General features: G+C 71.2%; 40 protein-coding genes and 4 pseudogenes (1 of these 44 cut by a window edge). 26 read left to right on the forward strand and 18 right to left on the reverse strand.

What is annotated here, in order from left to right:
* The 8 genes and pseudogenes from ACFY04_RS38020 to ACFY04_RS38055 form a co-directional block, all read left to right on the forward strand.
* A protein-coding gene (locus tag ACFY04_RS38020; RefSeq protein ID WP_389124474.1) for a chlorinating enzyme crosses the window boundary here: on the forward strand, window positions 1-59 show its 3' portion. 889 nt of this gene lie to the left of the window's left edge; only the last 59 of its 948 coding nucleotides appear in the window; its start codon lies beyond the left edge, outside the window; it ends in the stop codon at window positions 57-59.
* Window positions 60-71: 12 nt separating this feature from the next.
* Window positions 72-347 carry a phosphopantetheine-binding protein gene (locus tag ACFY04_RS38025; RefSeq protein WP_389124477.1) on the forward strand — a complete coding sequence of 92 codons (276 nt, stop codon included), beginning with the start codon at window positions 72-74 and terminating at the stop codon, window positions 345-347.
* A gap of 10 nt (window positions 348-357) precedes the next feature.
* Window positions 358-1,113 carry a thioesterase II family protein gene (locus ACFY04_RS38030; protein ID WP_389124479.1) on the forward strand — a complete coding sequence of 252 codons (756 nt, stop codon included), beginning with the start codon at window positions 358-360 and terminating at the stop codon, window positions 1,111-1,113.
* Window positions 1,106-2,701: an amino acid adenylation domain-containing protein gene (locus ACFY04_RS38035; RefSeq protein ID WP_389124482.1), complete on the forward strand. Its 1,596-nt coding sequence runs from the start codon at window positions 1,106-1,108 to the stop codon at window positions 2,699-2,701. Before ACFY04_RS38030 ends, ACFY04_RS38035 begins: the two co-directional genes overlap by 8 nt.
* An 11-nt stretch (window positions 2,702-2,712) precedes the next feature.
* Window positions 2,713-3,711: a ketoacyl-ACP synthase III family protein gene (locus tag ACFY04_RS38040; protein WP_389124485.1), complete on the forward strand. Its 999-nt coding sequence runs from the start codon at window positions 2,713-2,715 to the stop codon at window positions 3,709-3,711.
* 23 nt (window positions 3,712-3,734) lie between these two features.
* Window positions 3,735-5,069 carry an aspartate aminotransferase family protein gene (locus ACFY04_RS38045; RefSeq protein ID WP_389124487.1) on the forward strand — a complete coding sequence of 445 codons (1,335 nt, stop codon included), beginning with the start codon at window positions 3,735-3,737 and terminating at the stop codon, window positions 5,067-5,069.
* 4 nt (window positions 5,070-5,073) lie between these two features.
* Window positions 5,074-5,217, forward strand: a pseudogene (locus ACFY04_RS38050) (transposase); the annotation flags it as partial.
* 58 nt (window positions 5,218-5,275) lie between these two features.
* Complete coding sequence (locus ACFY04_RS38055) at window positions 5,276-5,668, forward strand: hypothetical protein (RefSeq protein ID WP_389124489.1); 393 nt, start codon at window positions 5,276-5,278, stop codon at window positions 5,666-5,668.
* 202 nt (window positions 5,669-5,870) lie between these two features.
* On the opposite strand, the gene ACFY04_RS38060 is transcribed toward ACFY04_RS38055, so the two are convergent.
* Window positions 5,871-6,290: an arsenate reductase ArsC gene (locus tag ACFY04_RS38060; RefSeq protein ID WP_389124492.1), complete on the reverse strand. Its 420-nt coding sequence runs from the start codon at window positions 6,288-6,290 to the stop codon at window positions 5,871-5,873.
* A 211-nt stretch (window positions 6,291-6,501) separates the two neighbouring features.
* On the opposite strand from ACFY04_RS38060, the gene ACFY04_RS38065 reads away from it, so the two are divergent.
* From ACFY04_RS38065 to ACFY04_RS38075, 3 genes and pseudogenes are all read left to right on the forward strand, one after another.
* On the forward strand, window positions 6,502-6,816 hold the full coding sequence (locus tag ACFY04_RS38065) for an ArsR/SmtB family transcription factor (RefSeq protein ID WP_389124495.1): 315 nt from the start codon (window positions 6,502-6,504) through the stop codon (window positions 6,814-6,816).
* Window positions 6,817-6,949: 133 nt separating this feature from the next.
* On the forward strand, window positions 6,950-7,747 hold the full coding sequence (locus ACFY04_RS38070; protein WP_389124498.1) for an aquaporin: 798 nt from the start codon (window positions 6,950-6,952) through the stop codon (window positions 7,745-7,747).
* Window positions 7,744-8,253 (forward strand): annotated as a pseudogene (locus ACFY04_RS38075) (NAD(P)-binding protein). Before ACFY04_RS38070 ends, ACFY04_RS38075 begins: the two are co-directional and overlap by 4 nt.
* 124 nt (window positions 8,254-8,377) lie before the next feature.
* On the opposite strand, the gene ACFY04_RS38080 reads toward ACFY04_RS38075, so the two are convergent.
* Entirely contained in the window at window positions 8,378-8,743 is a 366-nt protein-coding gene (locus tag ACFY04_RS38080; RefSeq protein ID WP_389124501.1) for an ArsR/SmtB family transcription factor, read from the reverse strand.
* 400 nt (window positions 8,744-9,143) lie between these two features.
* Here ACFY04_RS38080 and ACFY04_RS38085 point away from each other — a divergent pair, with 400 nt between their 5' ends.
* Together ACFY04_RS38085 and ACFY04_RS38090 are read left to right on the forward strand one after the other, a co-directional pair.
* On the forward strand, window positions 9,144-10,499 hold the full coding sequence (locus ACFY04_RS38085; protein WP_389124504.1) for an NAD(P)-binding domain-containing protein: 1,356 nt from the start codon (window positions 9,144-9,146) through the stop codon (window positions 10,497-10,499).
* Window positions 10,500-10,507: 8 nt separating this feature from the next.
* Entirely contained in the window at window positions 10,508-11,740 is a 1,233-nt protein-coding gene (locus ACFY04_RS38090) for an MFS transporter (RefSeq protein WP_389124507.1), read from the forward strand.
* A gap of 190 nt (window positions 11,741-11,930) precedes the next feature.
* On the opposite strand, the gene ACFY04_RS38095 is transcribed toward ACFY04_RS38090, so the two are convergent.
* Window positions 11,931-12,269 carry a helix-turn-helix transcriptional regulator gene (locus ACFY04_RS38095; RefSeq protein WP_389124510.1) on the reverse strand — a complete coding sequence of 113 codons (339 nt, stop codon included), beginning with the start codon at window positions 12,267-12,269 and terminating at the stop codon, window positions 11,931-11,933.
* 125 nt (window positions 12,270-12,394) lie between these two features.
* Between ACFY04_RS38095 and ACFY04_RS38100 the strand changes: the two genes are divergently transcribed.
* Window positions 12,395-12,748 (forward strand): STAS domain-containing protein, encoded by a 354-nt coding sequence (locus ACFY04_RS38100; protein ID WP_389124512.1) that lies wholly within the window; start codon window positions 12,395-12,397, stop codon window positions 12,746-12,748.
* Window positions 12,749-12,970: 222 nt separating this feature from the next.
* Here ACFY04_RS38100 and ACFY04_RS38105 read toward each other — a convergent pair whose 3' ends face one another.
* Entirely contained in the window at window positions 12,971-13,927 is a 957-nt protein-coding gene (locus tag ACFY04_RS38105) for an SDR family NAD(P)-dependent oxidoreductase (protein ID WP_389124514.1), read from the reverse strand.
* Window positions 13,928-14,160: 233 nt separating this feature from the next.
* Window positions 14,161-14,634, reverse strand: coding sequence for a hemerythrin domain-containing protein (locus tag ACFY04_RS38110; RefSeq protein ID WP_389124516.1), 474 nt, complete (start codon window positions 14,632-14,634; stop codon window positions 14,161-14,163).
* A 280-nt stretch (window positions 14,635-14,914) separates the two neighbouring features.
* Between ACFY04_RS38110 and ACFY04_RS38115 the strand changes: the two genes are divergently transcribed.
* The 5 genes and pseudogenes from ACFY04_RS38115 to ACFY04_RS38135 all read left to right on the forward strand — a co-directional run.
* Window positions 14,915-15,328, forward strand: a complete 414-nt coding sequence (locus ACFY04_RS38115) for a phage holin family protein (RefSeq protein ID WP_389124519.1) — start codon at window positions 14,915-14,917, stop codon at window positions 15,326-15,328.
* The gene (locus ACFY04_RS38120; RefSeq protein WP_389124522.1) at window positions 15,325-15,702 is read left to right on the forward strand and encodes a DUF3618 domain-containing protein; all 378 of its coding nucleotides are present in this window, start codon (window positions 15,325-15,327) and stop codon (window positions 15,700-15,702) included. The genes ACFY04_RS38115 and ACFY04_RS38120 overlap by 4 nt, the downstream gene beginning before the upstream one ends.
* A complete protein-coding gene (locus tag ACFY04_RS38125; RefSeq protein ID WP_328786435.1) occupies window positions 15,699-15,965 on the forward strand; it encodes a DUF4235 domain-containing protein in 267 nt (88 codons plus the stop codon). The genes ACFY04_RS38120 and ACFY04_RS38125 overlap by 4 nt, the downstream gene beginning before the upstream one ends.
* Before the next feature lie 102 nt (window positions 15,966-16,067).
* The gene (locus ACFY04_RS38130; RefSeq protein WP_389124524.1) at window positions 16,068-16,799 is read left to right on the forward strand and encodes an FAD-dependent oxidoreductase; all 732 of its coding nucleotides are present in this window, start codon (window positions 16,068-16,070) and stop codon (window positions 16,797-16,799) included.
* A 255-nt stretch (window positions 16,800-17,054) separates the two neighbouring features.
* Window positions 17,055-17,673: pseudogene (locus tag ACFY04_RS38135) on the forward strand (TIGR03557 family F420-dependent LLM class oxidoreductase); the annotation flags it as partial.
* Window positions 17,674-17,687: 14 nt separating this feature from the next.
* On the opposite strand, the gene ACFY04_RS38140 reads toward ACFY04_RS38135, so the two are convergent.
* Entirely contained in the window at window positions 17,688-18,104 is a 417-nt protein-coding gene (locus ACFY04_RS38140) for a DUF5133 domain-containing protein (protein WP_389124527.1), read from the reverse strand.
* 201 nt (window positions 18,105-18,305) lie between these two features.
* Window positions 18,306-18,464, reverse strand: coding sequence for a hypothetical protein (locus tag ACFY04_RS38145; protein WP_389124529.1), 159 nt, complete (start codon window positions 18,462-18,464; stop codon window positions 18,306-18,308).
* A 109-nt stretch (window positions 18,465-18,573) separates the two neighbouring features.
* On the opposite strand from ACFY04_RS38145, the gene ACFY04_RS38150 reads away from it, so the two are divergent.
* The 3 genes from ACFY04_RS38150 (at window position 18,574) to ACFY04_RS38160 (ending at window position 25,716) form a co-directional block, all read left to right on the forward strand.
* Window positions 18,574-20,613, forward strand: a complete 2,040-nt coding sequence (locus tag ACFY04_RS38150) for a protein kinase (protein ID WP_389124532.1) — start codon at window positions 18,574-18,576, stop codon at window positions 20,611-20,613.
* Between the two features lie 241 nt (window positions 20,614-20,854).
* Complete coding sequence (locus ACFY04_RS38155) at window positions 20,855-24,586, forward strand: S8 family serine peptidase (protein ID WP_389124535.1); 3,732 nt, start codon at window positions 20,855-20,857, stop codon at window positions 24,584-24,586.
* 137 nt (window positions 24,587-24,723) lie between these two features.
* Window positions 24,724-25,716, forward strand: a complete 993-nt coding sequence (locus tag ACFY04_RS38160; RefSeq protein ID WP_389124538.1) for a helix-turn-helix domain-containing protein — start codon at window positions 24,724-24,726, stop codon at window positions 25,714-25,716.
* A 213-nt stretch (window positions 25,717-25,929) separates the two neighbouring features.
* Here the strand turns inward: ACFY04_RS38160 and ACFY04_RS38165 are convergent, their stop codons facing one another.
* From ACFY04_RS38165 to mdlC, 6 genes are all read right to left on the reverse strand, one after another.
* Window positions 25,930-26,178 (reverse strand): hypothetical protein, encoded by a 249-nt coding sequence (locus tag ACFY04_RS38165; protein ID WP_389124540.1) that lies wholly within the window; start codon window positions 26,176-26,178, stop codon window positions 25,930-25,932.
* A complete protein-coding gene (locus tag ACFY04_RS38170; RefSeq protein ID WP_389124544.1) occupies window positions 26,175-28,088 on the reverse strand; it encodes a peroxidase family protein in 1,914 nt (637 codons plus the stop codon). The genes ACFY04_RS38165 and ACFY04_RS38170 overlap by 4 nt, the downstream gene beginning before the upstream one ends.
* Before the next feature lie 10 nt (window positions 28,089-28,098).
* Window positions 28,099-29,493: a hypothetical protein gene (locus ACFY04_RS38175; RefSeq protein ID WP_389124547.1), complete on the reverse strand. Its 1,395-nt coding sequence runs from the start codon at window positions 29,491-29,493 to the stop codon at window positions 28,099-28,101.
* 8 nt (window positions 29,494-29,501) lie between these two features.
* On the reverse strand, window positions 29,502-30,947 hold the full coding sequence (locus ACFY04_RS38180) for a cytochrome P450 (RefSeq protein ID WP_389124549.1): 1,446 nt from the start codon (window positions 30,945-30,947) through the stop codon (window positions 29,502-29,504).
* Window positions 30,944-32,392, reverse strand: a complete 1,449-nt coding sequence (locus ACFY04_RS38185) for an FAD-binding oxidoreductase (RefSeq protein ID WP_389124552.1) — start codon at window positions 32,390-32,392, stop codon at window positions 30,944-30,946. Before ACFY04_RS38185 ends, ACFY04_RS38180 begins: the two co-directional genes overlap by 4 nt.
* A 104-nt stretch (window positions 32,393-32,496) precedes the next feature.
* Entirely contained in the window at window positions 32,497-34,113 is a 1,617-nt protein-coding gene (mdlC, locus tag ACFY04_RS38190; RefSeq protein WP_389124554.1) for a benzoylformate decarboxylase, read from the reverse strand.
* A gap of 352 nt (window positions 34,114-34,465) precedes the next feature.
* On the opposite strand from mdlC, the gene ACFY04_RS38195 reads away from it, so the two are divergent.
* Complete coding sequence (locus ACFY04_RS38195) at window positions 34,466-35,545, forward strand: lytic polysaccharide monooxygenase auxiliary activity family 9 protein (protein WP_389124556.1); 1,080 nt, start codon at window positions 34,466-34,468, stop codon at window positions 35,543-35,545.
* Between the two features lie 286 nt (window positions 35,546-35,831).
* Here the strand turns inward: ACFY04_RS38195 and ACFY04_RS38200 are convergent, their stop codons facing one another.
* The 3 genes from ACFY04_RS38200 to ACFY04_RS38210 all read right to left on the reverse strand — a co-directional run bounded on the left by ACFY04_RS38200 (window position 35,832) and on the right by ACFY04_RS38210 (window position 38,514).
* Window positions 35,832-36,302, reverse strand: a complete 471-nt coding sequence (locus ACFY04_RS38200) for an ATP-binding protein (protein ID WP_389124559.1) — start codon at window positions 36,300-36,302, stop codon at window positions 35,832-35,834.
* Window positions 36,303-37,709 carry a PAS domain S-box protein gene (locus ACFY04_RS38205; RefSeq protein ID WP_389124561.1) on the reverse strand — a complete coding sequence of 469 codons (1,407 nt, stop codon included), beginning with the start codon at window positions 37,707-37,709 and terminating at the stop codon, window positions 36,303-36,305.
* A gap of 106 nt (window positions 37,710-37,815) precedes the next feature.
* The gene (locus tag ACFY04_RS38210; protein ID WP_389124564.1) at window positions 37,816-38,514 is read right to left on the reverse strand and encodes a hypothetical protein; all 699 of its coding nucleotides are present in this window, start codon (window positions 38,512-38,514) and stop codon (window positions 37,816-37,818) included.
* A 190-nt stretch (window positions 38,515-38,704) separates the two neighbouring features.
* On the opposite strand from ACFY04_RS38210, the gene ACFY04_RS38215 reads away from it, so the two are divergent.
* Window positions 38,705-39,265 carry a potassium channel family protein gene (locus ACFY04_RS38215; RefSeq protein ID WP_389124566.1) on the forward strand — a complete coding sequence of 187 codons (561 nt, stop codon included), beginning with the start codon at window positions 38,705-38,707 and terminating at the stop codon, window positions 39,263-39,265.
* A 36-nt stretch (window positions 39,266-39,301) separates the two neighbouring features.
* Here the strand turns inward: ACFY04_RS38215 and ACFY04_RS38220 are convergent, their stop codons facing one another.
* Entirely contained in the window at window positions 39,302-39,466 is a 165-nt protein-coding gene (locus ACFY04_RS38220) for an FAD-dependent oxidoreductase (protein ID WP_389124569.1), read from the reverse strand.
* Window positions 39,467-39,685: 219 nt separating this feature from the next.
* Here ACFY04_RS38220 and ACFY04_RS38225 point away from each other — a divergent pair, with 219 nt between their 5' ends.
* Both ACFY04_RS38225 and ACFY04_RS38230 read left to right on the forward strand, forming a co-directional pair.
* Window positions 39,686-41,302: an MFS transporter gene (locus ACFY04_RS38225; RefSeq protein WP_389124572.1), complete on the forward strand. Its 1,617-nt coding sequence runs from the start codon at window positions 39,686-39,688 to the stop codon at window positions 41,300-41,302.
* A 657-nt stretch (window positions 41,303-41,959) separates the two neighbouring features.
* Window positions 41,960-43,389: pseudogene (locus tag ACFY04_RS38230) on the forward strand (DUF2252 domain-containing protein).
* Window positions 43,390-43,536: 147 nt separating this feature from the next.
* Here the strand turns inward: ACFY04_RS38230 and ACFY04_RS38235 are convergent.
* Window positions 43,537-44,820, reverse strand: a complete 1,284-nt coding sequence (locus ACFY04_RS38235) for a cation:proton antiporter (protein ID WP_389124574.1) — start codon at window positions 44,818-44,820, stop codon at window positions 43,537-43,539.
* Window positions 44,821-45,399 lie beyond the last annotated feature (579 nt).

The following is a 45,399-nucleotide window of genomic DNA, read 5'->3' on the forward strand; positions in this document are numbered from 1 at the left end:
TCGGCCACAACCGCTTTGCCGACAGCACCGTCAATGGATTCCGCTTCCCCGTGCACTAGGAGAGATGACGAATGAGCGACACGGACAACCGCATGGCACCGGAGACACTGCAGGCGTGGGTCATCGGTGAGTGCAAGCAGCTCGGTCTGCCGGTGACGGACGGTGCTGACGACTTCTTCGAGGCCGGAGGCACATCGCTCACCGCGGTGAAGCTGATAGAGCGGGCGGAACGAGAGTTCGGAGACGACTCGCTTCCCGCGGACGAGCTGTTCACCACGAGCCGGATCGTGGAGATCGCCGCCAGCATCCAGCGGAACAGCAAGCACGCCGCCCCGGTGTCGGACTAGCCCGGTGGGCGTGGCGGCGACGGACGACAAGTGGGTGATGACCCTCAAGGCGGTGGCCGAGCCGGCCAGCACGCTGTTCTGCTTTCCCTACGCGGGCGGGAGCCCCGAGACCTTCCGTGCCTGGTGCGACGGGATCGCGGATGACGTCGAGGTGTTGTGCGTGGTGCTGCCCGGTCGGGGACGCCGCCTCATGGAGCCCCGCCACGAGCGGTGGGAAACCCTGGTGGACGATGTCTTCGAGGCGCTCTCGCCGTATCTGAACCGCCGCCACGCCTTCTTCGGCCACAGTTTCGGTGGACGGCTGGCCTACGAGCTGTCCCACCTGGCCTCGGCCGCGTACCCCGGCATGACGCACCGGCTCTTCGTCTCCGGCTGCCGGAGCCCGGACGTGCCGCAGATGCGCCCCTACATGCACCAGATGACGGAGAGTGATTTCCGGAGTGCGGTGGCGAAGATGGGCGGCACGCCGACGGAGCTCTTCGACCAGGAGAAGCTGTTGCGGCTGCTCCTGCCGACGGTGCGCAGCGAAATCCAGCTCGCCGAGACATGGGATAACCGCCACAGCTCGGGTGTGGATGTTCCCATCACCGCCATATACAGCAACGAAGATGCGATTGACGGCTGGAGAACGATGCGCGGCTGGCAGGCGTTCACCACGCAAGGTTGCGAGCTGGTCGAAGTTCCTGGCGGACATTTCTTCGTGGACAGCCACCCGGAGCACGTGACAAGAATCGTCAACACACGTCTGAGGAATGTGGATGAATAAGATCGCCGTTTCGGAAGAGGCTCTCTCTATTCATCGGAAGATCAACGGGACCGATTCCGCGTATCCGGCAGAGAGCCTGAAGGAGCTCTTCGAGGCCGCTGCCGCCCGTCGTCCGGGGTCCGTCGCGGTCGTCCACCGGGAGCGCAGGTTCACGTACCGCGAGCTCAACGGCCTTGCGAACAGCCTGAGCGTGCGGCTCCGCACGGCCGGAGTGGAACCCGGTCACGTCGTGGGACTGTCCGTCAAGCGCTCACCGGAGATGATCGTCGCCATGCTGGCGATCATCAAATGCGGCGCCACGTACCTTCCGTTCGATCGCACCTGGCCGGATGAACGGCTGGGGGGAATCTTCGGCCAGGCGAGTTGCTCGGCCCTGCTGACCGACGCACCCGACGAGTTGACGGTGCGCTTCGCGGGGACGCGGGTCGTACCCGTCGAACTGCGGACGCTGGACTCGGACGAGAAGAACCCGTCCCTGCGGGTCGATCCGGACTCCCTCGCCTACATCGTCTTCACGTCGGGCTCGACGGGGTCCCCCAAAGGCGTTCCGATCCGGCATCGGGGCGTCGTCCGTCTGGTGTCCGACGCCAGTTTCGCCGCCCTCGACGCGGACGCCGTCATCCCGCAGCTGGCCTCGGTGTACTTCGACGCGGCGGCCTTCGAGATCTGGGGAGCGCTGCTGAACGGCGGGACATGCGTGCTCTACCCGTCCGACCACGTCCGGCTCTCGGAGCTGAAGCGCGTCGTGGAGCAGAACGGCGTCACCGTGCTCTTCGTGACGACGGCTCTTTTCAATGTGATCGTGGATGAAGCCCCCGGCACGCTCAACAGCGTGCGGACGATCCTCACGGGCGGCGAGGCGCATTCCCTGGGGCACATCGAACGAGCACGGAACCACTACGGGGACGGCAAGGTCGTCAGCGTCTACGGGCCGACCGAGTGTTCCGTGTTCGCCACGTATTATCCGGTTCGCCGTTCGGTCCAGGGCGAATCCGCGCTGCCGATCGGATTGCCCATTCAGAATACGTCCCTGTACGTCGTCTCGGACGGCAGGCTGTGCGCGCCCGGCGAGGCCGGCGAGGTGTGCCTGGGCGGACCCGGACTGTCTCCGGGCTATCTGGGAATGCAGGAGCTGACGACGGAGAAGTACGTCGAGTACGACATCGACGGCAAAAAGATCGTCCTCTACCACACGGGCGACCGCGGGTTCTTCCGGGAAGACGGCAACGTCGTCTTCCAGGGCCGCCTGGACGATCAGGTGAAGGTCAACGGCTTCCGGATCGAACTCGGCGAGATCACGCACTTCATGAACGAAGTGCCGTACGTCAAGCAGAGCTATGTCACCACGGCCGAGAAGGAATCCGGCGAGAAGGTCGTGGTGGCCTTCGTGGTGCCGGCCGACGCGGATTGCACACCCCAGGCGTGCCACGACCACCTGGCCACCAAGGTTCCCCGCTACATGCTGCCCGGAGAGATTCACGTGCGTGGCAGCCTGCCGCTGACGGGCTCGGGCAAGGTGGACCGGAAGGCGCTCCTGTCAGCCATCAACACCCTGAATGCAGACGAGAGAAGGGCACGGATCCAGTGACATCGACGGGCTTGAGCATCAAAGCAGCGACCCTCTGGCTTCCGCCGGGCAAGGAAGGTCCCGCTGACGGCGAGCTCACCTCAGCGGATATCGAGCGCATCGGTGTGTCGGAACTGCACGTCGCTCCGGACGACATCGCGCCGCCTCAGATGGCCGTGCTGGCCGCCAAGAGCACACTGGAGAAGAGTGGGATCGAGCCGAACTCCATAGGCTGCCTGGTCCATTCCTTCAGTTACCACCAGGGATTCGACATGTGGTCGCCGGCGCACTACGTCGCGTATCAGGCCGGGATCACCGACGGGCTTCCCCTCAATGTTCAGCAGCTCTGCAACGGTGGCGCCGTGGCGCTGCAGATCGCGGCCAAGTGGCTGGTCTCCACCCCTTCCACGAGCACGGTTCTCGTCACGAGTGGAGACCGGTTCTGCGGACCGGGGTTCGATCGATGGTCGTCGGACGACGACGCGGCCTACTCGGACTCGGCCACCGCGGTCCTGCTCGGCCGGACGGGAGAGGGCGACGACTTCCTTCATCTCCGTGCTCTGGAGATGGTGACGGACAGCGAGTGGGAGGTCCAGCTCCGCGGGAGTGCCGAGTTCACCTCCGTTCCGCTGGGGCATGGCACTCCGATCGATCTCCGGCCCGCCAACAAGGAATTCAGGGAATCCGGTGCGGCGGCGCGGATGGTCAAGCTCGGCGTTCCCAAGCTTCACGATCTCATCCGGCGGGCTCTGCGCACGGCGGGCATCGAGCCCGAGGACCTCAGCAGCATCGCGCTGCCGCGTCTCACCCGGACGATGCGCGAGGGCATGTTCAAGCCCGCCATCAGTGAGCTGATAGGAGGCGATCCCCGCTACATCGAGTACGGCACCGGCTGCCTCGGTGCCGGAGACCTCCTCGCGAACCTGGTGGACATCGAGGACAGCCTGAACCCCGGCGAATACGGAATGCTCATCCAGGGCACCGGCGGATACACGTTCACGTGTGCCGTGGTCCAGGCGCCCGAGAAGTAACGCGGAACCGGGGAGGCACGGCCATGACGCCGAGCACATGGGATCACGGAACGTACGCCCTCTGGCACGGGACTGTGCCCACGTCGACGATCCTCGACCGGAGCGGGCCGCAGGACCTCTGGGTCAGGGGCGAGGGGTCCTGGCTGATCGACGCTTCGGGACATCGCGCCCTCGACGCCCGCGCCGGGGTGGGCAACATGATGCTCGGCTACGGCCGGACCGACGTCGTGGAAGCGATGAGCCGGCAGGCGCGCGAGCTGCCCTACGTCTGCATGGTGCGGTGGGAACTGCCTGCTCCCGTGGTCGTCGAACTGGCGCAGGCACTCACCGGCATCGCCCCTTCGGGCCTCGACCGGGTGCGGTTCTGCCATACGGGCGGCGCGGCGGTCGAGAGCGCGATCCTGATGGCCCGCTCCTACCACCGGAACAACGGCCGGCCGGCCAAGCGGCTCGTCGTGGGCCTCCGCGACAGCTACCACGGCAGTCCGATGGCAGCCATGGCGGCGAGCGGGCAGCGCATGATGCACTGGCTCTTCGGTCCGATGCCGGAAGGGTTCTGCCACCTTCCGGAGCCGATCGGCGAACCGACCGAGGACTCCGGTGCCGAACTCGTCGCTCAGCTGGACGCGCTGGGGCCTGAGCGCATCGCGGCGATGATCCTCGAACCGGTGAAGGGCCGGAACGGGCAGCCCCTCCCCGACCCGTACCTACGAGCCGCACGTGAGTACTGCACGAAGAACGACATCCTGCTGATCTTCGATGAGGCGTTCACGGGGTTCGGGCGGATGGGAGAGATGTTCGCGGCCGACATCTCCGGGGTCTCGCCGGACATCATGTGCCTCGCGAAGGGCATCACCGCCGGCTACTCGGCGCTGGGGGCCGTCCTGGCGACGGACCGGATCTACCAGGCGTTCGGCACCGGCAGTACGGTGTTCGCCCACGCGTCGACCACGGACGGCCACCCGGTGGCCTGCGCCGCGGCGCTCGCCACCATCCGTGCGTACGCCTCGGAGGATCTGGTCGCCCACGGCCGGGTACTCGGCGAGCTCCTTCGCGATCGGCTGAGCGATCTGCTCAAGGGGACGCCGACGTTCGGGGGTGTGCGGGCCGTCGGCGCGTACGTGGCGATCGACCTCGTGGACGATGACGGCAATCCGCTCTCGATGCAGGACCGGAGCCATCTGGAGTCGGCGTGCCGGCGCCAGGGCTTGCTGATCCACTACACGCCCGACACCGTCGTGCTGATGCCTCCTCTGACGATGTCCACGGGGGAGGCGGAGTTCGCCGCGCAGACGTTCGCGAGCGTGGTGTCCGCTCTACGGCCGACGGTCGTCTCCCAGGACCTGTCTGATCACTGATCCTGTGGCGGGTCGTGGTGAGCTGACGGATGCGGCGTGGGAGCGGATAGCGCCGCTGTTGCCGGGTGTTGACGGGCGGGGTCGTCCATGGCGGGATCACCGGCAGGTGATCAACGGGGTGTTGTGGCGGTTGCGAACGGGTACTCCATGACCCGGTCGCCGCGTTCCGCAACATCGGCGCAGCGCTGCGCCCAGGCGGACGCCTCGTGCAGCTGGTCTGGCAACCGCCGACGGGCAACGAGTGGCTCCGCTCCTTCACCCGGGCCCTGGCCGCCGGACGACCGTTGCCCACGCCCCCGCCGGACGCACCCGGGCCGTTCTCGCTGGCCGACCCCGCGCGCGTACGGGCCGTGCTCGGCGCCGCAGGCTTCACGGACATCCGGCTGGAGCCGCACAGCGAGGAGATGTGGTTCGGTGAGGACGCGGCCGACGCGGAGCGGTTCGTGCTCGGCCTGCACGGCTGGATGCTCGACGGACTCGATGACGAGGGCCGACGTCGTGCTGTCGACGGCCTGAGAACCACCCTCACCGCCCACGAGACCGACGACGGCGTTCTCTACGCCTCGGCGACCTGGATCATCCGGGCGGCCCGCCCGTGACGAACCCCCCGTCGGCGCCCCCTGGGGAAGTTTTCGGACTCGGTGGTCGTCGTCAGCGAGCCGCCGACGAAGATCGCGCCGCCGAAGACAGGAGGGGGGAGGTTCGCGGGTGCGTGCGGAGGGCGGCGGCGGTGCATCCGGCGGGGCCGGAGCCGATGCCGTTGCGTATTCCGTCGGCGGTGTTCGAGTCGGTCACGCCGGTTCAGGCCTTCGGCTTGGCGTCGATCTCGGCGATCAGGCCCTCGATGAGGCCCTTGATCTCGTCGCGGATGGGGCGGACGGCCTCGACGCCCTGGCCGGCCGGGTCCTCGAGCTGCCAGTCGAGGTAGGTCTTGCCCGGGAAGTACGGGCAGGCGTCGCCGCAGCCCATGGTGATGATGTAGTCGGACGCCTGGGCGGCCTCGGGGGTCAGCACCTTCGGCTTCCGGTCGGAGATGTCGATGCCCAGCTCGGCCATGGCGGCGACGGCGGAGGGGTTGATCCGGTCACCGGGGACGGAGCCTGCGGAACGCACCTCGACGCGGTCGCCGGCGAGGTGGCGCAGGAACCCGGCCGCCATCTGCGAGCGGCCGGCGTTGTGGATGCAGACGAACAGCACGGACGCGACAGGAGTGGAGGACATCGTTCTTCCTTGGGGGTGAAGTCAACTACAGGGTTGGAACGAGCGGGTGTGTCAGACGCCGAGCTGACGTGCGGCGAGGCGCGCCACTCCGGTGAAGAGCCGCTGATCAGGCAGTGCGAGGGGCTGGGGCGAAGGCATGGGAACCCTCCACGGACTCCAAGAGGTCAGCCTGGACTGGTATCAGGACCGGGTGATGTGACAATATCAGTCCATGATGACGTCAGTCGACACTGAACTGATCCGGGTACTGGCCGACCCGCTCAGGCTCCAGATCGTGACCCTCCTCGCCAAGGAGACGCTCTGCACCACCCATCTCGTGGAGGAGACGGGTGCCAGGCAGACGAACCTCTCGAACCACCTGAAGGTCCTGCGCGAGGCCGGGGTCGTGGATACGGAGCCATGCGGGCGGTACATCTACTACCGCCTGCGCCCGGAAGTCATCGAGGCCATCGCCGGTCAGTTCGCCGACCTCGCCCGGACCGCGCGCGCCACCACCGAAGCGAACCTCAAGCGGTCCTGCCCCTAAGGGCTTGCAGAGAATCAACCTGTGATCGAACACCCTGCATGACCTGGTCTGTCAAGAGCTGAAACACCCAGGTTAATTCTCTGCAAGCCCTAAGGGCTGTCCCGCTTTTGCCTCACCTGCCCGAGGAGAACCGTTGTCCGTCACCGAGCCCGTCGACGCCGCCCCCGCAGCAGCCGCCGGCATAGCCGCCGACCCGCCCCGACCCGCGCCCGGCGCGACCCCGCCCCAGACCCCGCTGATCGCCCGCGCCGCCGCCGAACTCGTCGGCACCGCGGCGCTCGTGGCGGTGGTGGTCGGCTCCGGCATCCAGGCCACGGAGCTCACCCAGGACGTGGCTCTGCAGCTGCTGGCCAACTCCACGGCCACCGTCTTCGGCCTCGGCGTCCTGATCGCCCTCCTCGGCCCGGTGTCCGGTGCCCACTTCAACCCGGCCGTCACCCTGGCGGAGTGGTGGACCGCCCGCCGCGGGGGTGCCGGTGTCACTGCTCGCGAGCTGGCTGTGTACGTGCCCTCGCAGATCGTCGGCGCGATCGCGGGCGCCATCCTTGCGGACGCGATGTTCGGCGAACCGCTGGTGAAGTGGTCCACCCACGACCGTTCCGCCGGGAACCTCCTCCTCGGCGAGGTCGTCGCCACGGCCGGCCTGATCCTGCTGATCTTCGGCCTGGCCCGCACCGACCGCCTGCGCTTCGCACCCGTCGCCGTCGCCTCGTACATCGGCGCCGCCTACTGGTTCACCTCCTCCACCTCCTTCGCCAACCCGGCGGTCACCATCGGGCGCGCCTTCACCGACACCTTCGCGGGCATCGCGCCCGCCTCGGTCCCGGGCTTCATCGGCGCCCAGCTGGCCGGGGCGATCGTCGGCCTGGCCCTGGTGGCAGTCATCTTCATGCGGGGCAGGACCGCGACCACCGGAGCCCCTGCGGCATGACGCAGCGCACGGACGTGGTGGTGATCGGCGGCGGCCAAGCAGGGCTCGCCGCCGGGTACCACCTGCGCCGCCTGGACATCGAGTTCGTCGTCCTCGACGCCCGGGCGGCACCGGGCGGAGCCTGGCAGCACACCTGGGACCCGCTCGGCGACATCGTCGCCGTCCCGCCCGTACGCGCGGCCCGCGACGCCGGCCTCCTCACCGCCACGCCCATGTTCAGCAGCCTCACCTAGGACGGTGTCGCCTGGGCCGACGGAACGAGCGCACAGGCCGACGCGATCGTCTGGTGCACCGGCTTCCGCCCGGACCTGGCGCACTTCGCCTCGCTCCGCCTGCGCGGCACCCGAGGCCACATCGCCACGATCGGCACCCGCGCCGTGGCCGAACCGCGCCTGCACCTGCTCGACTACGGGAACTGGACCGGCCCCGCCTCCGCCACCCTCATCGGCGCCGGCCGCCCGGCGCGCGAAGCCGCCCGCGAGATTGCGGAACTACTCCGAGCCTGACCTGCAGGTCAACGTGCTTGCAAGGCAGTGCGGTCGGCACCAGCCGCGCGGCCTGCGTCGATGACGCGACCGAGGCCGCGTCAGGCTGGAGCCTTCGGTTGGGCGCCGCCGAGGCGGGCGCCCCCTACACGCCGGCTGCGCGGGTCAGGAGCTGGGCCATGGCCGCGAGGACCGTCGGCTCCACCCGGTAGTACACCCAGGTACCGCGCCGCTCGGAGGAGAGCAGTCCGGCTTGCTTGAGCTTCTTCAGGTGATGGGAGACGGTCGGCTGGGAGACGCCCACGTCGGAGATGTCGCAGACGCACGCCTCACCGCCCTCGTGCGAAGCCACCGCGGAGAAGAGCCGCAGGCGCACGGGATCGCCCAGAGCCTTGAACATCGCGGCCGTGCGCTCCGCCTCGTCCGCGGTCAGCGGGCGCTCGGTGAGCGGCGGGCAGCACGGCACGACGGCTTCCGGCTCCAGCAGCGGCAACACGTTCACATTCGACATGCGCCTATGTTGACACATATCGAACTAGTCGGCCAGGGGCGCCTCGCCCGACCCCGGGCAAGGGATTCGGCAACAGGTCGCACCGGCACTCCAGCCCCACGAACGCACGCCGGCCATGCGCAACGGAGCAGCCGTCCCGATGCAGCGGACGCCCGTGCGTGGCCGCCGGAGACGCCTCGGTCTGCGGGATACGGCAGGTCGGGGGTACCCCGATGGCCGGCACGATCGCGTCGGCCTCCAACGGGCGGCGGTCCGGCGCGACGGCGGCGACCGGCGACGTCGACGCGCCCCATTGAACGATCTACCGATTCGACGAATGTCTATGTTGACGCTCATCGAATCAAGTGTCATGCTGGCTGCGCAAGCCATCGACAGATGTCGAAACACCGAGGAGTCGACCGTGAACGCGCCTGCCAACACCGAGCTGCCCGTCGTTGTCATCGGAGCCGGCCCCATCGGCCTGGCCGCCGCCGCACACCTCGTCGACCAGGGCATCGAGCCCCTGGTCCTGGAGGCCGGACCGGTCGCCGGCAGCGCCGTGCGGGACTGGAGCCACGTACGGCTGTTCTCCACCTGGGGTGAGGTCGTCGACCCGGCCGCAGAGAAGCTCCTCGCGCCCACCGGCTGGGTGAAGCCGGAGGAGACCACCTACCCGACCGGCGGCGACTGGACCGAGCAGTACCTGCAGCCGCTGGCCGCCGTCCTGGGCGACCGCGTCCGCGTCGGCGCCCGCGTCACCGGCGTCTCCCGCCTCGGCCGCGACCGGGTCGTGGACGCCGAACGCGAGACCCAGCCCTTCACCGTTCACATCGCCCATGCCGACGGCAGCGAGGAACGGCTGACCGCCCGCGCCGTCATCGACGCCTCCGGCACCTGGTCCACCCCCAGCCCCATCGGCGGTGACGGCCTGCCCGCCTTCGGCGAGCGCTCCGCGGCCGACCGGATCTCGTACCGCGTCCCCGACCTGAAGGACCCCGCCGTCCGCGCCCGGTACACCGGCAAGCGCACCGCCGTCATCGGCTCCGGCGCCTCTTCCTTCACCGCGCTCGCCTACCTGGCCGACCTGGCCAAGGACGAGGCGGGCACGCACACCACCTGGATCCTGCGGCGCGGCATCAGCGGCTCCACCTTCGGGGGCGGCGAAGCCGACCAGCTCCCCGCCCGCGGCGCCCTCGGCCTGGCGGCCAAGGCCGCCGTCGACAACGGCTACGCCGACGCCGTCACCGGCTTCCGCACCACCGCCGTGGAGAAGTCGGGCGACCAGCTCGTCCTCGTCGCCGAGGACGGCCGCCACCTGGACCCGGTGGACGAGGTCATCGTCCTCACCGGCTTCCGCCCCGACCTCACCTTCCTCGACGAGCTCCGCCTCGGCCTCGACGAGCGCCTGCAGGCCCCGACCGCACTCGCCCCGCTGATCGACCCCAACCAGCACTCCTGCGGCACGGTCTACCCGCACGGAGTCAACGAGCTCTCCCACCCGGAGAAGGACGTCTACCTCGTCGGCATGAAGTCCTACGGCCGCGCCCCGACCTTCCTGGCCATGACCGGCTACGAGCAGGTCCGCTCCATCGCCGCCGCCCTCGCCGGCGACCGGGAAGCAGCCGAACGCGTCGAACTCACCCTCCCCGAGACCGGCGTCTGCGGCGGAGCGGGCCTCTTCGACGAGCCCGAAGCCGCCGAAGCGACCGGTGGCGGCTGCTGCGCGGCCCCCACCACCCTCACCATCGGCGCCCCCGCCTCTTCCGGCGGCTGCTGACCAGCGAAGTGACAAACCTTCACAGCGGCACGGCCGCGATCGGGACGGGAGCCCGGTCGCGACCGCGCGCCGCGCTGCCCGCCCTGTGCGCCACCCAGATCACCAGCTGGGGCATCGTCTACTACGCCTTCCCCGTCCTCCTGTCGCGCCTGACCGCCGACACCGGCTGGTCCGGCAACGCGGCAACGGGCGCGTTCTCCCTGGCCCTTCTCGTCTCCGGCGTGGTGGGGATACCGGTCGGCCGCATCCTCGACCAGCGCGGTCCCCGCGCTGTCATGACCGCCGGCTCGGTCATCGGCGTGCTCGCACTCCTGCTGATCGCGGCCGCCCCCAGCCTGCCCGTCTTCTTCCTGGGCTGGATGCTGGCGGGCATCGCCATGGCGGCCACCTTCTACCCGCCCGCCTTCGCCGCCCTCACCCGCTGGTGGGGCCCCGACCGCATCCGCGCCCTGACCATCGTCACCCTCGCCGGCGGACTGGCCTCCACCGTCTTCGCCCCGCTGACCGCCCTCCTGGCCGAACACCTCAGCTGGCGGCAGACGTACGCCGTCCTCGCCGTGATCCTCGCGGCCATCACCATCCCCGCACACGCCCTGGCGCTGCGCGCCCCGTGGCCTGCCGCCCCGCCCCAGCCACCCACAACGGACCGCACCCCGATCCCCCGAAGCCGCCCCTTCCTGCTCCTGGCCTCCGCCTTCACCCTCTCCAGCTTCGCCATGTACGCGGTGGTCATCGGCCTCATCCCGCTCCTCACCGAGCGCGGCGCCGGCCCGTCAACAGCCGCCTGGGCACTGGGACTCGGCGGGGCGGGACAAACCCTCGGCCGCACCCTGTACGCAAGCCTGTCGGCCCGCACATCGGTAACGGCCCGCACGGCCACCCTCATCGCCCTCGGCGGCGCCACCACAGCCGCCCTCGCCCTGATCCCAGGACCGATGCCCCTGCTGATCGTCCTCTCGGTCCTGGCGGGAATCGTCCGCGGCAACCTCACCCTCCTCCAGGCCACCGCCGTAACCGACCGCTGGGGCACCACCCACTACGGCCGCCTCTCCGGCCTCCTCGGCGCCCCCGCCCACATCGCCGCAGCCCTCGCCCCCTGGGCCGGCGCCGCCCTGGCCGGCCTCCTCGGCGGATACCCGGCTCTCTTCGCCGTCCTGGCAGCCCTCTCTGGAGCCTCGGTCCTCCTCGCCCTCGGCGGCGCGCCGAAGTCCATCGTGGAGCGCCCGGGGCGCACGCCATAGGCGCGCCGTCAGCGGGTCCGGCGCCCGGGAGGAACGAAACCCAGGATGACATCGAGGTCGAGACGTCTCGCTCGCCCGGCCGAACCACGAGGCCGGCACCAGGATGCCCTTGGCCGCCCGCTTGTGCTCCAAGACGCCGACGAGGGCGGACACCGACTCGAAAGGCACCGCCTCGGCAGTGCGCGTGGGGTCAGGTCCGCTGTGGTTTACGGCGTGGTGTCCGGGGCGCGGGCGGGTCGTCGGCGAAGAGGGCGAGGAGCCCCGCGATGTCGCGGCCCGCTTCGGCGGGGTGGCGGAACCGGGCCCCGGGGCTGATGCGGTAGTGGTTGCGTCGTCCTTCGCGTACCCGGGTGAGGTATCCGTCCTGCTCCAGGTCCGCGACGATCGCCTGGACGGTCCGCTCGGTGAGCACGCAGGTCTCGGCGACCTCCCGCAGGCGTACCTCGGGGTCGCGGGCGAGAGCGAGCAGGACACGGGCGTGGCTGGTCAGGAACGTCCACGACCCCTGGGGAAGGCCTCCGTCACCCATGCCCCCAGCTTGCACCCGTTTTGTACATACGTCCTGTTTTTCACGTATTTCTTGACGTATATCGGGTGGGTGCCGACGATGCTGGTGGAAGCAGAAACGGCTCCCGAACGTGTGGGGAGGCAGCGATGACCGCGATCGTGCAGGACGAGCGCGTCGACATTCCGGAAGCCGCCGGCCTGGAGGTCGCAGTGGCCCCAGGCCCGCAGCGGGGGACGGTCCAGGTCGTGGTGAGCGGCGAGATCGACTTCGACAATGCCGTGTTCCTCCGCGAGGCCCTGCTGGCCGCCCTCTTCTCCCACCGCGCCACCCTCCTCGTGGACCTGGAGCGGGTGACCTTCTGCGACTGCGCCGGCCTCAACACCCTCCTGACCGCCCGCCACGCGGCCCTGCAGGCCGGACGCAGCCTGCACATCACGGCCGCCGGCCGCCGGGTCGAGCGGCTCCTGAACCTCACCGACACCCGCTCCCTCCTCACCTGAAGGCGTGCGCTCGAAAGCAGGCGATCCCCATGACCGCGTCGGTCCCCCTCGCCCACAGCCACGAAGGCCGGATCCCGCGTGCGTCGTACATCGCGCCGTGCCCGCTCCCCTTGCCCGGCCGTCAGGCTGTGGTCCCCCGGCGTGGTCACCGGCCCGTCCGCGCGCAGCAACGCGCCGGTCAGCTCGAACAGCGTCCCCGCGCACGGGCAGGCATGCCTGGGGCTATCCGGGGGTGGCAGCGGGGTCGACGCCGGTCAGGGCGCAGCTCATGTCCCACAGCCGCGCCGCGACGGAGGGGTCGGCAAGGTGGCTCCACACCCGTTCACGTCGTGGCTCGCCCCGCAGGCCGAAGACGCGCGGTACCCACAGCTGGCCTCCACGCACAGCCGGGTCGAGCACCGCCCGGACCGCGGGCCACGCGCCGGCATGCTTGCCTTGGACGAGGAGGGCCGCAGGTGCCGCGCTCAGCCGGGCGCCGGTGGTTCGCACGTGAACCGGCGGCCGTGCCGGGGTGAGGGAGTCCAGCGCGCCGCCGGGATGGACCACCACGCTCGTCACCGTGCTGCCGGCAGCACCCAGGCGGCGGTCGAGTTCGACGCCGAAGTACATCTGTGCCAATTTGGAGCGTCCGTAGGTGCGCTTGGGCTGGTAGACCTTCCGGGACTGCAGGTCGTCGAGGTCGAGCCGCTCGGACTTTGCCGCGAAGCTGCCCATGGTCACGACGCGGGCCGTCGGCGCGGCCGACAGCAGCGGCATCAGCCACCGGGTCAAGGCGAAGTGCCCGAGGTGGTTCGTGCCGAACATGAGCTCGTGGCCGTCCTCGGTCTCCTTGCGCGGCGGGGCGTCGAGCGCGACTCCGGCGTTGTGAACCACCGCGTCGAGGCGTTCCGCCTCTACCGATTCCAGCGCTGTTTCGAGCGACGAGAGGTCGGCGAGGTCCAGCCGTACGGTCCGTACCCGTGCGCCGGGGACGCGTGCACGGATCGAGGCCGTGGCGGCTTCGGCCTTGGCGGGATTCCGGCTGCCGAGTACGACGGTGGCTCCGGTTGCGGACAGCTGCTCCGCGACGAAGTACCCGATGCCGGCGTTGCCGCCGGTAACCAGGAAGACGCTGCCATCGGCACGCGGCAGCCGTTGGACATTCCAAGGCGGGGTGGCGGATACGGACGACCTGGCCACGTGACTCCCTTGCTGGTGAAGGCGGCTGCGACTGCTCCGTCGGCAACTCGGCACCCACGGTTCCAGCGGCCACCGACACATCACCCATGGAGCACCGACAGCCCCGCCAGGCGGCCGACATCCCGCCTACAGGGTGCTGACCCGTCCGCCGGACTGCGACCATGGCGCCGGCACGTCGGCCGCCTGCATCCTGCGATCAGTGGTCTGACGGCTTGATCTGGGTGGCTGGAGTTCTATTGGTCTGCGCTCGGGACGGCCAAGGGGTCGCCTGGGGCGGCCTTCTTCGCCGCTCCCATCTGTTCGCCGAGCTCCGCGAGGCGGTTGCGGCCCATGGCCTTGCGGACCTCGGGGAACCACTCCTTCTCCTCTTCCTCGACGTGATGGCGGACGTTCTCCATCAGGACCGTCATCTTGGCGTCGAACCGCTCGTCAGTCGGATCGAGGTCCTTGAGTTCGGAGAGCATCCACAGGACGACGTGGTGCTCCTCGATGCTTTCGAGGACGTGGGCCTTGGTGTCGGGGGCCGCCTCGCGGGCGGCCGGGTAGAAGATCTTCTCCTCGATCCAGGTGTGCGTGGTGAGTTCCTCGATCACCTGGTCGGCGATCTTCCGCTTCGTGACGTGCGCGCCGTCGCCGGCCTTCTCGAACTGCTTGAAGAGCTTCTCCACCGTCTTGTGGTCTTCCTTGAGCAGCACGATCCCGTCCACCGGATCCCCTTCCGTCGTCCATCGGGCGAGCAGCCGACCGCCCTGACCCGTGTACCCGGCGGGGCGCACGTGACACCGTTCACCGGAGGGGATGCCTCGTACTGGCGACCGCCCCTACTCCGAACGCTGATGCCTATCCGGTCCTTCAGGGGAGCCCGGCCTCGCCCGAGGCCTGCACGCGGTGTGGACAGAAGCTTCCGCTCGTGGTGTGGGTGCTCCTCCGTTTACCGGGTAGGCGCGTCACGACAACAGCGTGCGCATCGTGAAGGGGAGACTCCGCATGAGCACGACAGAGCGGCAGATCCACAGCTCCGATGAATCCGTGAGTGTGCTGGTCTCGCGCGCCTCCCAGCAGATTTCGGGGCTGGTCCGCGAGGAGATGCAGCTGGCTCGCCTGGAAATGACCCAGAAGGGCAAACGCTTCGGCAAGGGCGGAGGCCTTTTCGGCGCGGCGGCCCTGATCGGAATCCTGGCAGCTCAGGCCCTGACAGCAGCCTGCATCGCGGCTCTCGCGTTGATAGTCCCGGTCTGGGCATCGGCGCTGATCGTCACGGCGGTGTTGGCGGTGCTTGCCGCAGCGACCGCCATGGCCGGGAAGAAGCAGATCGCAGAGGCCGGCGCACCCGTCCCGGGACAGACCATGGACAGCGTCAGGGCCGACCTGGCCGAGATCAAGGAGAAGGTGCACCGATGACCGACCGACCTCGAACGAATATCGGCACGCCCACCCCTGACGAGCTGCGCGAGCAGGTCGAGCACACCCGCGACGAACTCGGGCAGACCATCGAGGCGCTGGCATACAAGGCCGACATCAAGGCACAGGCGAAGGAGAAGACAGCCGCTGTGAGGGAACAGGCCGCCGAGAAGACGGCCGTGGTCGCCGACCAGATCCGCGTGCGGGCCCGGCACGCCGTGCAGCTGGTGAAGGACACGACACCCGATCCGGTGCTCGACAAGGCGTGCCGGGCCGCGAGGGTGGCACGAGCCAATCGCAAGCCGCTGCTCGTGGCCGGCGCTTCGCTGGCCCTCCTCCTCCTGCTGGTGCGGCGCAGCCGGGGACGACGATGAAAGCGTCGAAGGTGGCCTACAAGCCGGTCGGTCTGGCCTTGGGTGCCGTCAGTGGCTTGATCGCGGGGGCCGCGTTCAAGCAGGTCTGGAAGATCGTCGAAGGCGAGGACGACGCTCCCAGCGCCACGGACGAAGACCGCTCCTGGCGGCAGATCCTCATCGCGGCCGCCATCCAGGGCGCGATCTTCGCCGTGGTCAAGGCCGCGGTCGACCGCTCCGGCGCCGTGGCCACTCGTCGTATGACGGGCACCTGGCCGGGCTGACCCGCACGGCCACACGGCCTGAGGCATACGGCGCCGGGCTCCTGCACGGAGGCGCTTGCCCAGGAGGAGCTCGGGACCGCGGACGGACCCGCTGGCGAGACGGTGCGGGAACGGTTCACCGACCTCGTCCGCTCCCGCTACGACCTCAGGCTCGGCCGGGAGCTCGCGGCGGTCGGCGGGCGGCCGGGCGCGTTGCGGCTGACCCTGGACGACGGGTCGACGGTCGAGGCGGACATGCTGCTCGTCGCGGTGGGCCGAGTCCCGAACAGCGGCCGGCTCGGCCTCGAAGCGGCCGGCATCGCCACCCACGACGACGGCCGTGTGATCGTCGACGCACACCAGCGCACCACTGCGGAAGGCGTGTTCGCGCTCGGTGACATCTGCTCGCCGGTGCCCCTCAAGCACGTGGCCAACCGGGTTGCGGAGGTGGTCGCGCACAACCTCCGCAACCCGGACGACCTGATCGCCGCCGACCACGGGCTGGTGCCGGCGGCGGTCTTCACCCGCCCGCAGATCGCCTCCGTCGGCGCCACCGAACAGGAGTGCCGCGACAGAGGGCTGGACTACCGGGTGGGCATGGCCGGTTACGGCGACATCGCCTACGGCTGGGCGACGGAGGACACCACCGGCTTCTGCAAAGTGCTGGCCGAGCCCGGTACCGGGCGGCTCCTCGGCGCCCACCTGATGGGCGAGCAGGCCCCGACCCTCATCCAGCCCCTCGTCCTGGCGGCGACCCTCGGCATCGACGCCACGACCCTCACCAAGTCCCCGTACTGGATCCACCCCGCGCTCACCGAGGTCGTGGAGAACGCCCTCCTCGACCTCGGCCTGTGAGGAGGCGCCGTGACGGAGCCGGACCCCTTCACCGACGTGCTCGACGGCCCGGTGTACGTGGTCACGGCCGCGACCGGCGGCGAGCGGGACTCCGGTACCGGGAGCTGCGCGGCCTGGATCCCGGCCACCCGGCCTGAGGGCCGGGCAGGGCCCTCGACCAGGAAAGGGCATGCAGCAGCGGGTGTGCGCGGAGCGGCGTGCGATCGCCGTGCACGGGGCACGTTACAACCGGGCTGAAGTGGTAGGGCGCCCGATATGGTGCGAATCGGGTACACGATGATGACCGAGCAGGCCGGCCCCCGGGAACTGGTCGGCCACGTGGTGGCGGCGGAGCGGGCGGGGTTCGACTTCTCCGTCACCTCCGACCACTCCTCCCCCTGGCTCGATGCCCAAGGGCACGCGCCCTACGCGTGGAGCGTCCTGGGAGCCGCCGCGCAGGCCACCTCCCGGATCCCGCTCATGACGTACGTGACCTGCCCGACCTTCCGGTACCACCCTGCCGTGATCGCGCAGAAGGCGGCCACGATGCAACTCCTGTCCCAAGGGCGGTTCCGGCTGGGCCTGGGCTCGGGAGAGAACCTCAACGAGCACATCGTCGGCGCGGGCTGGCCCGCCGCCCGCGTCCGCCTGGACATGCTTCGAGGAAGCCTTGGGGATCATCCGCTCTCTGTTCGCCGGCGGGTACGTCAGCCACCACGGCAACCACTTCGACGTCGACAACGCCAGACTCTGGGACCTCCCCGACGATCCGCCCCCGATCGGGATCGCCGTCTCCGGAGACCGCTCCTGCGAGATCGCGGGCCGCTACTGCGACCTGCTCATCGCCACCGAGCCGAGGCAGGAGCTGCTGACCGCGGACCTCCGCGCTGGGGGCCGCTCCCTCCGCCCCTACGGGGCCGACGGGACCAGACGCAGACGCGCCTCCGCTGCCAGCACGGCCTCGTACAGGGTGGCTCTGCCCATGAGGACGCACAGGGTGTAGCCGGCGTCGTCCATGGCCCGCTGGGCCGCGGGGTCGTCGGGCGCGGCAGCGAGGCGGGCCTGGCAGCCGCGCAGTCCTGTCAGGGCCTCCTGGGTCCTGGCCCGGGCCGGAGTGAGCACGCATCCCGGCCCCACACCCGGCACGGGGGTACGTCCGGCATCCACGGCCCGGCACAGGGCTCGCTCGATGTGCGCAGGAACGGGTGTGCCGCCGGTCCCGGCCACCATGGCGGCCGCCAGTGCGTCGGGAGTGGTGCGGGCGAGGTGGGCGGCGGCCTCTAGGATCCGATGCGCGTCGCGGGCCGTGCACGGCGTCGCGGCCATCAGCATCCCTACCGCCCGCGCGGTCGGTGGAGTGCCGAGACGAGACCCGCCGGAGGAATCGACTGCGGCGGGCTGGAGCGGGGGCGGACTTCCGGCTGAAGGCATACGGAACCCTTTAATCCAAGGCGGGAGAGCGCGCAGACACGCGTATGGAAGGTATTCCCACGGTCATGCTGGCCGTAAGCACGGTGTGCCGCCCTTTCATACCGGCGTGCACCCGCCGACGCCGTCCCCGTCGTGTGTCGAGGTACCCGTCACCCGCATCACTTCCACCCCGTCGATGCGGGAAGCGGAGCGCCCGGCCTCCTCCGCCGTGCGCTGACGCTGCCCGTAGAGCCGCTGGCCCGCCTTCCTGGCCACCTCCCGCGTCCACCCTGGTCGGGTCTCCGCAGGGGCCTCGCTTGACTGGTGGTCGGCACGACAGGTAGGGAGAGGCTGTTCATCGCGCAAGGTGTGAAACGGGGGACATATGAAGCCGCTCGAAACGGGTGATCCCACCTCGCTCGGCGAGGGCCGCTACCGGCTGGTGGGACGGCTCGGCCAGGGGGGCATGGGCGTGGTCTACCTGGGCCGCTCCCGGTCCGGCCGTGCGGTCGCCGTCAAGGTCGTACGTCCCGAGCTGAGCACCGAGCCCGGGTTCAGGCGCAGGTTCGCCGACGAGGTCGCGGCCGCGCGGCGGGTCGGCGGCTTCCACACCGCGCCGGTGGTCGACGCCGACCCGGACGGGGAGCCGGCCTGGCTGGTGACGGCCTTCGTGCCCGGTCCCACCCTGCAAGCGGTACTGGCGCGGGTCGGATCGCTGCCCCTGGACACGCTCACCGTGCTGGCCGCCGGCCTGGCCGAGGCACTGGAGGCGATCCACCGAGCGGGGGTCATCCACCGCGATCTCAAGCCCGCGAACATCATCGTCGCGGAGGACGGGCCGCGTGTCATCGATTTCGGCATCGCGCGCGCCCTGGACGGAACGTCCCTGACACAGACCGGCCTGCAGGTCGGCACGCCGGGATTCCTGGCACCCGAGCAGCTCACCGGCGGTGGCGTGCTCACCCCCGCGGTCGACATGTTCGCTCTGGGGGTGGTGCTCACCCAGGCGGCGGGCGGCGCCCCCTTCGGCGACGGCCCGTCCGCGGCCAGGCACTTCAAGGTGGTCTACGAGGAGCCGGACCTGACCGCGGTGCCCGGTGAACTCCGCGAAGCCATCGGCGCCTGCCTGTCCAAGGACCCGGCGGCACGGCCCACCCCGGCCGCCTTCCTCGCCACTCTCACCGTCCGCCACCCGGACGGTGGCTCCTGGCTGCCGGAGGCGGCGACGCAACTGCTCCCGCCCCCGGAGCCGGCGGTGCGCCCCACCACGCCGGACAGCCCGCCGGACAGCCCCTCGGACACCGCGCAGGACCTCCCGGTACCGGACGCCGCCCCGCCCGCCGTCGCGGAGCCCCGTACGCAGCAGTCGCGCACCGTGACCGGCCCCGTGGCGCAGCCCTCCCCCGCCCCCGCGCAGGTACCGCAGGCGGTTTCGGGGATGCCGCGGCGTCGCCGCGCGGTGGTGGCGGCGTTGCTCGTCATGTCACTCGCAGCCGTCGGCCTCTTCGTGTGGCAGCCCTGGAAGGACTCCGCCAAGGACAACTCCAAGCCCCGCGCCGCCACGCCCACCCGATCCGCCCCCGCCCCTGCCCCGTTCCCGGCCGATCCCCTGCTGATCCGGCAGGACACCGCCCCGGGCTGGCCCGGCACGTGCCACGGCGTCATCGCCCGCCGGGACGCCGCCACGGAGGAGCCCGTGCAGCTCATCGCCGGGGGCGCAGGCGCATGCGACACCCTGCCCCAGTGGTCCCCCGACCGCAGGTCGTTCGCGTTCACCCGCAGCACCTCCGAGGGCACGGCCGTCTGGACGGCCAACGCCGATGGTTCGAACGCGCGGCGGATCACCTCCATCGCAGGCGGCAGGGTGTCCTGGTCTCCGGACGGCAGCCGGCTGGCCGTGCTGCGCATGAAGGACGGCGTACAGCAGCTGTTCGTGGTCGGCGTCGCCGACGGCGCGGCCCGCCAGCTCACCTCCGGCGGGGGCCAGGTCGAGGATCCCGCGTGGTCGCCGGACGGCAAGAGCATCGCGGTCTGCCTGCAGACGGGGCCCGAGAACTGGCAGATCCACGTGGTCGACCCCGCCGACCCGAACCGCGCCCCACAACAGGTGACCCGGCTGCCCCATCCGGCACTCGACCCGGTGTGGTCACCCGACGGCGCGACGTTCGCCTACACGGCGGGGACGTACGGCACGGGCACTCAGGGCGACATCCGCCTCGTGGACGCCGATGGCAGTGACGATCGTGAACTGGTCGCCACGAGCGCTCATGAGATGGACCCCGCCTGGTCCGCCGACGGCACCTGGGTGGCCTACGTCCGCGGCCCGTACGAGAAGCCCGCGATCTGGGCCGTGCGCGCGGACAAGACCGGCGAGCGTGAGCTCACCACCGGCGCCGCCACCGAGGGGCATCCCGCCTGGCGCTGAATCTCGTCGGTGGCGGAGGACCGGGGGGGTGACCGGGTAGCGGAGGCCGGGTGGCGGAGGCCGGGTGGCGGAGGCCGGGTGGCGGAGGCCGGGTGGCGGACGCCGGGTGGCGGACGCCGGCGGGAAGTGTCCGGATCGTGCCTGGATTCGCATGGTTCACGACTGGCAAATGCTTGCCACGGCGGGGACTTGCCACCCTGTGGCCTTCACGCCGGCGCTGCTCGGTCGATAGACCCGTGGCATGTCCTCCTCCTCTCAGTCCTCCGCCTTCCGGCGCAGGCGCCGGCAGCTGATCGCGGCCGCTGCCGCGGTGCCTCTGCTGGCGTCGGGGCCCGCGGTTCTGCAAGCACCCGCACTGGCCGCTCCGAGCAAACCCACCGCTCCCGCCGGGCCGTCGGCGACCCACAAGGTCACCCTGGTCACCGGCGACGTCGTCACGGTCACCACGATGGCCGACGGCAAGCAGACCGCCGAGGTCGACCGGCCGGACAGCGCCGTCGGCGGCGTGAAGATCCAGCAGATCAAGGGAGACCTGTTCGTCCTCCCGGACGAGGCCGTGCCGTTGCTGGGCACGGACAGGCTGGACCGGCGGCTGTTCAACGTCACCGACCTGATCGAGATGGGCTACGACGACGCGAAGTCCGCCGCGGTCCCGCTGATCGCGACGTATGCGCGGACGAGGTCCGGCGCGGCCGTCGAGCCGACGGCCCCCCGGGGCAGCCGGCTGACCCGCAACCTCAAGGACATCGGCGGTGCCGTCCTCAGCACCGAGAAGGGGCAGGCCCGTACCTTCTGGAATTCCGTCGCGCCGCAGGGCAGCGCGACGTTGGACGCCGGTATGGCGAAGCTGTGGCTCGACGGCAGGGTGAAGGCCAACCTCAACGAGAGCGTGCCGTTGATCGGTGCCCCCACGGCCTGGGCGGCGGGCTACACCGGCAAGGGCGTCAAGGTCGCGGTGCTCGACACCGGCATCGACGTCAACCACCCCGACTTCGCCGGCCTGATCGACGGCACCGCCAGCTTCGTACCCGGTGAGGCCGTCACCGACGTCAACGGGCACGGCACGCACGTGGCCGGCACGATCGTCGGCTCGGGCGCCGCCTCCGGAGGCGCCAACAAGGGCGTCGCTCCCGGTGCCGACCTGTACGTCGGCAAGGTGCTCGGAGGCGCGGAGGGCTACGGCCAGGACTCCTGGATCATGGCCGGCATGCAGTGGGCCGCCGAGTCCGGTGCGGACGTCGTCAACATGAGTCTCGGCGACTCCTACCCGACGGACGGCAGCGACCCGATGTCGCAGACGGTCGACGCGCTCTCCGCGCAGTACGGCACGCTGTTCGTGATAGCCGCCGGCAACTCGGGACCGGAGAGCATCTCCGCCCCGGGCGCGGCCGCCTCGGCGCTGACCGTGGCCGCCACGGACAAGCAGGACCGGCTCGCGAGCTTCTCCAGCACCGGCCCGCTGGCCCGCTCCGGCGGCATGAAGCCGGACATCGCGGCGCCCGGCGTGGACATCACCGCGGCCCGCTCGTCCCAGATGACCGACGGCGGACAGGGCTCCTATCGCACCATCAGCGGCACTTCGATGGCCACCCCGCACGTGGTCGGCGCGGCGGCGATCCTGGCCCAGCAGCACCCGGACTGGACCGGCGCACAGCTCAAGGAACACCTGATGAGTACGGCGAAGGGCCTGGACGGCGGGTACTCGCCGTACGAGGTCGGTACCGGCCGTCTCGACGTGGCCGCTGCCGTGCACACCACGGTCCGCGGCACCGGATCGCTCTTCTTCGGCAACTACACCTGGCCGCACGAGCCGAGTGACATCGCCGTCACGAAGGCCCTGACCTTCACCAACACCGGCTCCGCCGACGTCACGCTGAACCTTGCGCTGACCGGCGGCGGGCCGTTCACGCTGGGAGCCACCAAGGTGACCGTCCCGGCGGGCGGCAGCGCCGCCGTCCCGGTGACCGGTGACCCGGGAGCCGCCCCGGCGGGCCGGCACGTCGGCTACGTGAGCGCCACGGACGCGGCCACCGGGCAGCCGGTGACCCGTACCTCCGTGGCACTTCTCAAGGAGGAGGAGCGCTACGACCTGAACATCAGACTGGTGGGGAGGGACGGCAAGCCGGCCGCCGGCTGGGTCGGAATCAACCTGGCGGGCGACGTCTGGCCGTGGACGGTCTACGTCGACGGATCGACCACCATGCGCATGGCACCGGGCACGTACACCGTCGCGGGATACCTCGACGTGGCCGGCGAGAAGGCGGACCGTTCCGGTCTGGCCGTGCTCGTCGACCCGGAGACGGTGCTCAGGGGCGGCTCCGCCGACGTGGTGCTGGACGCGAGCAGGGCACACCTGCTGCAGACCGAGGCGCCGGAGCGTACCGAGGACCGCCAGCGCAAGGTCGACTTCAACGTCCACTACAAGGGCCTCGACCCGTACCTGGACTACCGCAGCGCGTACGTGCTGCCGCCGGCGTACGACGACGTCTACGTCGCGCCGACGGAGGCGATGGAGCAGGGCGAGTTCATGCTGATCACCCGTTGGCGCAAGGGTGAGCCGCAGCTCGGCCTCAGCACCCCGGGCGATCGGCTCCGGCTCGACGCGCTCGTGCAGGCGGGCAGCGCCCTGGGCACCGCCACGGACAGGCTGGACGTCGTCCACGCGGGCAACGGCGCCGCGGCCGCGTACGAGAAGGTCAAAGCCAGGGGCAGGGTGGTCGTCGTCGACCGCAGCGACGAGGTCGCGCCGCAGGAGCGCGCCCAGGCCGCGGCCGCGGCCGGCGCGAAGGCGCTGATCGTGGTCAACGACGGCGTCGGGGCTTTGATGGAGTACGTCGGAGAGTCGGCCATCCCGGTCGCGTCCGTGCACCGCGACGCGGGCAGGGCCCTTGTCTCGATGGCCAGGAGCGGCCACGGCAAGCTGACCGTCAAGCAGACCGAGTACACGCCGTTCGTCTACGACCTGACCCGGGACTACCCCGGCCGGGTGCCGGACCGGGCCCTGGTCTACAAGCCGAGCAAGGGTGACCTCGCCCGGATCGACGCCCGCTACTACGCTGCGGCAGGGGGCCGGCAGGCGGAAGGCTACCGTTCCGACTTCACCCTCAGCCCGTCCTTCAACATGCCCGAGCTCGAGTGGCACCCGGGCACCCGCACCGAGTGGGTGACTCCGGGCCAGGTCTGGAGGGAGTTCCACACGCAGGGCGTCGACGGACCGCTGCCGTGGTCGATGGTGTCGGGCGACAACACCTATGCCAAGGGCGGCAACACCCGGCTGGACTGGTTCGCTCCGGCGACCCGGCCCGGCCAGAGCGAGTCCTTCGGCGTGTACAACTCGCGCTGGCAGAACTACATGACGTGGAACGTCCAGGCGTGGGCCTCCGCAAGCGACACCATGCGGCTGGGCGGCTACCTGCCGTGGGGTGAGACACCGTCCCACCTGCAGGTCTTCCAAGGCAGCACGCTGATCCACGACAACCCGGTCAGCGGCGACATGCAGTGGCAGGAGGTACCGGCGGGCAACCTGCCCTACCGCGCCGTCCTCGACGCGGAGCGGCCCGGTGACGTCTTCCGGCTGTCGACGCGCACCCACACCGAGTGGACCTTCATGTCCGACACCGTCGACTCGGACTCCTTCGAGCCGTTCTCGGTGCTGAACCTGGACTACACGCTGGAGTCGGACCTGCACGGCGACCTCAAGGCCGGTGCGAAACAGCAGATCGCCCTCAAGCCGGTGTCCATGGACCGCGGCACCGTGCCCGGCACCGTGTCCACGGTGACGCTGGACGTCTCGCACGACGACGGCGCCACCTGGCAGAAGGTGACCCTGGCCAAGGGCGCCGGCGGCTCCTGGACGGGTTCGTTCACGACGGCCGAGAAGCCCGGCGGCTTCGTCTCCCTGCGCGCGAGCGCCGCGACGGACAGAGGCTTCGGCGTCAGGAACGAGATCATCCGGGCGTACGGCCTTCGATGAACCGCACCATGGGGCCCCGGGGAGGCGACTCCCCGGGGCCCTTCCCCTCACACCCGCTCCCAGCAGGGACTATTCAAGGTCTGCCGCCATGGCGCATACTCTCCCCGCTGCGGCAAGCGGAGGAGAGTCGGTCGCCGATGCTGGATGTTCTTGGCCTCGATCCCGATGACGAGCGCGTCTACCGGGCACTGCTCGGACGGCCGAACTCCACTGCGATCCTTCTCGCGGACCTGGCGGTCCTGCCGCGGGCCCACGTCGACACGGCGTTGTCCCGCCTCGTCGAGTGGGGGCTGGTGACCCGGTCGGCGGACGAGCAGTTCACCGCGGCGCCGCCGGCCATGGCGCTCGGCGCGCTCATCAGCCAGCGCCGGGACGGGTTGCGCATGGCCGAGCATGCGCTGGTGGCCTTCGCCGAGGAACACCGGGCGGCGATGACCGGGAACAGCATCAGCGATCTGATCGAGGTCGTCACGGGTGTCGACGGCATCCGCCACCGCTTCCTCCAGGTGCAACAGGCGGCCCGCACGCAGGTCCGAAGCTTCATCACCGCTCCGTTCGTCGCTCTGTCGCCCGACGAGAACACGGCAGAACCCATGGCCATCGGCCGCGGTGTTCACTTCCGGGCGGTACTGGACCGGGCCGTGCTGGGAGAGCCGGGCATCATCGACGATGCGATCGAATCACTGCGCAAGGGCGTGCAGCTGCGTGTCGCCGACCGGCTGCCGATGAAACTCGTGCTGGCCGACGCCGACCTCGGCCTCGTCCCGCTCACGGTCACGCCGGACGGAGAGCCCGGCGCCGTGCTGCTGCACCGCAGCGGCCTGTTGGACGCGCTGGACGCGCTGTTCGAGACGGTGTGGCGGACCGCCCACCCGCTCGAACTCTCGGTCACCGGCGGGGAGGCCGAACCCACCGTCGAGCTCGGTGCGACGGGCCCGACCGACCTCGACCGGAGGATCCTCGCGCTCCTCCTGGCCGGCCTGACCGACCAGACGGCCGCGGCACAGCTCGGCCTGTCACCGCGGACGCTGCACCGACGCCTGCGCCACCTCACGGACTTGGCCGGAGTCCGGACCCGGATGCAGCTCGGCGGTTACGCCGTCCGGCACGGCTGGGTGGGACCACCCTGACACGCTCATGCCCGGTCGAGGCGGCCCGCGCCGCCGATAGGGGCGAGTTCGTCGTCGGTGGCCTGGAGTTTCCGCTCGGGGGCCTGCCCTTCCCCCCTTGATCGGGCCGGCCGCCACTCGGCGGCCGGCCCGTGTACGACGACGGTCGTCCGCCCGGGCGAGAGCCAGGACGGCCTCCGGAGCCGCGACACCGGCGGCTGGGGGACGCTCCTGTCAGCGAGGGCGCTCGTACGCCTCCAGGTGGGTCGCCGAGAGGGTCAGGCCGTCCGCCGCCGCCGTGCAGCGGGCGGCCAGGGTTTCGACCTGGCGGCGGAAGGCATCCGCTTCCGGGCCCTGCCAGGTGAGGGCCTCGGCCGAGGCACGCAGGCGGTCCGCGTGGGCGCGCAGGGCCGTGGAGTGGTCGCGCAGGCCGGCCACGGGGGCGCGGCGGTGTTCGGACCGGGCGGCCGGGATCGTGGTCACAGGGACCTCCAGGGGGCGAAGGCGTTGGTGACCCCGGCCAGGGCCGGGGCGAGTTCGGGGTGGTGGCGCAGCAGTACGGTGACCATGGAGTTGCGGTCGACCCACTCCAGGCCCTCGGCCGTGTAGACCTCGGGCCGGTAGTCGGTGGTGAAGAAGCGATCGCTCTTCAGCCGCCGGCTGGCCATCAGGATGAAGATCCGGAAGAGGGAGTCGCTGAAGCCGAATCCGGCGGGGCGGGGCTCCGCGAGGTTCCCGACCAGGGTGTCGACCCGGTCGAGCCTCCCCTCGTACAGGTCCCTGAGCAGCGGGGTGTCCCCCGGGTGGCCTCCGGTGAGCTCCTCGAAGGAGGCGACCGGGCGCTTGCGCAGCATCTGCCGGTAGGCGTTGTAGCGCGGGATGCCCCGCTCGCGGTCGCGGAGGATGTCGACGGTCCCGAGGTCGATGCGCTCGCCGGAGAGCCGGGCGAGGTCGCGCAGCGCGTCGGGGTGGTTGTGCAGGACGAGGGCGCCGGGGTGCTCGGTGCCGAAGGTGTAGAACAGGTCGCTCATCCCGTACGCGTCGATGGCGCTGCGGGTGGTCGCGCCCTGCATGTCGTTGAAGCCGATGACCTCGCGGACGGCCCCCCGGGTGTGGTCGCGCACCGTGACCTCGTCGGGGATGAGCGGGTGCAGCCGGTAGGCGGAGACGAACTCCTCCGTCATCGAGTACGGCGCCGCGTGGTGGTCGGCCGGCGAGCCGAGGATGCCGCTGAGCATCTCGCCGCTGCCGATCCGGCCGAACCGCCTGGAGACCCAACGGGGCAGCACGCCGTACCAGTTGGCGTCCATCGCGCGTTTCAGCACGGGGGTGTCGAGGACGCCCGGGGTCCACTCCACCGTGTGGATCTTCGCCATCAGGGCGGTGTTGACGAGCCGTGCCGTGTGGAAGAGCCGCTCGTCGTCCCAGGTGGGGTGGTGGGAGCGGATCCGGTCGCAGATCGCGTTGTGTTCCTTCGCGAAGAGCGTGTGGAGCAGGGAGAGGCCGGTCCAGTAGTCGCTGTTCATCCCGGTGGCATCGAGGCAGGCCAGGTCGGGGCGGGGGTCGGAGGGCAGCCGGCCGTCCCGGACGATGAGGTGTCCGTGCTCGGCGGTGCGCAGGGACCGGCAGCGGGCTTCGTCCGAGCCGTAGATCTGTGAGCCGTCCCACCAGTGCGTGACGGTGTTCTCGTACGTCGGCGGTGCGTCCGCGGTGGTGTGGGCGACCGGGTCGGGGCGGGTGCGGTTCACCCGCATCGGGCAGGTGCCGCCCGCCCAGTCGTCGTCGGCGGCGAGCGGGACGGTGAGGGGCTCGGCCTCCTCGTTGTCCCCGTGGTTGGCCCAGCCGTGATTCTGGAACTGGATCCACGCGGCGGCCAGCAGGTTGAGGGATGGGGCGGGGGTGAAGCCGTTCGAGCGGGCGAGCAGTTGCCTGCTGACCTCGCGGGGGCTCGGCGTCATGAGGTCTTCCTCGGAGTCCGGGAAGACCATGTGCAGCGGGGCGTTGCGGTCGAGCCGGGTGCCGGCCCTGCCCATGTCGATGTCGTCCGGGTCGTAGCCGGAGCCGTCGTACGAGCGGTGGGGCGCGGGGACGCGCGTGGCCCGGCGGGGGCGTTCGCCGCCCGCTCCGTAGGTGTCGTACAGGTTCTTGCGGCGCAGGTCGTCGCGGAGTACCCGGAGGTTCAGCATGGCGACCGGGCCCGGGAGTTCCCACCAGTCGCGCGAGCGGTTGATCCGGTCGAAGGCGGCCGAGCCGAGGCGCTCCAGGAGTCCGGGCGGGCCGTAGGGGGCGGGGGCGGGACGCTCGGCCTGCGCGGGCAGGGTCGCCGGGCGCGCGGCGCTCTCCGCCGCCTCGGCCCTGGCCGTCGTGTCGGTCGTATCGGTGGCGTCGGTCATCGTGCGGTCCTCAGCGGTCGTAGAGCTGGAAGAGCCGGGTGTCGGTGACCCGGCCGCGGAAGCGGGTGAGTTCCGCGTCGACATGGGCGCTCGCCTCCGGCACGTCGAACCGGAGGTTGTGCTCGTAGCGTTCGGCCGCGTGGCACAGCGGGAAGGCGTGCGTGTCGTCGGTCCAGGTGAATTCGGTGAACTGCGCGGGCAGGGCGTACGGGGAGACCGGGGATCGTCCCTCCAGACTCGGTACGACATCGTGCTCGTTGATCAGCGAGCAGACCCGGGTGGCCGGGTCCGCGGGCCGCTTCCCGTCGATGGGCGAGCCGACGGCGACGACGTGCGTGACCCGGTACAGCGCGCAGAACTCCCGGTCCGCGGCCAGGTTCATCGCGGTGATCCCGCCCAGGCTGTGGCCGATCAGCGCGATCTCGGTGCCCGTGGGAACCACCGTCCGCAGGGCGCGTGCGGTGGCCCTGGAGTAGGGGGTGCTGGGCCTGGCCACCGCGTGGACCGCGCCGAGCAGGTCCTGCGGGCTCTCGTTGCGCACCCCGTCGGCGGCCATTCCGGCGAGCTGGACCACGTACCGCGTCACCTGGTCGGGGCCCGACACGCGCTGGACGAGCAGGGTGCCGCCGGTACCGACCGTCCCGATGTTGCGGAGGTACCCGCCGATGGTGCCGGAGGTGTCGAGGCGCTCCAGCAGAGCCGGCCCGGGGGGCTTGGGCTCGGCGCGGCCGGGCCCCCGGTCCAGGAGGGCCCAGACCCGGGCGCTGACACCCATGACGGGTTCGGCGGCGGTCAGGGTGCGGCCGGTGGCGATCTCCCAGCCGGCCTCGTCGTTGAAGGGGTTCTCGTCGGTCAGCGCGTTCCACGCCAGGATGTCGGCGAAGGACGGGGCGAGCAGCGCGAAGGCGCGTTCGGCGCCCTGGCTGCCGATGATCCGTTTGAAGGTGCGGACCGCCTCGCGCTGCCGGTCCTGCTCGACGGCCCTGAGCACGTGTGCGGTGTCGGGATCGCTGAGCAGCTCGGGATGGGCGACGGCGGCCGCCCGGATGCGGGCCTTGAGACCGGTGACGGCGAGGCTGACCGCAAGGCTCTCCCGGCTGGTGAGGACTCCGGCGAGCCAGCCGGCGCGGGCGACGCCGCGGCCGTCCGCGGCCCAGCCCAGGCCCTTCGGGTCCCTGAGCGTACGGAGCAGGGTGCGCAGCGCGGTACGGGCGCGGCCGGAGGTGCCCAGGGCGGCCAGCGGCAGCCGGGTGCCGAGGGCCAGTTCGGAGGCGTGCCGGGAGGCTTCGCGCACGGCGTCGGCGGCCTCGGCCAGGTCGCGGCAGAGCTGGTGCAGGCCGGCCACGTCCGGTTGGCCGCCGGCGGGGGCGGATGGGGTGGCGGGGGCGGTGACGGCTTCGGGCACGGGGGGACTCATTCCGGGTCTCGACGGTGGGCCAGCCGCAGCCGCATCGCGGCCGTGTCCAGCGTTCCGGGCAGCGGGCGGTGCGGGTCGACGGCGGGGCGGCCCCCGGTGATCCGGTGGCCCCGCAGCACCCGCGCGCAGACGGCCGAGGTCAGGAGCAGGGCGAGCTGGTCGCCGGGGCAGCGTCCGCCACCGTGGCTGAAGGGCGCCATCCGGGTGTCCCGGTCGGCGTCCGGCTCCAGCCAGCGGCCGGGTACGAAGAGGTCGCCGGCCGGTACGCGGGAGGGGTCCCGCTGGTGGAATCCGATGGGGACCAGGACGGAGGTCCCGGCCGGGTGGCGCACCCCGCGCCATTCGGTCTCGGCGCGGGTGACCCGTACCAGGTCGGGGACGAGCGGATAGAGCCGCACCGATTCCTGTACGCAGGCCCGCAGCCGGGGCAGTCCTGGAGCACCGGTGACCGCGTCCGCGTGCGCGGCGTCCTGCTCGGCCGGGTGGCCGGCGAGCAGCAGCAGGGTGCGGGCGACGACCGGGGCGGCGACGTCGATGGCCAGCAGCCAGTGGTGCACCTGGCCGAGCGGGTCGGTGCCCTCGGGGACGGGGTGCGCGAGGGCCCGAGCGGCGAGGGCGTGGGCGGGTGCGTCGGCCGCGTACGCCGCGATCCGCTCCGAGGCCTTGGCGTAGACCGCCTTGTTGGCCTCGGCCCGGCTCTTGCGCAGACCCATCCAGTTGCCCTCGTCGCGCAGGGTGCGCAGCCAGCCGGCCAGCTCCTCGTCGTCCGCGGCCCGGTCGCCGAGGACCACCCGGCGCGAGATCCGGGCGAGGCAGCGGCGCACCCGCTCGAAGTCGAGGACGGTGTGGTCGGTGAGCGGCCGGCTCTCCTCCTCGACGACGGCCTGGTACTGCGCGCAGGCGGGGTGGACGGGGCTCCCCCACGCGAGGGCCTCGTCGTTGACCTTCCGCCGGTCCTCGCGGAGGTCGCCGTGGGAGCAGATGACGCCGGTGGGCTCGACACCGCTCAGGCCCTTGAGCTTGTCCTCGGCGTCCATGGCGAGGGTGCGTACCGGCTCCTCGAAGAACTGCCGGATGTCCTCCGGGTCGAACAGCACCAGCATCTGTCCGGAGAGCCCGCGCACGGTGACGGGGGCGCCGCCGTGCCGCTCGCGCATGGCGCGCAGGGTCGCCGCGGACCAGCCGTACTGGTCGAGGGCGGCGTACGCCGACACGACCTTGAACCGGGCGCTGACGACGCCTCGGACGAAGACGGGCAGGGTGTGGGTGGCGACGAAGCGGGCGGTCTCGGCCAGGCCCGCGCGGGCCTGGCGGGCGGTGGAGGGCGCGGGGGCGGTGGAGGGCGCGGGGGCGGTGGGGGCCGCGGAGACGGTCGGGATGTCCGCCGGGCTCCCGGTCCCGCTCCCGTTCGCCGTGCCGATCCGGTTCTCGGTCCCGGTCATGCCTCGACGACCTTCCCGGGGTTCAGCAGGTTCCTCGGATCGAAGAGCCGCTTGAGTCCGCGCTGCAACTCCAGGCTCACCGGGTCGAGTTCGCGGGTGAGCCAGTCGCGCTTGAGGGTGCCGATGCCGTGTTCGCCGGTGCTGGTGCCGCCGAGGGCGAGCCCGGCGGCCATGATCTCGTCGTACGCGACCTGGGCTCGGCGGAACTCCTCCGGGTCCGACTCGTCGAAGACGACGGTCGGGTGGAGGTTGCCGTCCCCGGCGTGACCGAGGGTGAAGATCCGCAGCCGGTTGCGGCGGGCGATCTCCTCGATCGTGCCGATGAACCCGGGGAGTTCGGAGCGGGGTACGGCCACGTCCTCGATGAATGCGGTGGGTTTGCCGCCGAGGGTGGCGGCGAAGGCGCCGAGGGCCGGGGTGACCAGTCGCCTGGCCTCGATGACCTGCCGGGACTCCTCGGGGGTGGAGGCGGTGTGGACGTTCTCGGCTCCGGCCTCCTTGCAGAGGAGTTCCATCGCGAGGAGGTCGCCCGCGGGGTCGGTCGTATCGCTCTCCACGATGAGGGTGGCGGCGCTGCCGGGTCGCAGCAGCGCGTGTCCGTGGTCGGCGACGGCCCGGGACGTGGCCCGGTCGAGGAGTTCGAGCGCGGAGGGGATGCGGCCGGCCGCGGTGATCGCCGCGACGGCGTCCCCGGCAGCGGTGAGGCTGGGGAACTGCGCGAGCAGTGCGAGCGCGGCCGGGCGGGCGGGCCGCAGCGCGAGGGTGGCGCCGACGACGACCGCGAGGGTGCCTTCCGAGCCGACGATCAGCCGCGTCAGGTCGTAGCCCGCGACGCCCTTGGCCGTGTCGCGTCCGGTACGCGTGCGCCGGCCGTCGGGCAGTACGAGGTCCAGCCCGAGCACGTAGTCGGCCGTGACCCCGTACTTCACGCAGCAGATGCCGCCCGCACCGGTGGCGATGTTGCCTCCGATGGTGCAGCGCTCCCAGGAGGCGGGGTCCGGCGGGTAGGTCAGGCCGTGCTCGGCCACGGCGTCGTTCAGGTGCTTGGTGACGACTCCGGGCTCGCAGCGCACGAGCCGGTTGGCCGGGTCGATCTCGATGATCCGGTCCATCCGGGTGGTGGACAGGACCACGCAGCCGTCGATGGCGTTCGCGGCGCCGGCGAGTCCCGTGCGGGCGCCCTGCGGGACGACGGGGACGCCGAGTTCGTACGCCGTGCGCAGGACGTGCGCGACCTGCTCGGCGTCGTGCGGGAGGGCGACGACCGCGGGGGTGCCCGCGTCGGAGAAGGGTGCCGCGTCGCGGGTGTGGGCGGCCAGCGCCTCGGGGTCGGTGCGCAGAGCGTCGGCGGGGAGCCCGGCGCGGAGCCGGTCGAGGAGCGCGGCGGAGTCGGTGGTGGGGCTGCTGGGGACGGAGGGAATGGGGGCGGTGGGGGCGGTGGGCATACCGGGCCTTCTGGAGGTCGGGACGGTGCTCGTGAGAGTGCTCGTGGCGGCGGTCGTTCCGGCGCCGGCCACGGCGTTGATGCCGATCGTGGGGATGACTGTGCTCAGAGGGAGGGGAGCTCGGTGGTGATCGGTACGTCGATGAGCACCGGGCCGTCCTGCTGGGCCGCCGAGTCCCGTACGAGTTTGGTGAGTTCGCCGGCACCGTGGGCGGTGTGCGCCCGGACGCCGTAGCCGGTGGCGATCGCGGTGATGTCGAGGCCCGGGATGTCGAGGCCGGGGGCGCCCTGCGCGTGCTCGATCTGCGCGAACCACTGGAGGATCGCGTAGCGGGCGTTGCTGAGGACCACGAAGGTGACCGGGACCTTGTAGGTGGCGGCGGTCCACAGGGCCTGGACGGCGTAGTGGATCGAACCGTCGCCGATGACCGCGACGACGGGCCGGTCGGGGGCGCCGAGCTGTGCTCCGACGGCGGCCGCCGCGCCGAATCCGAGGCCGCCGCCGGCGGAGAAGAGGTACGAGCCGGGGGTGCTGATCCGGGTGGCCTCGTGGAACTGCGGGACGTTGGAGGGCGACTCGTTGACCCAGAGGGTGTTTTCGGGGGCGCCCTGGGCGATGGCGGTCATGGCGGCGAGGGGGGTCAGCACACCCTCGGGTCCCTCGGGGATCCATACCTGCTCGTGGGGCCGGGGGGCCGGTCCGCCGGGCGGGAGCAGGTCGGCGAGCCGGTCCGTGAGGGCGCGGGCGGACAGCGCGAGATCGGCGACGACCGCGTCCCCGACGGGGGCCTTGGCGGCCTCTTCCGCATCCCGGGTCAGCAGGATCAGCTCGGCGCCGTCGGGCAGGTAGGAGCCCGGGATGTAGGGGTAGTAGCGGAAGACGGGCGCGCCGATGACCACGACGAGGTCGTGGCCGGACAGCTGCCGGGTGAGCGGGCCGATGGCCGGGACGAGTTCCCCGCGGAACTGCGGGTGGTTGCGGGGAAAGGCCACGCGGGCGGAGACGGGGGCCGCCCACACGGGCAGGCCGGTGCGTTCCGCGAGTGCGACGACCGCGTCCCAGGCGCCGGACGCGTCGACGTCGTCTCCGACGACGAGGACGGCCGATCGGGCTCCCGCGATGCGGTCGGCGAGGTGCCGCACGGTCTCCGGGGCGGGGCCGGTGGCGTGGGTGACGCGGCGGGCGGCCGCGGCCTGCGCGCCGCGGTCCTCGGCCTCGGTGAGCTCGGCGTCGAAGTCGTCCATGGGGAGGGAGACGAACACCGGTCCGTGCGGCGGGGTTTCGGCGAGCTGGGCGGCGCGGGCGAGCGCGGGGGCCACGTCCGCGGGGCGCGGGGGCTCGTACGCCCATTTCACGGCGGGCTGCGGGAGGAGCGTCGCCTGGGGATTGGAGAGCAGGGCCTCCATGGTGAGCATGGCGCGGACCTGCTGGCCGGCGGTGACCACCATGGGGGTGCGGTTGGCACGGGCGTTGAGGATGGCACCCATGGCGTTGCCGGTGCCGGGGCCGGTGTGCAGGTTCACCAGGGCGGTGGTGCCGGAGGCGAGGGCGAAGCCGTCGGCCATGCCGACGACGACGGCCTCCTGGAGGCCGAGTACGTACCGGAAGTCCTCCGGGAACCGCTTGAGCATGGGCAGTTCGGTCGATCCGGGATTGCCGAACACCGCGGTCATGCCGCGGGCCCTCAGAACATCCAGGACCGCCTCTCGAACCGTGCGCATGTGTGGATCCTTCCGCCCAGCCGGGAACAACTGAAGGTGATCAAGACATCACGCTCCGTGGATCTTGGCAAAACCGCTCCGCCGGGTGAAACGGCCCGCTGCGCCCACGCCGCATGGTGCGGAAGAACACCGCCCCGACGGTTCACCGTGTTGACGCCCCGTCCACGCGATGACGGGGGCGTCCCCGCAGGCGGCCTTCGGTGCACCCGACGAAGGCCGGGAGACATGTTGGGCCGTCCGGGTCACGGACCGGCACGCAGAAACGATCACGTGTGCGCCGCGGCCGAACGACCGTGCCGGAACCCGCAAGGATCAAGAAGCCGAGATCCTCTATCCGGATGAGAAGGACTTCATGAGCAGCAGCGCCAACATCCAGGCACCCTCCGGGCTCCTGGCCGACATCAGGCACCGATCCGACGGCGACCACCAGGTGTTCGGCATCCATCTGCGGTGGCAGATCGGTGACAACCAGCCCGACCACGGAACCTGGCCCCCGCCGGCGGACTGGAACGAAGGTAACGCCCCCTACCCGCACGTCTACGAGGTGTGGATCAACGGTGAGGCCCGGCAGACGGTGTTCCTCCACTGGCCGGCCTGGGACTGGTCCCCGTCCAACTCCCACTGGGTGGACCTGGGTGAGGAGCCCGACGCCGAATACCGGGTGAAGATCCGGGCCAAGGTCGACGGCTCGTTCACCCCGTTCACCAACGAGGTCACCGTCGCCGCGGGCGCCGCGGTGGCCTGGTCCGCCCCTCCGAAGCCCCGGGGCGCGAAGTCCGGCGCCGACCGCTCTCCGCGTCACGGCACGATGAATGACCCGCGCAGCCGGGCCGCCGCCGCGATCAGGGACGAGGACCAGTCTCCGATCTGCGCGAAGGCCCGGGCCGAGAACACCAGCACCACCTGGCAGGAGGTGCTGCCGGGAGCCGACCGGATGCTGGCCGACTACCCCTGGAACAACGCCCTGCGCTACCTGGAGTACCGAAAGTTCTTCGAGGGCAGCACGGTCGCCTCCACCGGGAACCCGGAGTTCGCCGGTCTCGACCTTGCTCCCAGCGCGGATCTCGGCGACTGGCCCACGACCCGGCTGGAGGCCTCCGACGAAACCCACACGTTCTCGTACGACTACATGGCCTACCACACCGACGAGACCTGGTCGCACCGCTGGTTCCTCACCCGCGAGGGGTGGGAACCCCGCGGCGGGCTCTCGTGGGAGGACCTGGAGCCCGTTCCGTTCCTGGTCGAGGTCCAGGGAGCCCCGCGTGAGGAGGACTCGACCTCTTGGGAGTTCGCCACCCTCCCGGCCCGAAGCGGGCGGGCCGCGATCGTGCATGTCTGGGGCGGTCACGGCGGCCCGAACACCCCTGACGGCGGCAACGGCGGCAACACGGGCGAGTTCTTCCTGTCCGTGTGCGACGTGGTGATCCACTGACGCCGTCCGGATCCGCGTGCCCGGTCAGGGGGCACGGGACGGATGAGGGCCCATGAGCGGGGGGGGGGGGGGCCCCCCCCCGCCCCCCCCCCCCCCCACCCCCCCCCCCCCCCCGCCCCCCCCCCCCCCCCCCCCGGGGGCCCCCCCCGCCCGGGGGGGGGGCGGGGGGCCGGGGGGGGGGCCCGGGCGGGGCGGGGGCCCCCGGGGGGGGGGGGCCCCCCCCCCCCCCCCCCGCCCCTCACGTCACCCCGCCGAAGCCCTGCGCCAGGCCACGGCCGACCGGCTGTCAGCGACGCGGGGAGGGTAACGGCAGGGAGAACCAGACCGCCTTGCCCTCCGCCGTCGGGAGCGTGCCCCAGGATCTGGCGAGGGAGTCGACGAGGAGCAGGCCCCGGCCCGACTCCGCGTCCGGGGCGGCGAAGCGGGCCTGGGGAAGCACCGGGCTCGCGTCACAGACCTCGACGCCCAGCTCCCGGCCGGCCTGCCGCAGCCGGAGCCGTATGGGCCCGCCGCCGTGGCGCACCGCGTTGGAGAGCAGCTCGGAGGCCAGCAGGCAGGCCGTCTCACGCAGCTGCTCGTCGTCCTTGCCCCACGCCGCCAGGGTGGCGCGCAGGAAGCGCCGCCCCTCGGCCACGCTGCTCGGGGCGGCGTCCAGGACGAGGGTCCGCGCGGTGGCGGGGGTCTCGGGGATGCGCACGAGGAGCAGGGTGACGTCGTCCGGGTTGTCGTCGGCGTCCGGGAGCAGTTCCGTCAGCAACTAGTCCGCCGTGACTTCCAGGGATCCGGTCGTCGCGAGGCCCTTCTCCAGCGCCGCGGCGAGCCCGTCGACCTGCCCTTCGATGTCGCTGCCCGGTGTCTCCACCAGCCCGTCCGTGTAGAGCGCCAGCACCGAGCCCGGCGCGACCGCGTGCCGGCTCTCGTGGTGGGGTACCTCGCCGACCCCGAGCGGCACGCTCACCTCGACCGGCAACCGGCTCACCTCGCCGCCGGGAGCGGCCAGCAGGACCGGCAGATGTCCGGCCGAACACACCGTGATCTCGGCCGCGTCCGCGTCCACGACGAGGTAGCAACAGGTGACGAACTGGTCCGGGAGTTCACTCACCACCGCGTCGAGGGCACGCATCAGCTGCCAGGGCGGCATCCCGGTCTTCGCCAGCGCGTGGGAGGCGGACCGCAGTTGCCCCATGACGGCAGCGGCGTCCAGCCCGCGTCCCATCACATCGCCGATCATCACGCCGACCCGGCCGCCACCCAGCGGAATCAGATCGAACCAGTCCCCGCCCACCCCGGCGCCCTGCCGGGCCGGGAAGTAGCGGCTCGCGGTCGGCATCCCCGGCACGTCCGGCGGTGAACCCATGAGGCTGCGCTGAAGGGTGAGAGCGACGTGGCGCTGCTGCTCGTAGAGCTGGGCGAGCATCTCCTCGGCGGCCTTGCGCTCCGTGACGTCGCGGATGGCCGCGGAGACGAGCGTCCCGTCGGGGGTTTCCAGGGGGCTCAGGCTGATCTCCACCGGAAACTCGCGCCCGTCCCGGCACAGCCCGTGCAGCTCCAGCCCCGCACCCATGGGCCTGACCTGCCGGTTGACGAAGTAGCCGTCGCGGAAGTCAGAGTGGTGGCCGCGGAACCGGTGGGGTATGAGCACCTCGACGGGCCGCCCCAGCAGGTCCTCGCGCGCATACGCGAAGAGCGCCTCGGTCTGGGCGTTGACCAGCTGGATGATGCCCCTCTCATCGACGATCACCATCGCGTCGGGGGCCGCCTCCAGCAGGGCCCGGAAGCGCTCCTCGGCTGCCCTGCGCTCGCTGACGTCCCGCACGGCGGCCGAGATCAGCAGCCCTTCGGGGGTCTCCAGCGGGCTCAGGCTGATCTCCACGGGAAACTCGCGCCCGTCCCGGCACAGGCCGTACAGCTCCAGCCCCGCCCCCATCGGGCGCACCTGACGGCTGGCCGCGTAGCCGAGCCGGTGGCGTGGATGCTGACCGCGGAACCGTTCGGGCACCAGCACGTCGATGGGCCGCCCCAGGAGTTCCTCCCGCGGGTAGCCGAACAGGGCCTCGGTCTGGGCATTGACCAGGCGGATCACCCCGGCGTCGTCCACGATCACCATCGCGTCCGGTGCCGCTTCCAACAGAGCTCTGAAGGGCTCTTCGGTCGTCGCTGCCATGCTGCGCCTCGCACTCGCCGGATCCCACAGAAGGGACCATCCGACCATGCGGCTGAAAAGCACACTTCGGGTTGACCGGAATCCGTCCACAATTGATCGGCTGCGGTCACCGAATCCGCGGCGGCCGGGTGACGGTCAGGGCTGAGGGGGCCAGTACCCACAGCAGCGCCCTGCCGGTCAGGGGTGTGGTGGCGATCAGGGTCAGGTAGACCTCGATCAGGGATCCGTCGCCGGTGAGGACGTCGAGGTCGTCGGCCCAACGGGAGAGCAGGTAGATCACGGCGTCGACGACGAGCCAGGAGGCGAGGTTCGCTCCGATCCACCACTTCCAGCGTGTGGTGACCTTGCGCAGGACCAGTGACTGCGACAGCCCGAGCAGGGGCCCCAGGGCCAGGCTCTGGCTGGCGGCCAGCAGGTAGGCCGTCGAGACCGTCTCGTGGGAATCCTGCGCGCTGATCACGGCGGGCAGGATCACCAGCAGCCATGCGAGCAGTGCCGGACCGACGTTGGAGGTGATCCACACCTTGCGCGGGATGGGGACCCGCTCCTTGACGACGAGCCATTGCAGGGCTCCCAGGACTCCGCCGAACAGTGCGGCCCCCAGGGTCGCGATCAGGAGCGCGAGGATCACGTTGTGGCTGGCCAGGTTCATGTGGAGGACGTCGTTGCCCAGCAGGATCAGCAGGAACCCGACGGTCAGAACGGTGATGAAGGCGAGCGTGTTGCAGCCGATCCACCGCCAGTACAGACGGACGTCCCACCCGCTGGTCGAGGCGGGGTCGTGGCCGGAGCCGGAAGCGGTCATCACCACTCCTCGCGGGGTATGCGGCCGCGCGTGCCGTTCTCGTGATCGTACGCGCGCCGCCCCGACCCGGTTCGCGGCGCCATGCGCCCGTGCCGGTGATTGTCGGTGACCTCCTGGTGCGCCTGCCGCGCAGCTCCCGTTTCACCGGGGAGGTTGAGCGCAGGGCGTGAGGTGTAGTCGGGGTGGAATCATGAACGGGAACTCGGGCGGTCACCGCCGGCAGGTACTGCTCGCCTCCGTCCGTTCGTTGGGAACGGCCACCCTCCTCGTGGCCGCCTACTACCTGCTGCCCATGGACTCGGCCTTCACGGCCACCACCGTCCTCCTGCTCACGGGTGGCATCGTGGCCGTGGTGGTGCTGCTGTCCTGGCAGATCCGGAGGATCACGCTGTCGCCGTGGCCCGGGCTGAAGGCCATGGAGGCCATGGCGATCACCGTGCCGCTCTTTGTCCTGCTGTACGCCACGGCCTGCTTCCTGCTGGAACACAGCGCGCCGGGAAGCTTCAGCGAACCCCTGTCACGCACCGACGGGCTGTACTTCGCGATGACCGTGTTCAGCACCGTCGGGTTCGGCGACATCACCGCCCGCAGTGAGACCGCCCGGCTGCTGACCACGGGACAGATCACACTGAACCTGCTGCTCCTCGGCGTGGCGGCCAGGCTCCTGGCCAACGCGGTCCAGCGAGGCCGGGAACGCCGTGCCCAGCCTGCCGGTTCCGGTGGGAGCGGCAGCACGCCGCCCGCCCCGTGACCGGCCTTCCCGGACGTTGGCGGCGCGGCCCGCGTTCTACTGACTGCCGCTGTTCAGGCAGTCGTCGATGTGCCGGGCGGCGTGGTAGCCGCTCTGGATCGCCCCGTCGATGAACGAACGCCACCCGACGGCCGAGTCGGCGCCCGCGAAGAACAGCCGCCCTTCGGTGGTGCGCAGGTCGGGCAGGCCAGTACAGCTCATTCCGGACCGGGCAGAACTCGCCCGGCGGCACCACGCCTCCCGGCCCACCACCGAGGCGCGGCCTTCGCCCGGCGCCGGGAATCGAGCCGGAGGCCCAGTCCCCGGAATCATCAATGCCGCAGATGTCATCGCTTCTGCACCCGCGGAGCGACCCCCCGTCCGGCCGACCGTACGGCGGGGCAGCCCTCCGGGCCCCTGGGCGGCTGGGAGCATGCGTCCATGTCATCCCAGGCAGGCACGGCCGAGAGTACGGCGAAGGCACGGCTCGTCCTGTTGGCGCTCGCGTCGGGGCAGTTCCTGATGGCGCTCGACAGTTCCGTCATGAACGTCTCCATCGCCACGGTGGCCGAGGACGTGGGCACCACCGTGTCAGGTATCCAAGGCGCGATCACCGCCTACACCCTCGTGATGGCGATGTTCATGATCCCCGGCGGCAAGGTCGGGGCGCTGATCGGCCGCAAACGCGCGTTCATGATCGGCTGCTGCATCTACGGGGTCGGTTCCCTCACCACCGCGCTCGCACCGAACCTTCCCGTGCTGCTGCTGGGCTGGGCGTTCCTGGAGGGAATCGGAGCGGCTCTCATCCTGCCGGCGATCGTGGCGCTCGTCGCCGGCAACTTCTCCGTCGAACGCCGCCCCGCCGCCTACGGACTCGTCGTGGCGGCAGGGGCCGTGGCGATCGCGGTCGGGCCGCTCATCGGCGGCATCGCGACGACGTACTTCTCCTGGCGGTGGGTCTTCGCCGGCGAGGTCCTGGTGGTGCTCGGCATCCTCCTGCTCACGCGCCGCATCGCGGACGCCCCGCCGGCTGAACGTCGGCGCATCGACCTCGTCGGCGTCGTCCTCTCCGCTGCCGGGCTCGGGATCTTCGTCTACGGCGTGCTCCGGTCCGACGAGTGGGGCTGGTTCCAGCCGAAGCCCGACGCCCCCTCGTGGCTCGGGGTGTCCCTGACGGTCTGGCTGATGCTGGCGGGTCTGTTCCTGATCTGGCTCTTCCTCCGCTGGGAGGCCCGGGTCGGGGAGCGGGGCGGGGACCCCCTCGTCGATCCCGGCATGCTGCAGAACAGGCAGCTCACCGGCGGCCTGACGATGTTCTTCTTCCAGTACCTCGTGCAGATGGGCGTGTTCTTCATCATCCCGCTCTACCTGTCCGTCGCCCTGGGCCTGTCGGCACTGGAGACCGGCGCCCGTCTCCTGCCGCTCTCGGTGAGCCTGCTGGCCGCCGCGACCCTCATCCCGCGCTACCTCCCGGACGTCTCACCGCGGCGAGCGGTGCGGTTCGGGATCCTCGCGCTGCTCGCGGGCGTGGTGGTCCTGATGGCCGCGCTCGACGCGGACGCCGACGCGGCGGTCGTCACCGTCCCGCTCCTGCTGATCGGGCTCGGCATGGGAGCACTGGCATCCCAGCTCGGGTCCGTCACCGTGTCCGCGGTGCCGCAGGCGCAGAGTGCGGAGGTCGGCGGCGTACAGAACGCCGTCACCAACCTCGGCGCCTCGATCGGCACGGCACTCGCCGGATCGATCATGATCGCCGCACTTGCGTCTTCCTTCCTCGCCGGCATCGATCAGAATCCGGCGATCCCGGAAAGCGTCACGAGCCAGGCGACCGTCAAGCTCCAGAGCGGCGCGCCGTTCCTGTCCGACGCCCAGCTCGAGACCGCCCTCGACGAAGCCGGCGTGAGCGCGGAGGTGTCCCAGGCGGCACTGGACGTGAACGCCGAGGCCAGGCTCGACGGCCTGCGCGCGGCACTCGCCATCCTGGCTTTCGCCGCCGTCCTCGCCCTGTTCTTCACCCAGCGAATCCCGTCGGCCCAGCCGCACTCGACGAAGCCGTAGCCCCTGCCCGCGTACGACCGCCACCTTGCCGGGACACACTCCGCGGACCTGCCCGACTGGGCCGACGGCCAGGGCGGCTGGTCCGACGACACACTGGTCCCGCATCGGGGCTTCCGGGGGGCCAGGGCCTGAAGGAGGGGTCGGAGAAGCGGGTCGCCATGCGGGGTGACCAGGACGGATCTAGGGTTGAGGGAAGCCCGGCGCTCGCGGACACCCGATGCTCCACGATCATTCCCGGCTCGGCGTCGGAAGCCCACGGGAGGCGTACGACATGGCCGCTGCCGCCGGTACTCCCGTCCTGGACACCCTCGCCGCGATGTCGGTCGGCTCGATCGAACGGTGCGGACCGGCCCCGGACAGGATCGTGCTCACGCATATCGCAGCCCCTGCCGCCTCGGATGCTCCGCCGATCTCCTGCCTGGCGCGCGTCGACCCCGCCGTCGGGGCCTGTGTGACCACCGGGCAGCTGCAGGACGTCCTGGTCGCCGTCGCCGACGCCGAAACCGAAACCGAGGGCCAAGCGCTGAGGCCCGGCCGAAAGCAGACTCCACCCGCATCGGTGATCGGCACCGTCGGCATCGGACGGGACCACGGCACCGTGCCGGCCACCGAACGCCGGCAACCCTACGGCCGGAGGGCCAGACAGGAGGGCCTCGGATGCCCCAGCACGCGACCACGACGATGCGCGCGTCCCTTCACGCCACGCCCGAGGAGCGCGCGTCACTCGGCAAGGGGCCCGGCGCCGCTCACCACGGTCGGCGCACGCGGTGTACGAGCCCTCACCGAACCGACGGGACCCGCTGGAAATCCTGGAAGCCCAGTCCGAGGCCCGGGTGCAGGAACTGGTGCCGATCCGATACGGCCGGATGACCGAGTCCCCGTTCCGGTTCTACCGGGGTGCCGCCGCGATCATGGCCTCCGACCTGGCGGGCAGTCCCGACTCGGGGATCTCCGCCCAGCTGTGCGGAGATGCGCACCTGCTGAACTTCCGACTGCTGGCCTCGCCCGAGCGGGAGCTGATGTTCGACATCAACGACTTCGACGAGACCTTGCCGGGCCCCTGGGAATGGGACGTCAAACGCCTGTCGGCGAGTTTCGTCATCGCAGCCCGGGCGAACGGCTTCGACGATGCCGAGCGCGCCCGCATCGTGGGCAGCACGGTGCGTTCGTACCGCGAGGCGATGATCCACTTTGCGGGCATGGGCAACCTCGACGTCTGGTACACGAAGATCGACGCCGCCCGCCTCACGGCCCTGACCGCGGACCAGCTCCACAAGAAGGGCCGCAAGAAGCTGGACCGCGCCCTGACCAAGGCCCGCTCCCGGGACGCCCTGCAGGTGTTCGGCAAGCTCACGCAGGTGGTGGACGGCCGGCCGATGATCGCGGCGGATCCCCCGCTGCTGGTACCGATCGCCGACCTGATGCCGGACGCCGAGCGCACCGCGCTGGAGCGCCAGTTCAAGGCACTCATCGAGCGGTACGGAGTCACGCTGCCGTCCGACCGGCGCGCCCTCCTGGAGGACTACCAGCTGGTCGACGTCGCCCGCAAGGTGGTCGGGGTCGGCAGCGTCGGCACCCGGTGCTGGATCTTCCTGCTCCTCGGACGGGACGGCGGGGACCCGTTGTTCCTGCAGGCCAAGGAGGCCGACACGTCTGTGCTCGCCGACCACGTCGGGGCGAGCCGGTACCGGAACCAGGGGGAGCGCGTGGTCGCGGGGCAGCGGTTGATGCAGGCGGCGAGCGACATGTTCCTCGGCTGGGAGCGGGTGGAGGGGCTCGACGGCAAGCGTCGTGACTTCTACATCCGCCAGCTGCGCGACTGGAAGGGCATCGCGATGCCGGAGACGATGTCGCCCAGGCAGCTGGAGACGTTCGGTGGCGTCTGCGGCATCACCCTGGCCCGCGCGCACGCGCGGTCCGGCGACCGGATCGCGATCGCCTCCTACCTGGGCAGCGGCGACGCCTTCGACCGGGCCCTCGTGAGCTTCGCGGAGTCGTACGCCGACCAGAACGAGCGCGACCACCAGGCACTGGTCGACGCGGTGCGCGAGGGACGGCTGCCTGCGGAGGAACTCCCGGCCGGCTGACGGACCGCGGACCACTCGGCGCCACGCCTGGGGTGGCTGACCGGTCCCCCGCTCCGTAGCCGACGGGAGGCGAGGTCCACGGCGTGCGGCGGCTCCATCGACGTGATCCCGGAGCAACCACGCGTCGCCCACGCCGCGACCCGGGCCTCAGGGGGGCACTTCGCCGTTGGCGAGTGCGTTCTCCCGCAGGTTCGGCTTGACGCGGAGTGTTCTGGTGAACCATTCGGCGTAGCGGTTGCCCAGGAAGGGAGCCGAGGCTCCGTGGAGCAGGATGCTCATGCCCACCGTCACGGCGATGACCTCGCCCAGCAACGTCCCTCCGGGCAAGTGCTCTTCGAACGCGATCAGGCCGAACACGAGAGACGCCAGCCCGCGCGGGCCGAACCAGCCGATGTAGGCCACGGAAGCAGGGCGCAGGCCGGTGCCGATCAGTGAGAGAGCGACCGGCAGCATCCGGATGACGGTAAGGCTGAGCAGCGCGTAGACCACGGACCGCCACGTCAGGTGGTGGAGCACCGGTCCCAGGATGACGGCGCCGAAAACGAGGAAGCTCAGCGAGGCCAGCAGCAGCCCGAGCCGTTCGGTGAACCTCGTGCTCTGCGCGGGATCCTCTTCCTGGACGCGGATGCCCGGATCGGTCGGCGCACGGCGCAGATGAACTCCGAAGGCCAGACCGGCGACCCAGGCGCCGATGAAACCGCTGCCCTCGCCCATGGCACACAGCAGGTACGTGACGACCGGGACGACCAGCGCCATGAACTGCCGCCAGTCGGAGCTGCTCCACCCTCGGGAAAGCGACCAGCGCAACAGGCTCGCCCCCGCCCAGCCGACAGCGGTGCCGATCGCGCCACTCAGCAGCAGAGCACGCAGGAACGTCTCGGCCACACCGGGATGACCGTGGCCCTCACCCGCCGCCGCCAGAGCCACCACGAAGAACGGAAGCGCCAGGCCGTCGTTCAGACCGGATTCCACGGACAGGCCACCGCGGACCAGCGCCGGCACCCGCTGGTTGGAGACGGCCTGCTGCCCGAGCGCGGCGTCCGTCGGCGCCAGGATGATGGCGGCCAAGGCCAGCTCCCACACGCTCAGGCCCGGAAGCAGGGGCCATGCCGCCAGCCATCCCAGAGCCATCGTGACCGGCAGGCCCACCGCGAGCAGCCGCAGGGGCAAGAACTCCTCCCGGCGCAGGTCCCGGGCCCGGATCCCCGACGCGTCCGCGAAGAGCAGCAGAACCAGCGCGCTCTCCAACAGAGCCTGAATGACCTCCGCATCCCGCGCCCGGTCCAGCAGGTCCAGGCCTACCGGTCCGATCACCAGGCCGACCAGCATGAACACCAACGGCCCCGACACCACCGTGGTCGACAAGCGCCGCGACAGGGCTCCGTAGCCGACGACCACGCCCCCGGCAATGACGACGGCCCATTCGCTCATCCGCTCTCCTCACACCAGGCATCCGCCGTCGCCCGGACAGCTGTGCGACGGCACGCGTGCCAGGGTGTGAACACCGGGCTGCCGGTCATTGAAGTCGCCCACTACGCCGACCGGCCCTGGCGGGGTGCCGGCGGGAAGGAGGAAGGTGACCTCGGTGCGGTGTTGCGTAGCGTGCGCTCCGGCATGGGCTCTGCTCCTGACAGTCTGAAGGATCAGGCTCATCTTCGGTATCGGGGGCCCGTGCCGCACTCCGACGCATCCATCGGCGGCCGGCATCAGAGTCCGGTGGCGGGAGGGGCGGCCCGGCCGCGGGGGTACGCGCACGGCACTGTACGAGAATTCCGCCTGCGCGAGACGCGCGCGAGGAGCACCGGATTGCGGCTCATCGTGTGGCAATCGCCCTTCACCTGGGTGATCACATCTGGTTCGGGGTACCACCCAGCATGATCACTGTTGGGGTCGAAGAGGAGTACCTGCTGGTCGACCCGGAGACACTGCTTCCCACGCCGCTCGTGCAGCAGGTGCGTGCCGCGGCCCGCCTGGCACCCATCGCGGAGGAGCGAGAGGTCCAGGACGAGC

Origin of the sequence: Streptomyces sp. NPDC001549 (assembly GCF_042894025.1) — a bacterium.
GTDB lineage: Bacteria > Actinomycetota > Actinomycetes > Streptomycetales > Streptomycetaceae > Streptomyces > Streptomyces kutzneri.

Excerpts from the sequence above, each read along its gene's own strand:
- ACFY04_RS38025 (WP_389124477.1), top strand. The coding sequence starts at position 72 with ATGAGCGACACGGACAACCGCATGGCACCGGAGACACTGCAGGCGTGG.
- ACFY04_RS38035 (WP_389124482.1), top strand. The coding sequence starts at position 1,106 with ATGAATAAGATCGCCGTTTCGGAAGAGGCTCTCTCTATTCATCGGAAG.
- ACFY04_RS38045 (WP_389124487.1), top strand. The coding sequence starts at position 3,735 with ATGACGCCGAGCACATGGGATCACGGAACGTACGCCCTCTGGCACGGG.
- ACFY04_RS38060 (WP_389124492.1), bottom strand. The coding sequence starts at position 6,290 with ATGTCCTCCACTCCTGTCGCGTCCGTGCTGTTCGTCTGCATCCACAAC.
- ACFY04_RS38065 (WP_389124495.1), top strand. The coding sequence starts at position 6,502 with ATGATGACGTCAGTCGACACTGAACTGATCCGGGTACTGGCCGACCCG.
- ACFY04_RS38080 (WP_389124501.1), bottom strand. The coding sequence starts at position 8,743 with ATGTCGAATGTGAACGTGTTGCCGCTGCTGGAGCCGGAAGCCGTCGTG.
- ACFY04_RS38095 (WP_389124510.1), bottom strand. The coding sequence starts at position 12,269 with ATGGGTGACGGAGGCCTTCCCCAGGGGTCGTGGACGTTCCTGACCAGC.
- ACFY04_RS38100 (WP_389124512.1), top strand. The coding sequence starts at position 12,395 with ATGACCGCGATCGTGCAGGACGAGCGCGTCGACATTCCGGAAGCCGCC.
- ACFY04_RS38115 (WP_389124519.1), top strand. The coding sequence starts at position 14,915 with ATGAGCACGACAGAGCGGCAGATCCACAGCTCCGATGAATCCGTGAGT.
- ACFY04_RS38120 (WP_389124522.1), top strand. The coding sequence starts at position 15,325 with ATGACCGACCGACCTCGAACGAATATCGGCACGCCCACCCCTGACGAG.
- ACFY04_RS38125 (WP_328786435.1), top strand. The coding sequence starts at position 15,699 with ATGAAAGCGTCGAAGGTGGCCTACAAGCCGGTCGGTCTGGCCTTGGGT.
- ACFY04_RS38140 (WP_389124527.1), bottom strand. The coding sequence starts at position 18,104 with ATGGCCGCGACGCCGTGCACGGCCCGCGACGCGCATCGGATCCTAGAG.
- ACFY04_RS38150 (WP_389124532.1), top strand. The coding sequence starts at position 18,574 with ATGAAGCCGCTCGAAACGGGTGATCCCACCTCGCTCGGCGAGGGCCGC.
- ACFY04_RS38155 (WP_389124535.1), top strand. The coding sequence starts at position 20,855 with ATGTCCTCCTCCTCTCAGTCCTCCGCCTTCCGGCGCAGGCGCCGGCAG.
- ACFY04_RS38160 (WP_389124538.1), top strand. The coding sequence starts at position 24,724 with ATGCTGGATGTTCTTGGCCTCGATCCCGATGACGAGCGCGTCTACCGG.
- ACFY04_RS38170 (WP_389124544.1), bottom strand. The coding sequence starts at position 28,088 with ATGACCGACGCCACCGATACGACCGACACGACGGCCAGGGCCGAGGCG.
- ACFY04_RS38180 (WP_389124549.1), bottom strand. The coding sequence starts at position 30,947 with ATGACCGGGACCGAGAACCGGATCGGCACGGCGAACGGGAGCGGGACC.
- ACFY04_RS38185 (WP_389124552.1), bottom strand. The coding sequence starts at position 32,392 with ATGCCCACCGCCCCCACCGCCCCCATTCCCTCCGTCCCCAGCAGCCCC.
- mdlC (WP_389124554.1), bottom strand. The coding sequence starts at position 34,113 with ATGCGCACGGTTCGAGAGGCGGTCCTGGATGTTCTGAGGGCCCGCGGC.
- ACFY04_RS38195 (WP_389124556.1), top strand. The coding sequence starts at position 34,466 with ATGAGCAGCAGCGCCAACATCCAGGCACCCTCCGGGCTCCTGGCCGAC.
- ACFY04_RS38205 (WP_389124561.1), bottom strand. The coding sequence starts at position 37,709 with ATGGCAGCGACGACCGAAGAGCCCTTCAGAGCTCTGTTGGAAGCGGCA.
- ACFY04_RS38210 (WP_389124564.1), bottom strand. The coding sequence starts at position 38,514 with ATGACCGCTTCCGGCTCCGGCCACGACCCCGCCTCGACCAGCGGGTGG.
- ACFY04_RS38215 (WP_389124566.1), top strand. The coding sequence starts at position 38,705 with ATGAACGGGAACTCGGGCGGTCACCGCCGGCAGGTACTGCTCGCCTCC.
- ACFY04_RS38220 (WP_389124569.1), bottom strand. The coding sequence starts at position 39,466 with ATGAGCTGTACTGGCCTGCCCGACCTGCGCACCACCGAAGGGCGGCTG.
- ACFY04_RS38225 (WP_389124572.1), top strand. The coding sequence starts at position 39,686 with ATGTCATCCCAGGCAGGCACGGCCGAGAGTACGGCGAAGGCACGGCTC.
- ACFY04_RS38235 (WP_389124574.1), bottom strand. The coding sequence starts at position 44,820 with ATGAGCGAATGGGCCGTCGTCATTGCCGGGGGCGTGGTCGTCGGCTAC.